Annotated in this window: 39 protein-coding genes (2 of these 39 cut by a window edge); all 39 read right to left on the reverse strand. The window is 65.8% G+C overall.

Annotated features, from left to right (window positions below):
- Positions 1 to 9,305: the 5' portion of an SdrD B-like domain-containing protein gene (locus ACW4LP_RS02190; protein WP_455803424.1), read on the reverse strand. Its footprint begins 2,758 nt before the window's first position; the window shows 9,305 of its 12,063 coding nt (coding positions 1-9,305); the start codon lies at positions 9,303 to 9,305; its stop codon lies beyond the left edge, outside the window.
- Between the two features lie 222 nt (positions 9,306 to 9,527).
- Complete coding sequence (locus ACW4LP_RS02195; protein WP_114540034.1) at positions 9,528 to 10,310, reverse strand: hypothetical protein; 783 nt, start codon at positions 10,308 to 10,310, stop codon at positions 9,528 to 9,530.
- Positions 10,303 to 11,064, reverse strand: coding sequence for a ParA family protein (locus tag ACW4LP_RS02200; protein ID WP_114540033.1), 762 nt, complete (start codon positions 11,062 to 11,064; stop codon positions 10,303 to 10,305). The genes ACW4LP_RS02195 and ACW4LP_RS02200 overlap by 8 nt, the downstream gene beginning before the upstream one ends.
- A gap of 94 nt (positions 11,065 to 11,158) precedes the next feature.
- On the reverse strand, positions 11,159 to 12,352 hold the full coding sequence (gene mtnA, locus ACW4LP_RS02205; protein ID WP_455803425.1) for an S-methyl-5-thioribose-1-phosphate isomerase: 1,194 nt from the start codon (positions 12,350 to 12,352) through the stop codon (positions 11,159 to 11,161).
- Between the two features lie 381 nt (positions 12,353 to 12,733).
- The gene (ppdK, locus tag ACW4LP_RS02210) at positions 12,734 to 15,451 is read right to left on the reverse strand and encodes a pyruvate, phosphate dikinase (RefSeq protein ID WP_161128072.1); all 2,718 of its coding nucleotides are present in this window, start codon (positions 15,449 to 15,451) and stop codon (positions 12,734 to 12,736) included.
- An 881-nt stretch (positions 15,452 to 16,332) separates the two neighbouring features.
- Positions 16,333 to 17,352, reverse strand: a complete 1,020-nt coding sequence (locus ACW4LP_RS02215; RefSeq protein WP_114548405.1) for a hypothetical protein — start codon at positions 17,350 to 17,352, stop codon at positions 16,333 to 16,335.
- A gap of 820 nt (positions 17,353 to 18,172) precedes the next feature.
- Positions 18,173 to 19,084: a pyruvate, water dikinase regulatory protein gene (locus ACW4LP_RS02220; RefSeq protein WP_161128073.1), complete on the reverse strand. Its 912-nt coding sequence runs from the start codon at positions 19,082 to 19,084 to the stop codon at positions 18,173 to 18,175.
- Positions 19,084 to 21,171 carry a glycine--tRNA ligase subunit beta gene (gene glyS / locus ACW4LP_RS02225; RefSeq protein ID WP_161128074.1) on the reverse strand — a complete coding sequence of 696 codons (2,088 nt, stop codon included), beginning with the start codon at positions 21,169 to 21,171 and terminating at the stop codon, positions 19,084 to 19,086. The genes ACW4LP_RS02220 and glyS overlap by 1 nt, the downstream gene beginning before the upstream one ends.
- Positions 21,172 to 21,174: 3 nt before the next feature.
- Positions 21,175 to 22,323 (reverse strand): glycine--tRNA ligase subunit alpha, encoded by a 1,149-nt coding sequence (locus ACW4LP_RS02230; protein WP_232325685.1) that lies wholly within the window; start codon positions 22,321 to 22,323, stop codon positions 21,175 to 21,177.
- An 18-nt stretch (positions 22,324 to 22,341) separates the two neighbouring features.
- Positions 22,342 to 22,956, reverse strand: coding sequence for a signal peptidase I (gene lepB / locus ACW4LP_RS02235; protein ID WP_117283974.1), 615 nt, complete (start codon positions 22,954 to 22,956; stop codon positions 22,342 to 22,344).
- Between the two features lie 46 nt (positions 22,957 to 23,002).
- Entirely contained in the window at positions 23,003 to 23,827 is an 825-nt protein-coding gene (trmD, locus tag ACW4LP_RS02240) for a tRNA (guanosine(37)-N1)-methyltransferase TrmD (RefSeq protein WP_161128075.1), read from the reverse strand.
- 59 nt (positions 23,828 to 23,886) lie between these two features.
- Positions 23,887 to 24,411, reverse strand: a complete 525-nt coding sequence (locus tag ACW4LP_RS02245) for a ribosome maturation factor RimM (RefSeq protein ID WP_161128076.1) — start codon at positions 24,409 to 24,411, stop codon at positions 23,887 to 23,889.
- On the reverse strand, positions 24,412 to 24,666 hold the full coding sequence (locus ACW4LP_RS02250; protein WP_022740121.1) for a KH domain-containing protein: 255 nt from the start codon (positions 24,664 to 24,666) through the stop codon (positions 24,412 to 24,414).
- 4 nt (positions 24,667 to 24,670) lie between these two features.
- On the reverse strand, positions 24,671 to 24,916 hold the full coding sequence (rpsP, locus tag ACW4LP_RS02255; RefSeq protein WP_022740122.1) for a 30S ribosomal protein S16: 246 nt from the start codon (positions 24,914 to 24,916) through the stop codon (positions 24,671 to 24,673).
- A gap of 123 nt (positions 24,917 to 25,039) precedes the next feature.
- On the reverse strand, positions 25,040 to 25,663 hold the full coding sequence (locus tag ACW4LP_RS02260; RefSeq protein ID WP_114548764.1) for an ABC transporter ATP-binding protein: 624 nt from the start codon (positions 25,661 to 25,663) through the stop codon (positions 25,040 to 25,042).
- Positions 25,657 to 26,649: an ATP-binding cassette domain-containing protein gene (locus ACW4LP_RS02265; RefSeq protein ID WP_114548763.1), complete on the reverse strand. Its 993-nt coding sequence runs from the start codon at positions 26,647 to 26,649 to the stop codon at positions 25,657 to 25,659. Before ACW4LP_RS02265 ends, ACW4LP_RS02260 begins: the two co-directional genes overlap by 7 nt.
- A gap of 9 nt (positions 26,650 to 26,658) precedes the next feature.
- Positions 26,659 to 27,534 carry an ABC transporter permease gene (locus tag ACW4LP_RS02270; RefSeq protein WP_114548762.1) on the reverse strand — a complete coding sequence of 292 codons (876 nt, stop codon included), beginning with the start codon at positions 27,532 to 27,534 and terminating at the stop codon, positions 26,659 to 26,661.
- A complete protein-coding gene (locus ACW4LP_RS02275) occupies positions 27,527 to 28,525 on the reverse strand; it encodes an ABC transporter permease (RefSeq protein ID WP_161128077.1) in 999 nt (332 codons plus the stop codon). The genes ACW4LP_RS02270 and ACW4LP_RS02275 overlap by 8 nt, the downstream gene beginning before the upstream one ends.
- Before the next feature lie 185 nt (positions 28,526 to 28,710).
- Complete coding sequence (locus tag ACW4LP_RS02280) at positions 28,711 to 30,381, reverse strand: ABC transporter substrate-binding protein (RefSeq protein WP_455803426.1); 1,671 nt, start codon at positions 30,379 to 30,381, stop codon at positions 28,711 to 28,713.
- A 294-nt stretch (positions 30,382 to 30,675) separates the two neighbouring features.
- Entirely contained in the window at positions 30,676 to 32,091 is a 1,416-nt protein-coding gene (gene ffh / locus ACW4LP_RS02285) for a signal recognition particle protein (protein WP_022740128.1), read from the reverse strand.
- 13 nt (positions 32,092 to 32,104) lie between these two features.
- Positions 32,105 to 33,595: a signal recognition particle-docking protein FtsY gene (ftsY, locus tag ACW4LP_RS02290; protein WP_231699608.1), complete on the reverse strand. Its 1,491-nt coding sequence runs from the start codon at positions 33,593 to 33,595 to the stop codon at positions 32,105 to 32,107.
- A gap of 87 nt (positions 33,596 to 33,682) precedes the next feature.
- Complete coding sequence (locus ACW4LP_RS02295) at positions 33,683 to 35,062, reverse strand: sodium-dependent transporter (protein ID WP_161128079.1); 1,380 nt, start codon at positions 35,060 to 35,062, stop codon at positions 33,683 to 33,685.
- 168 nt (positions 35,063 to 35,230) lie between these two features.
- On the reverse strand, positions 35,231 to 35,557 hold the full coding sequence (locus ACW4LP_RS02300; RefSeq protein ID WP_022740131.1) for a hypothetical protein: 327 nt from the start codon (positions 35,555 to 35,557) through the stop codon (positions 35,231 to 35,233).
- Between the two features lie 157 nt (positions 35,558 to 35,714).
- Positions 35,715 to 37,715: a ribonuclease R gene (rnr, locus tag ACW4LP_RS02305; protein WP_161128080.1), complete on the reverse strand. Its 2,001-nt coding sequence runs from the start codon at positions 37,713 to 37,715 to the stop codon at positions 35,715 to 35,717.
- A 57-nt stretch (positions 37,716 to 37,772) separates the two neighbouring features.
- A complete protein-coding gene (locus tag ACW4LP_RS02310; protein ID WP_161128081.1) occupies positions 37,773 to 39,086 on the reverse strand; it encodes a S41 family peptidase in 1,314 nt (437 codons plus the stop codon).
- 104 nt (positions 39,087 to 39,190) lie between these two features.
- Positions 39,191 to 40,105 carry a permease-like cell division protein FtsX gene (gene ftsX / locus ACW4LP_RS02315; protein WP_022740139.1) on the reverse strand — a complete coding sequence of 305 codons (915 nt, stop codon included), beginning with the start codon at positions 40,103 to 40,105 and terminating at the stop codon, positions 39,191 to 39,193.
- Positions 40,098 to 40,862: a cell division ATP-binding protein FtsE gene (gene ftsE, locus ACW4LP_RS02320; RefSeq protein WP_231699616.1), complete on the reverse strand. Its 765-nt coding sequence runs from the start codon at positions 40,860 to 40,862 to the stop codon at positions 40,098 to 40,100. Before ftsE ends, ftsX begins: the two co-directional genes overlap by 8 nt.
- A 169-nt stretch (positions 40,863 to 41,031) precedes the next feature.
- Positions 41,032 to 42,009, reverse strand: a complete 978-nt coding sequence (locus ACW4LP_RS02325; RefSeq protein ID WP_161128082.1) for a transketolase family protein — start codon at positions 42,007 to 42,009, stop codon at positions 41,032 to 41,034.
- A gap of 10 nt (positions 42,010 to 42,019) precedes the next feature.
- Entirely contained in the window at positions 42,020 to 42,853 is an 834-nt protein-coding gene (locus ACW4LP_RS02330; RefSeq protein ID WP_114548754.1) for a transketolase, read from the reverse strand.
- Positions 42,854 to 42,876: 23 nt separating this feature from the next.
- Positions 42,877 to 43,977 carry a peptide chain release factor 2 gene (gene prfB, locus ACW4LP_RS02335; RefSeq protein ID WP_161128083.1) on the reverse strand — a complete coding sequence of 367 codons (1,101 nt, stop codon included), beginning with the start codon at positions 43,975 to 43,977 and terminating at the stop codon, positions 42,877 to 42,879.
- Positions 43,978 to 44,174: 197 nt separating this feature from the next.
- A complete protein-coding gene (gene secA, locus ACW4LP_RS02340) occupies positions 44,175 to 47,006 on the reverse strand; it encodes a preprotein translocase subunit SecA (RefSeq protein WP_161128084.1) in 2,832 nt (943 codons plus the stop codon).
- A gap of 718 nt (positions 47,007 to 47,724) precedes the next feature.
- Complete coding sequence (locus tag ACW4LP_RS02345) at positions 47,725 to 48,801, reverse strand: hypothetical protein (protein WP_455803427.1); 1,077 nt, start codon at positions 48,799 to 48,801, stop codon at positions 47,725 to 47,727.
- A gap of 736 nt (positions 48,802 to 49,537) precedes the next feature.
- Positions 49,538 to 50,569: a cytochrome d ubiquinol oxidase subunit II gene (cydB, locus tag ACW4LP_RS02350; RefSeq protein ID WP_455803456.1), complete on the reverse strand. Its 1,032-nt coding sequence runs from the start codon at positions 50,567 to 50,569 to the stop codon at positions 49,538 to 49,540.
- Between the two features lie 5 nt (positions 50,570 to 50,574).
- Positions 50,575 to 52,065 carry a cytochrome ubiquinol oxidase subunit I gene (locus ACW4LP_RS02355; RefSeq protein ID WP_270357771.1) on the reverse strand — a complete coding sequence of 497 codons (1,491 nt, stop codon included), beginning with the start codon at positions 52,063 to 52,065 and terminating at the stop codon, positions 50,575 to 50,577.
- Between the two features lie 178 nt (positions 52,066 to 52,243).
- Entirely contained in the window at positions 52,244 to 54,853 is a 2,610-nt protein-coding gene (locus ACW4LP_RS02360; protein ID WP_022740153.1) for a BTAD domain-containing putative transcriptional regulator, read from the reverse strand.
- Between the two features lie 604 nt (positions 54,854 to 55,457).
- Positions 55,458 to 55,913: a ribosome silencing factor gene (gene rsfS, locus ACW4LP_RS02365; protein WP_455803428.1), complete on the reverse strand. Its 456-nt coding sequence runs from the start codon at positions 55,911 to 55,913 to the stop codon at positions 55,458 to 55,460.
- A 139-nt stretch (positions 55,914 to 56,052) separates the two neighbouring features.
- Positions 56,053 to 56,694 carry a bis(5'-nucleosyl)-tetraphosphatase (symmetrical) YqeK gene (yqeK, locus tag ACW4LP_RS02370; RefSeq protein WP_418686573.1) on the reverse strand — a complete coding sequence of 214 codons (642 nt, stop codon included), beginning with the start codon at positions 56,692 to 56,694 and terminating at the stop codon, positions 56,053 to 56,055.
- On the reverse strand, positions 56,675 to 57,343 hold the full coding sequence (gene nadD, locus ACW4LP_RS02375; RefSeq protein ID WP_455803429.1) for a nicotinate-nucleotide adenylyltransferase: 669 nt from the start codon (positions 57,341 to 57,343) through the stop codon (positions 56,675 to 56,677). Before nadD ends, yqeK begins: the two co-directional genes overlap by 20 nt.
- Before the next feature lie 5 nt (positions 57,344 to 57,348).
- Positions 57,349 to 57,671 carry the final stretch of a glutamate-5-semialdehyde dehydrogenase gene (locus tag ACW4LP_RS02380; RefSeq protein WP_161128446.1) on the reverse strand. 967 nt of this gene lie beyond the right edge of the window, so the window shows 323 of its 1,290 coding nt (coding positions 968-1,290); the start codon falls outside the window, past its right edge; the stop codon is at positions 57,349 to 57,351.

Below are 57,671 nucleotides of genomic sequence, written 5' to 3' on the forward strand. Positions count from 1 at the left end.
TCGGCCTGAGTCGTCGGCTCGCCGCCATTGCCGGTGTTGTCGGTATTGCCGGTATTGTCGGTGTTATCGGTATCGTCGGTATCCTCGCCGGGCACGACCTCCATGTAGCTGGTGAGGAACTCGGTGTGGTTGTGGTACAGCACGTTCAGCTTCATGAGGTTCTTCGTGGCCGCCTCGGCGCGCTCGGCGCCCTCGGGCATGGCCGCCACGGACGCGTACAGCTCGCTGATGTAGGCCACCATGGCGTCGGCCGCGGCCTTCTGCTCCTCGGAGGTCATGGTCTGGCCCTCGTCCAGCTTGAACGGGTCGGCCATGGCCACGATCTCGTCGTACTCCTCGCGGGTGAGCCCGGAGTTCTCGAAGCTGCCGTCGCCGCCGGGGGTCTGGCCGGGCACCTTCTCCCAGTAGCCGATGCCGGTCTCGTCGTACCAATAGCGCACGAGTCGCACGACGGCGCCCTCGATGCGATCCTCTTCCTCGTCCATGAGGCCGTCGGAGTTCACATCGTTCCAGACGTTGCCGTCGATGAGCACCGGCAGCTGCTTGGTGAGGCCGGCGTCGAAGGCGCGCTTGTAGTACATGCGGTTGGCCAGGTCGTAGTTGGTCTTCAGGTAGCGGACCGCGTAGGCGCTCGACAGGATGCCGCCGTTCAGATCGGCGTCGTCGGCGATCTTCTCGGCCACAACGGCGTAGACCTCGTTGATCTTCTCGTTCTCGGCGTTGACGTTGTCGGTCAGCGAGGACTCGAAGGAGGTGAGGTCGGAGTTGTCGCCGGTACCGGCGCCTTCCACGTGGAAGCGGCTGGCCACGTACTCGCCGGAGTCGTCCACCACCTTGATGGCGTAGCCGGTCAGGTACGGAGTGGCCGACGTGAAGGCCGGGTCGGCGACCTCAAGCTCGGTCTGGCGCGCCTCGAAGGCGGCCATCATGTCGGCATCGGCCTTGATGGCCTCCACCTGGCTGGCGGACAGCGAGACGATCTCGGAGGCCGTGAGCTGGCGAATCATACCGACCGACACGGGGCGCTTCTGCAGGGCCACCAGATCGGAGGTGGAAAGCGCCGTTCCGTTGGCGTTGGCCACACCGTAGGGCTGGTACACCTTGCTGATGTCCTCGCCCGGAGCGGCCGGATGATCGACCTCGCTGCTCACGAGCACGTAGCCCGGCAGGTTGTCGAAGTCGTAGATGCCCTCGGCGTCGGTGTAGGTCCATAGCTGGTGATCCTCGATGACCAGCCCGCCGCAGATGTCGCAGCGCCCGTCCGGGCCCTCCGGCGTCGTGGCGCCGGGAGCCGCGGCCTCGTTGTGCTTGACGTCCACATGGGCCGCCGTGCTCGTCTTCTTGCCGCAGATCTTGCAGGTAGAGGTATGGGTGTTGTCGAAGTTGTCCTTCCATTCAAGCTCGGCGTGCTGGCAGATGTCGGCGTTGCAGCCGTCGCACAGGCCGTTGCCGTTGGCATCGGCGTGGGGCTCCTCGCCCAGCACCGCGTTGCAGTCGGCGCAGGTGACGGTGTGGGCGTCGGCATCCTTGTAGGTGCAGGTGCGGTCGTGCAGGTGCAGGCAGTCGCCGCAGCCATCGCACTTGCCGTCGCCATCGCCATCGGAGCAGGGCTCGTTGGTGGCAGAGCCGGTGCAGTCCTCGCCGTCGCAGGTCCAGTTGTGGGTACCGTCGCCGTTGCCGGTGTAGGTCTTGTTCTCGTGGGTGCACTCGGCATCGCCCGGATCGGTCACCTCGGTGCTCTCGCCGTCGGCGAAGCCCTCGGCGCCCTCGGCAGCGGCGCGTACCGCGAAGCGGGCCAGGGCGAATCCGCTCATAGCCGGCTCGGAAACGGCACGAGTGCCGGCATCCTCGCCGGTGTCGCCACCGGTGTCGCCGCCCTCGCCGGTGCCCGGGTTCTCAGGATCGGTCGTCTCGCCCGGGTTCTCGGGGTTCGGGTTCTCCGGATCAGTCGTCTCGCCCGGGTTCTCCGGATCGGTCGGCGTCGTCGGCACCTCGGGGGCCTCGACATCCTCGCCATCCTTGTACTGGCGGCCGCCGTTGAAATTGGTGTTCTCAACCCAGTAGCCGGAGTCCTTCAGCTCGCGCACGCCGGCCTTGTACAAGGCGTCGTAATCGTAGGTGCGGCCGGAGCGGACCAGGTACACCTTGCCGCCGTCGCCCTCGACGACGTTCTTGCCGCGGTTCTCCACCAAGCGCAGCACGCCGTTGGGATAGTCGTCGGTGGCATGCTCGGTATCCAGGTAGAAGACGTTGTTGTCCTCGTCTTCCAGCAGCTGGTTGCCGTGGTTGTCGTAGGTGGGCACGAAGTAGTACTGGGTCAGAATGACGCGCAGGCCCTCGACGCCCTGCTCGGTCTTGTCGCGGTCGTCGGTGTCGATACGGTCGTCGGAGGTGTCGGAATCGTTCTTGCCGTCGTAGTCCTCGTCGTACCAGGCCTGGCCCACCAGACTCGAGCGGTCGGGCGGCACGAAGCCGGCATTCATGGCGTTCTGGTTCTGGCCGATGGCGAAGTCGTAATCGAAGGTGCCGGTCACCGTCTCCGTCGTCGGACGGCCGTTGGCGTCGACAGCCTCGTGCTTCTCGGACCAGCCGTAGGCGGTGCGCTGGTTCGCCCAGCTGGCGCCATCGGCCAAGCCGGCCAGCACGATGCGCCAGGCAGCGTTGTTCTTCGAGATCTCGCCCTCGACGGTCTCGCATTCCTTGATCGTGCACGAACCGTCGGAGTGTACCTCGTCGGCAGTCTGGATGTTCTGCTCGTCGAGGAACACCGGGTAGTTGTTGGTCTCGTAGCGGCTCCACACATCGACCATGCCGTCGCTGTTGGTGCCGGGATCCTGCTCCTCGGCCGTCACCATGGGCTGGACGCGGGAGTTCACCACGTCATGGGCGGTGGTCTCGGCCTCGAAGGTGGTCACGAGCAGCGAGCTCATGCCGTCGTCGCCCTTCTCGCCGTTCACCTCCACGGTGTAGGAGGCCAGCGCGTACTCGTATTTGCCCGTCGTCGGGTTCCACGTGCGCACGGCCGTGGGCAGCTCGTCGAACAGGTAGTAGCCGGACACGTCGTGCAGCTCGGTTGTGCCGTCCTTGGCGAGCGCCTTCAGGTTCTCGTTGTCGCCGGTCAGCACGGCCACCTTGCCGCCGCCCAGGTAGGTGGAGTTCGGCACGGTGAAGGTGAGGCGGTCGGCCGGGGAGGCGTCCACCATCTGGCCCGCCTCGTTGCGCACCTTGTAGGTGCCGGAAGTCGGGTTCAGCGTGTCGGTCTTCGCCTCGGTCACGCCGCCGGCCATCTTCTCGGCCATGACGTTGCCGTCGTTGCCGAAGTGCGGGTTGGGCTTCCAGGTGCCATCGGCGCCGAGCACGTACTGCTTCAGGATGACCTGCTTGCCGTTGTAACCGTACTCCAGGTAGTCGGCCTCGGTCTTGGTGCCGTCCTTCTCGGTGGTCACGCGCGTCTCGGTGTTGTAGTTGTACAGGCCGTCGTAGTCGGCGTCCTCCCAGACGTAGCCGTCGATGGCGTAGGCGGGAGGCTTAATGAGGCCGCCGTCGTTATGATCGCGGCTCGCGCCCATCATGAGGTCGTAGGCCACGAGCGTCTTGCCGCCGACGGTGGCGGTCATCGGATCCTTCACCTGCACCTTGCCGTCAGCGTCAAGCTCCGGGTTGCCGTTCTCGTCCAGCACCAAATTCGGCGTCTGGTCGTCGTTGTTCGATGCCGGCGCGTAAACGATGTTGGACTCGTGGGACGCCAGGCCGTTGGGCGTGGTGCCGTCGTCGGCCACCGTCTCCAGAAGGATGATGAACTCGTCGGGCTCCACCAGCTTGTTGTCGCCGGTGAGGTCGGAGTTCTCGCGATAGCCGGCACCGGTCAGGTGGTACTTCGCGCGGAACAGCTCGTTTTCCGCGACGCGCGGATCGCTCACGCGCACCTTGTAGCCGTAGACGACCCACGTGTCGGCGCCGTTCACGTTGCGCAGCCCAGCCGTCTCGAGGTTGTCGAAGCGGTAGGTGCCGGAACGGTACAGATCGGGCGTGCCGGTCAGCGCGCCGTCGATGTCCTCGCCGAGCTCGGTGGGCTTCGCCTTGTCGGTATCGCGCTCGATGAGCACGCGATCGGTCGTGGTCACGGCCGCGGACGCCGTGTTGCCGGCGGCCCACTTCGTGGTGTCGGGCACCCAGTTCGCGCCATCGAAGTAGTAGCGCTCGAGCGTGACCTCGTAGCCGTCGAGAGCCTCTTCCTCCTCGACGACGTTGCCGTTCTCGTCGAAGGTCACGTCCTGGATGCCGTTGTTGTTCTCATCGTTCCACAGCACGCCGGAGATGGACTGCAGGGTGGGGTGCACCATGCCCATGTCGCCGCCCTGGACAACCTTGGGCAGCGGCACCTTATGCTCCCACGCGCCGCCGTTGCCGTCGGGAATGGAATCCACCACGACCGTTTCCATGTCCACCGTGAGCCAGTCGTAGGCCGCCACGCCGTACAGCGGCGCGTCCGGACGAACCAGCTGCTCGGTGCTCACGCGGGCAAAGTCGCTCGCGTGAGCAAGCTTTGTCTTATTCTCTCCCTCGGTCACGCCCTCGCTGGCCACCACGATGCGTCCGCCGTGCTCCTCTCCGTCCACATCGCCCACCGAGGTGCGCGTGCCAGCGATCTCAAGGCCGCCCTCGGCCGCAATGACGGTGCGGTCGGTAACGGTGCGGCCCAGGCGCACGGTCTTGCCGTCGCCCTCGTATTTTGCGAAGTTCACCACGCCGAAGCGGTCGGTAGAGGCCACGTCGGACTCCACCTCATCGGCCTTGCCGGCGTGGTAGCGGGTGAGCATCCAGCTGGTGCCGTTGGCCTCGACGTCGGAGCCGTCGTGGGCCAGGCCGTCCACTTCCACCTCGTAGCTGGCCAGCGAATAGGTATCGCCGTACATCGGGGCCGAGCCGGCCGGGTAGTCGGTGGCCTTATCGGCGTTCACCAGCGTGGTGCCGGCATCCGCGGCGTCCGCCTTGCCGACGTAGCGCGGCGCGAGCTCGATCTCCTTGTGAACCTCGTCGCCGCAGCCCACCCAGCTGGTGGGCAGGTTGTAGAAGGCGTAGGTGCCCGGATCCAGGTCGTCTACCACATTGCCCAGGTAGTCGAGGCCCAGAGGACCGGTAGTCACCGTGCGGTCGCCGTCGCCGTTGATGACATACTGGACTTTCCCGTCGCGTACTGTTTCGGTCTTAGTCGGATTGTAGGTGACCACGCGCTCCCAATCGGGATTCTCGGCGGTGCCGTTGTTCTTCCAGGTGACATCGCCGCCAAAGGCGCGGGTGCGCACCCAGAAGCCCAGGGAACCCTCGTCGCCGCGAGCCGCGCGCACATCGCCCGCCGCGCCCTGCTCGGCGCGGTCGTACAGCAGCTGCCACGCGAGCTCGAGCGTCGCGTCGGTGGACTTGTCGATGGTCTTCATGGCCTCGATGGGATCCATCTTGTCGATGCCCAGCTTCTCAAGATCCTCCTTGGTCAGCAGGTTGTAGACCAGATGGGCATGGCGCAACGCGAAGCTCTTCCACAGGTCGTGGGTCACGTAGTGCCACTGGGTCAGCGCCACGGTGCGACCGGGCAGGCCGTTCTCGAAGGCAGGCTGGTAGATGCCGTCGTAGGAGCGCTCGCGCTCGGCGCGGTCGAGCGCCGGGTTGCTGGCGGCCCACTGGTCGCTGTAGGAGTCGTCCCACACCACATCGGTGACGGAGGTCTCGGGAATCTTTATGAAGCCGCCGTCGCCGCCCTGCTGCACCTGAACGTTCTCGTCGGTGTCGTAGGTGACGCCCTTGTACTTCTTCCGGGTCCTACTGTTGGTGGAGCTTTCCACCGCCTCGTGGGCTACGATGACCATGCCGTCGGCGCGGCCGGCCGGCACGCGGTTCTTGAAGGCCGCGTTCGTGTCGGTATCGCCCATCGCCGGCACGGAGTCCTGCATATCGATGAAGCGGTTCACCAGGCCGAAGGCCTTGGTGGTGCTGTCGAGGGCGTCCAGGCCCTCGGAGGTGTAGTAGCGGAAGGCATCGGACTCGGTGCGCATGCCCTCGGCGTCACCCGCCGCCACCACGTCGTCCAGGTCGCCCGCGACGTGCGGACGGGTCAGGGTGTAGCCGGCGATGGCCTCGTTAGGCACCTGCTGGTAGAGGTCGGCCGGGTTGGTGTCGGCCACGGCTACGGTGTAGCCGCACAGATACTCGCGGTCGCTCGCCTCGCCCAGCTTCTGGGCATCGGGCTTCTTGAAGCTCGTGGGCACAAGGTCGGTGCGGTACTGGCCCAGCTCCAGATCCTCCTCAGGGTCGGTGCCGTAGGAGGTGGTGAAGGGATAGTACGGGTCGAGCACACGGTTGCCGTCCTCGTCGAGGCTGTAGGTGCGCTTCCACGTGCCGTCCGGGCCGCCGGTCTTGTCCGTGTCGTCCAGGTAGTACTTGGTCAGGCGGATGCGCACGCCGCCGATGCCGCGCTCGCCCTCGGAGACGAGGTTGCCGTCCTTATCGTAGACATCCTCCTGGCGGATGCCGTCGTAGTTGGCATCCTCCCAGATGTAGCCCTCAATGGGAGCGGAGGGCGGCACGATGTAGCCGCCGTTCATGCGGGTCTCGTTCTTGCCGAAGGCCAGATCGAACGAGGCCAGCGGCGCGTCGCCGTTCTTTTCGGCGGAGTTCACCACATACGGCGTGCTGCCCGTGCGGGCGCCCTTGGCATCGGCGGTGGTGGAGCCGGCCAGCACGATGACGGAGTCCATGGTATGGATGTCGCCGTTGGAGCTGAACTTCTGGCTGCGGACGAGCGGGAAGGTCTCGGGGCCGTAGCGGTAGGCAAACGACGAGGTGCCGCGCACGTTGGCCTTGCCCTTGGAGCTCCACTGATCAACCAGGTAGTTCGGGGCAGCAAGTTTGTTCTTCACCGGGTAGTCGGAGGTCTGCACCTCGTAGTTGCCCGGCTTGAAGTCGGCGTTGCCGCGGATGGCCACGGTGTAGCCGGCCAGGTACTCCTTGCCGTTGGTGAACACGCGCACGGGCAGGTCGTCGAACTGGTAGTAGCTGTCCGCTTCCTTGCCGGTAACGCTCTTGTTGCGGGTGGTCACCGTCTTGTAGTAGAAGGGCGCCTTGGTCGTCTCGGTCGGGCTCCAGTCGCGATCGTTGCCGTACTCCGTGAACGCGCCCTGGGGCACCGGGAACCAGTGGTCGGCCGGGGCGTCCGCCTCGGGGTTCGCGTTGCCGCCGTTGGTGCGGTCGGGATCGTAGTACCACTGGCGCAGGTACAGCCTCGTCGGGCGATCGGGCACCGGCTGCTTCTCGGGGTTCTTCAGCTCGATGGTCATGCCAGTGTTGACCATATCCTCGTAAGTGCCGGGAATAAGGTTGTAGATGCCGTCCTTGTAGTCGTTGTCCTTCCACACGTAGCCGCCGATGGCGCGGTAGGCCGGAGCGATCTCGCCCACGTCGCCGGCCACCTCGGTCACTACCGGATGCGTCCACTGGTAGGTGGCCGCATCGGCGGTGTCCATGGCGTTGGATACCGGGATGTCGGCGAAGCTGGCCTGGATGCCATCAGTCTTGCCGTTGTTCACCTCGGCCAGGATGACCTGGCCGTCGTTGGCGCGCACCGAGCCGTCTGCCGCGTAGCGGTGCTGGATGGGCCAGCTCTGGTACAGGGCCTTGATGGCGCCATCGGTGATGTCGAGCTCATCGGCGTTGCCGGCCACGCCCGCCTTGGTGCCGGGCACGTCGGAGTCGACGGCGAGCCCTTTGGCGGTCGCGTCAGCGTCGGCGAAGCTTACGGGTTGATGCGGCGTGGTGATGTGCCAGGGGTCCCGCTCGCCCTTCACGTAGCCGCTCTTCAGGTAGTTCTTGGGGGCCGCCAGCTCCACGCGGTAGGCGGCAAGGAAGTACTCGTCGATGCCGCTGTTGGCGTCGAGCACCACCACGGCCGTGGGCAGGTTGTCGAAGACGTACTCGCCGTCGACCACGTCCACCAGCTTGTAGCCGGCGGCCTCCTTCGCGTCGGCCACGACCTTCTGGTCACCTCCGGCCGCATAGGTCTTCACGGCCACCACGCCCATCTTGTTGCGGGCATCGGCACGGTTCTCGCCGTTGCTCACAACCGGGATGCAGACGACCTTGCCCTGGTCGGTGATGTCGGTCGGATCCTTGACGATGGTGGCCTTGGTGGTCACCCAGTCGGAACCGAAGCCGATGTTCTGCACCCAGGCACCCACGGCAGACGCCTTGGCCGTATCGTCGGTGGACTTGGTGCCGTCAGCGGCGACCCATTCCACGAGACCAGCGTCATCGCCGGTCTTGATCTGGGCGAAGGCCGCGGCGCCCTTGGGCACGTAGTGCCACTGGGTGGCAAGCACCGTTTCGCCGACAAGCCCTTGCTCGTCATCGGCGCGGACGCCATCGGGAGCCGTGTTGTCGTCGGATTCGGTGTCGTCCCACACGATGCCGGTGATCTGGGAGGTAGGCGCCTTGAAGAGACCCGTGTTCACGTGCTCGCGCTTGAACACCTGGTTGGCCACGTCGTAGGCCACGCCTTCCATAGAGAAGGTGTAGGGGGTGTTGGCGGCCGGCGTGGAGGAGTTGGCGGTCACGATGAAGCCAGTCTTCTCGGCCAGGCCCTTGTCGTCCTGCTCCACAGGCTTGCCATCGGCGCCGGTGATGGCGCCGTTCTTGTCGGTAGCGGCGAACTGCGGGTAGCTCGTCACGATGGCCGTGTCGTAGCCGTCCACCATGGCCGAGCGGTGGATGTCGCGCTTGGCATCCGAGTCGGCGTTGGTGGCCCACACCGGCGAGGAGCTCTTGTCGCCGTTGTGGAACACCGTGAGCACGTGGCCCTCGGGCAGGTTCGGCTCGGGCAGGCGGTAGGACGCCATGGCCAGGGTGTCGTCGGTAGCCGCGGCATCGCCGGCCGCCACCGGGTTGTCGTTGGTGTCGAACTGCACGTAGGGCAGAAGCCCGGCGGTGTTGTCGTCGTTGAAGGCGAAGGCGCCATCGGCGTCGGTCTTCATGGTGTAGAAGCCGGTATGCCCGGTGACCACGGTGGCCGTGGTGCCGGAGGCCTCGTCGGTCACAGTCTCGGTGACCTTGTCGCCGAAGGCCGGGTTCTTGATCCAGGCGCCCACGACCGCGTTCGCGTCGTCGCGCACCAGCTCGATCTCGTAGTACTCCTCGCCGGTGAACGTCTTGGCGGGACGCAGCTCGGTGCCCTTGTTGTTCACAACGTTGGCAGCGGTGAAAGTCACCTTGCTGTAGGTGCGCTTCGCCTCGCCTTCGCCCTCGGTCACCTCGGCCACGGTACCCGTGCCCTCAAGGTAGAACCACTGGGCGAGCTCAACGTCCTGGCCCTTGCTAGGTAACAGAGGAGAAACTTCGGAAAAATTTTTTCGTCGAGGAGATTTCCGTGCAAAAAACCCGACCAACGGACTCAGCATTCGAATCCGTTGGTCGGGTGCTTCAACCTTGGCGCAAACGAAGCGATCCGCCCCTCTTTTCAATCGAGGGCGAGCGGTTTTACTTCATGAGCTTTTGGTGAGCGCCTCGCAGGCCGCGACTGCCGCCTGAAGGTCGGACTTGTGGCTCTCCCAGTACTCGTCAAGGGCCTGGCGCATAACCTCGGCTCGCGTGATCTTCATGACCGACGCCAAAAGGTCGGCGTGTTCTCTCTGCTCGGCCGTCATGGGCACCCGCACCTGAGCGGTCATACGTCCGCTCGTCCCCTCTCCGGCTTGGACCGGCGGCTCGGCCTCAACGCTTTTCTTGCGCGGCTTGCGCGTACGGGCAGCGGCCCTAGACGCGCCGGCGGCCCGGGAAGGCGCGTCCGCATCCTCCACCGCAGCAGCCGCCGCATCGGCGGTCTCAGTTGTCCCCGCCGCACCGGCGATTTCGGCCGTCCCCGCCGCACCGGCGACCTCGACCATCCCCGCCGTATCGGCGGCCTCGACCATCCCCGCCGCATCGGCGGCCTCGGCCGTCCCCGCCGCGTCAGATGCCGCTAGCACCGAGGCGATGCCGTAGGAGACCGATGGGATTGCCTCGCACCGAGGCTCTTCCGTATAGTCCTCGGCGAAAAAATCGGGCATCGCGGCGGCCTGGGTCACATCAAGGGAGGCGCTTCTCACCTCATGGGTTCGCGACCGTCTCGGCGCCGCCTTCGCGCCGTCCTTCTCGGACGATCTCGCCGAGCTGCCCGAAGGGGAGATCCCCCTCTCGGGCGCCGCCAGATCCTCCTGGGCGGCGCCGATGTAGGCGGCTGCCGCGCGCGCCGCATCCATCTGGGCGCGCAGATCCTTCTTAGCCATTGATGTCCTCCAGCAGCTCCTCGATGAAGAACCGGTAGTCGTAGGCCACCTTCGCCGAGGGGGCGTACGCGAAAAGTGACTGTTTCACCGCTTGGGACTCCTTGATGACGGTGGCCTCGCGAATCCAGGCGCGGAACACCTTGGTATCGAGTTCGGCCGCCATCGCCTCGGCGTCCTCACGGATGATCTTCGATATGGGCGTGCGCGGGTTGTAGCGCATCAGCAGGATGCCGGCTATCTTGAGATCGGGATTGGTGTACTCGCGGATGGCCTGGATGGTGGCCGCCAAATCGGTGACGCCGTCCAGGGAATAGGCATCGGCCTGAGCGGGTATGACTACCCAGGAGGCCGCCGTGAGCGCGTTCACCGTGAGCGTGTCGAGCGCCGGCGGCGTGTCGAGGATCGCGAAGTCATAGCGATCGGAGACGGCCTCCAGCGCCTTGCGCAAGCGGTAGTCCTTCCCCACCGAGGGCATGAGGTCGTCGGCCTTCCCGTTCAGGCGGCTGGCCGGCACGGCATCGTAGCCATCGATGGTCTGCGCCGCAGCGGCCACGCCCGCCTCGCCCGTGAGCACGTCAAGCGACGACAGAACGCCGCCTGTCTGAGCCTTCAGCGTGGTGGAGAGGTTCATCTGGGGGTCGAGGTCGATATAGAGCACCCGCGCCCCGTCTTCGACCAGCTTCGCCCCGATGGCCAAGTTGGTCGTCGCCTTCGCAACGCCGCCCTTTTGAGAGGCGGCCGCCAGTGTGATCATAGCCTTCCCTTACTGCCGCGACGAGGCCTCGCCCCACTGCGCCGTTCTCTATGGGACGTACTATTACATATAATGTTATGTTGTCTATAGGGTTCTAGAGTTCAAGGGGCTTCCAAATCCCATCTTCGGTAATGATGGCCGTGACGAGGGCGTAGGGCGTCACATCGAAAGCCGGGTTGCGCACCGTAACGCCGAAGAGGGGTTCGGCGAGCACCTCGGACGAATCGCGCTCCTCAATGGAGATGTCGTCGCCTGTCTTCGTTATGCAATCGATGGTGCTTCTTGGGGCAGCCACATAAATCGGAATTTGGAAATGACGAGCCATGATCGCCAGCCCCAAGGTGCCCACCTTGTTGGCCGTATCCCCGTTGGCGGCGATGCGGTCGGCCCCGACGATCACGGCATCCACCTTCCCCTCGGCCATAAGCGACGCCGCCATATCGTCGCACTGCAGCGTCACCGGCACCCCAGCGCGCGCCAACTCCCACGCCGTCAGGCGCGCCCCCTGGTTCACCGGGCGCGTCTCGTCGGCATAGACGCGGTTGATAAGCCCTTCTTGCGCAGCCGCATAAACAACGCCGAGCGCCGTGCCGTAGAAAGCCGTCGCCAAGCTGCCCGCGTTGCAGTGCGTGAGGATGTTGAGACCCTGCCGCCGAACAGGTGCGGCCACGCGCGAAGAGCCGTCGATGCCATGGGAGGCCTCCGGGGCGTCTCCCCTCCCGTCCCGTTTATCCGCAATCTCGCGCAGCAGCATGGCCCCATGGGCGCCGATACGGCGGTTCACCGCCTCGTCCTCGGCAATGAGGGCCCCTGCGAGCCCGTAGAGCGCCTCGGCCGCCTCTGCGGCCGTCTTGCCGGCGCTGCGGGCCTCCTGGGCCGCCTCCACGGCCCTGCGCACGCCCCAGGACAAGTTGACCGCCGTCGGCCGCGCCCCGGTGATCACGCGGGCAGCCTCTTCCAAGCGACGGTCGAAATCGGCACGAGCGCCCTCCCTCCCGAAACCGCCACCTGCCTCCGGATCGCCTTGCCTCACGAGGTTGGCGGCGCTCTCGTCCGCCGCGCACTCGAAGGCGGCCAGCATCACCGCCGCCGCCCCCGCCACGCCGATAGCCGGCGCGCCGCGAACGGCCAGCGTCTTCACGGCATCCACGACCTCGCGCCAGTCCGCGGTGCGCACAAGAGCCAGATCATCTGGCAGAAGCCGCTGGTCCACGAACCCCACCACGGGCCCTCCCTCGCTCTTCTCAACCCAGATCGTCCGCGGCAGGTTCCCCAAATCAAGATTCATGTCATATCTTTCATATTAGCACTTTCGTGCATGATACTATTGTGCTATATTAATCGTGGCAGGTGGTGTGGTCGCCTCTTCTTCGGAAGGAGCTACCATGGTTTCTTTGCAAGAGCTATTCGCGTTCTGCTTAATAGTAATTGAGCTCATACGCTTGACGGTAGACCTTTTGAGTCGAAGAAAAGAGTAGAAGAGCCGTCCCACCAGCAGCGGAACGGCCCCTCTTCACGTAATGTGACAATGAGAGGCGGCCGTCCTACCCAAGGTGTCCACCTGCCATTTCAGTTGCGATTATAGCGCCCTCGTTCGCGCTGTCAAGCAAAAGAGGACCGCCCCGTCGTGCGGAGCGGCCCTCGGGACTCAAGCTTGTTCAGCAGACGCCTAGCGCTGCTTGATGGCTGCCTGGGCGGCGGCCAGACGGGCCACCGGCACGCGATAGGGCGAGCAGCTCACGTAGTCCAGACCGATGCGGTTGAACGTGTGGATGCTCTCCGGGTCGCCGCCGTGCTCGCCGCAGACGCCGCAGACGAGATCGGGGTTGCCCTCATGCCCCAGCGCCACACCCATTTCCACGAGCTTCGCCACACCGGCGTCAATCGTGGCGAAGGGGTTGTACGGCAGCAGGTGCTCGTTGAGGTACTGCGGGACGAACTCGCCCTCCACGTCGTCGCGGCTGAAGCCGAAGGTGGTCTGGGTGAGGTCGTTGGTGCCGAAGGAGAAGAAGTCGGCCTCGGTGGCGATCTCGTTGGCGGTGACGGCCGCGCGCGGCAGCTCGATCATCGTGCCAACGGGGATATCCAGCTCGACGCCCTCCGCAGCGGACACGTCAGCGATGACGGCCTCGGCCACGCCGCGCAGCTTCGCGAGCTCGGGCAGCACGGACACGAGCGGGATCATGATCTCGGGCTTCGGCGAGAAGCCTTCCTTCTGTAGACGAGCGCAGGCCGTGGCGATGGCGCGCACCTGCATCTCGGGGAGGATGGGGTACACGATGCCCAGACGGCAGCCGCGCATGCCGAGCATCGGGTTCTGCTCCGCGAAGCCGTCGATCTTCTCGAGCAGGTCGCGCTTCTCGGCGATGGCGTCGGGGGCGGCGCCGGTCGCCTCCATCTTGGCGATCTCAACAGCCAGCTCGCGCGGGCTCTCCAAAAACTCGTGCAGCGGCGGGTCGAGCAGGCGCACGATCACCGGCAGGCCGTCCATGGCCTTGAACATGCCGTAGAAGTCGCCCACCTGAGCCTCGAACAGATCGGCGACGGCCTTCTCGCGGATGAGCTCGTCGTCGTTCAGAATGAAGGTCTGGATGATCTGCTTGCGATCGCCCAGGAACATGTGCTCGGTGCGGCAAAGGCCGATGCCCTCGGCGCCGAAGTCGCGGGAGAGCTGGGCGTCCTCGGGGTTGTCGGCGTTGGCGCGCACGCCCAGGGTGCGAACCTCGTCGGCCCACTCCAGGATGGTGTCCAAGTCGCCGGTGAGCTCGGGCATGACCAGATCCACCGCGCCCAAGACCACGATGCCCGTGGTGCCGTCAATGGAGATCATGTCGCCCTCGCGGATGACCAGATCAGTGCCGGCGATGGCGGCCTCCTTCTTGGCCGCGTCGATCTTCAGCGCTTCCACGCCGCACACGCACGGCGCACCCATGCCGCGGGCGATGACGGCTGCATGGCTGGTCTTGCCGCCATGGGAGGTGAGGATGCCCTCGGCGGCGATCATGCCGGCGAGGTCGTCGGGGTTGGTCTCCCAGCGCACGAGCACGCACTTACGGCCGGCCTCGGCGGCGGCCACGGCGTCGGCGGCGGAGAAGACGGCCTCGCCCACCGCGGCGCCCGGGGAGGCGTTCAGGCCGCGGGCCACCACGTCGTAGGTGGCGTTCTTGTCGAACTGCGGGTGCAGCAGCTGGTCGAGCTGGTCGGGGGCCACGCGCATGATGGCCTCTTCCTTGGTGATGAGGCCTTCCTTCTCCATCTCGATGGCGATGCGCAGGGCGGCCGCTGCGGTGCGCTTGCCGGCGCGCGTCTGCAGCATCCACAGCTTGCCCTGCTCGATGGTGAACTCGATGTCGCACATATCGCGGAAGTGGTTCTCCAGCACGTCGAAGATCTCCTCGAGCTGGGCGCCGGCCTCTTCCAAGCCCTCGACGGTCTTCAGATCGGCGATGGGGCTCGTGTTGCGGATGCCGGCCACGACGTCCTCGCCCTGGGCGTTCACCAGGTAGTCGCCGTAGAACTCGCGCTCGCCGTTGGCGGGGTTGCGGGTGAAGGCCACGCCCGTGGCGGATGTGTCGCCCTTGTTGCCGAACACCATGGACTGCACGTTGACGGCGGTGCCCAGATCGTCGGCGATCTTCTCCTTCTGGCGGTAGAGGACCGCGCGCGGGTTGTTCCAAGAACCGAAGACGGCCTCGATGGCCAGCTGCAGCTGCACCATGGGATCCTGCGGGAAGGCAACGGCGCCATCGACGACGAGCGACGGGTAGGCCTCGCCGTCGACGTTCTCGGCGAAGATGGCCTTGAACTCGTCGACGAGCTCCTGCAGATCCTCGGCGGTCAGATCGGTGTCGGAGGCGACGCCGCGGTCGTTCTTCATGGCGACGATGGCGTTCTCGAACAGATCGCCGTCGAGGCCCATCACGACGTTGGAGAACATCTGGATGAAGCGGCGATAGGAGTCCCAAGCGAAGCGCGGGTTGTCGGTCTGCTTGATGAGGCCGTTGATGGACTCGTCGTTAAGGCCGAGGTTCAGCACGGTGTCCATCATGCCGGGCATGGAGAAGGGGGCGCCGGAGCGAACGGACACGAGCAGCGGATCCTCGGCGTCACCGAGGCGCTTGCCCATGCGCTCCTCCAGGTCGGCGCGGTACTCGGCGATGGTGTCGAGCGCGCCTTCCGGCCAAACGTTGCCGGCGTTGGCGTACTCCATGCAGGTTTGGCACGTGATGGTGAATCCGGGAGGCACCGGCAGCCCGATGTTGGCCATCTCGGCGAGGTTCGCGCCCTTGCCGCCGAGCACCCATTTCATCTCGGTGTTGCCCTCGGTCACATTGTTCCCGTTGGCGTCCTTGCCGAAGGCGTAGACGCGCTTCACTGCTTCTGTCACCTTACTTCTCCTTAAAGCTTAAGCGACGCCCCTTATGCGCGCCGCGATTGCCTTTCCCGCGCTTTTGCGCGCGCCCCGCCGGCCCCCTCGCCGCCGCCCCTTTCGGGTGCGATGAGCGCGAGGAGCGACGTGCGCGCGAATGGACGCGGTTGCCTTTCCCGCCATGCCAGCCGAGCCGGACAAGGCGCCCCGCTCCGTTTCGAGCTTAGCCGCAGGCACATCGCGGGCATCCCGAACATCGCGGGCATCCCCGAACGTCGCGGGCATCCCCGAATCGCGGGCATCCCTGTTGCCTGAGCACCGAAACGAAACAAGTTGGCTTCAATTATAAGGGATAATCTCGCCTATTTCGCGATTCCCCTCCCCCATCAGGCCGCAGTACCCCAAAATCTCACAAGCGGTCGTTTGCAACCCCAACTCTCCCCGCTCATCTGCCGATGGTGCATCATTCGCCCGAGACGATAGCGCTCAAGAAACGCAGCAGGAAAAACACTCTGGAGAACGAGCACAGCGGCACACGACAGTCTGGACAGTCTAGGAAATAGACACAGTGGCATACAGCCGCATTTCGATGCAAGCCCTCCACGGCCAGAAAATCGGCGTTAACTGCATCACGGGCCAAAAAAGTGGCACTGACTGCATTTTGGCAAGCCATCTTCGTGGGTTTTGGCCAAAAAGCATTCCTCAGCTGCAAAAGCGACGCGCAAATCGCATCTCCGTCCTCTACCACAAGCCCGTGACCTGGCCTTTTGATAACCCTTCTTTTCCCAGCTGAAGACAGTGGTCAATTTTCCCGTCTTAACTGCCAGTTCGCAATGCTTTTTTGTCCAGAAAGTGCCCGAGCAACGCTAGCGATCAGAACCCGTGGCTGGGCACCCCCGCTAAAACACCTCTGCGTTCAGCGCGCTTGACCGACAGCAAGACCGCTGCGCCGCAACCCACCCCTCGTCGAGATAATCGTCCATGGACCATCTCAGCTGATAGAGTCGTTTTTGCCTTAATGCAAAGTTCTTGCAGCGCAAGCGTAATCGCGTGCCTCGTCTTGCGTGCGCCTCCTGGGCGACGTGGCGCATAGCCGAAGCGCTGGCCAACTGCGAAGTTGTAACGGTGATTACCTTCAGGCCGTCACTTTCCAGCGCCATGCGCTTTGTCGCGTCAAGCGTCGCCTGGCGCGCCGTAAGATGCTCGGCATTCGAATCGAATTCAATGTCGAGCTTGCAGTCCGGCAAATACAGGTCTGGAACCAAGCTCTCCCGTCCAGCAAGCGCTTTTGCCCGCTTTGAAGGCTTAATGCGCTTGTTCATCACCGACCCGCTCAATCCGAAACCGCCCAACCGCGCTGGGAGTCCGAGCACAAGCCGCATGAACACTTCAGGCGGCGATGCTGCCTCAGCGCAGACAAACCGCAGAGCCTCCCGCACGCGTGTAAGGCCATCGTGACCTGGGCAACGCTCGAGATAGGCGCCGATGCGTCGAGGGCTCGTCAACGGGGTCCGCCCCATAAGCCCCGACGGCACCGAGGGATCGAGGCCGAAAGTCGCGCACAGAAAGCATCCCGCTTGAATCAACGGGAGAAGATCGAGGCTCTGGGCCAGCTGAAGAAAGCATAATTCGGGACACGGAACAATAACGCCATGATCGATGCGCAAAAAGGATCCCGATCGATAGGGATACGACGAACCATGCAGATGCACATCATCGAGGGAGCAGCGCTCCCACTTAGGAACCAAGCAATGCACGGGGCGCGTAAGGTAAGGCATTCGCTCACGCACATAGTCCAGGGTAGCCTGCGTAGGGTAGCAGGATTTATCAAGGACGCTGGGGGGCGCCACCGCAGAAGGCGCATCGCCCGCAACGAGATAGTAGGCGAATGCCGACTCGCCGTAGAGAGCAACGCGCATGAACCTCCCCTTCCCATCGTTTGAACAACCGCCTCTCGCTTCGTTTCGCCTCCGCAGCGCGCAGCTTGAGCGATCCGACGCAACGGGCGAGAGGAAAGTGTTCCGCGTACTCTATGCCAGAAGCAGGCAATTGACTAGGGGTGCATTTTGCCGTCATCCCCGGCGCCAGTCGGGACTCCATCGGGAATGAAACGAGACATTGCGTTGAAGTTTTCAAAGCACGAGGTCACATGAGGGGAGTTATCAACAACCACGCAAGCCGATCGTCGTGCCGTTCCCAAAACGCAAAATACTTCAGGAACAAATTTCTCGTTGCTCTTCTTCGGCGAGCACTCACTGCACAAGATCCGCACATTCACGGCATTCCACGCAATTGCTCTGAAAGATATCTGGATCCGCAGCGGGGTGCGCTCGACGAAGCTTGCGGCGCGGCGCGAGCAGCAAGGCGCGCAGGGCTCGACGAGACACAAGAGGAGCGCGCCCGGCAATATATGCAGCAGAGCGCGACCGACAAATCAGGATCCTCTGGTGCGCCTCATGAATTCTTTTGGCCAAAAATGCCACGCTAGCTGGCAGCTATCGCCCTTATTTTGCCCACTACCTTGTTTTTTCGAAAAGAGCTCTATAGCAGATTGGAGTTTTCCCTGTTCAGGAGCGCGCAATTAGTACTCCGATTGAGCCCAGCGTGAAGCTGATGCAGCCAGCGGCTCCTTTTTGGCCAGAACCTGCCCCCAAGCCTCCGCAAAAGCAGTTTCCGCCACTTTTTTGACCAGCATTGGGAACAAAGTCGAGCAGCCGGCCGGGGGCGGAACCGCTGCAGCTAGTCGATGATGTCGGTGTTGGAGGGGTGGCTGCGCTCGTAGTAGCGCAGGATCTCCTGGGCCGTCTCCTCCACGGCGCGGCCCTCAGTGTGCACGACGATGCAGCCCAAACGGCGCATGAGGGCGCGGCTGGCCTCCAAGTCGCGGTAGATGTACTCCGGATCGGCGTAGTTTTTCGCGAGCATGGCGAACTGGCCGCCGCCGGCCTTGCCCGCCGCCTTCTTGATGCGCTTGCGCCGAATATCGAGCAGCACCTCCGGCGTGATCATGAGACCGAAGAGGCGCGTGCGGTCCACATCGAAGATCTGCGACGGCGGCTCGGTGGTAGGATCCAGGGGCACGTTGGCGACGCGCAGCCCCTGCTGAGCCAGGTAGATGGAAAGCGGCGTCTTCGAGGAGCGGGACACACCCAAAAGCACGATGTCGGCCTTCGTGAGATCCTCGGGGTTCTGCCCGTCGTCATGAGCGATAGTGAACTCCAAGGCGCCAATGCGCTTGAAGTAGTTGTGGTCGACCACGCGCAGCATGCCGGGCTTGCCCACTGGCTCCATGCCGCTCATCTCCGAGACGGCGGCAACGGCGGAGGTGAGCACGTCGACGGCCACGATGTTGGGATGCTCGGCCAGAAAGACCTGCAAGGGCTCGCGGATCTCGGCGTTCACGAGGGTGTACATGACGAGCATGCGATCGTCGCCGAGCACCTCGGCGTGGTGACGCGCGTGGCCGAGGAGGTAGCCGCGCACCTCCTCGAAGCTTCTCACTTTCGAGAATATCTCCAGGTGGGGATTGGTGACGCCGAACTGGGCGGCGGCGGCCCGCGCCACCACCTGGGCCGTCTCGCCGATGGAATCGGAGATGATGTGGATGGTGGGCACGCGAGCCGCGCGCTCAGCCGGCGTCTTGTTGTGCATTACTTTTTCGCCATCTGGGAGAAGTCGGCGACATGGGCGAACACGTTGGCGAAGCGGTTCAGAAGCTTCAGGCGGTTCGCGCGCACGTCCAGATCCTCGTCCATGACCATCGTGGTGTCGAAGAACTCGTCCACCGGCGCGCGCAGGGCCGCCAGGGCAACGAGGGCGTCGGCGTAACGGTCGTCGGCGAGAGCGGCGGCCACATTGCCCTCGGCAGTGGCCACGGCCTCGGCGAGCGCCGTTTCCACCGCGGTGAGCTCGGCCTTCTTGTAGCCGGTGCCCAGACCGATCTCGCGCAGGTTGTTCGCGCGGGCAAAGGCGGTGGCCAAGTCGTCGAAGACCTGCGGATTCTCGGTGCGGGCGGCCTCCAGAGCCCGAGCGCGGCGGGCAAGCACGATCGGCTCCTCGATGCCGCAGGCGAGCACGGCGTCGATGGTGTCGGCCTTCACGCCGGCATCGCGCAGGGCCACCTTCTCGCGGGTGATGAAGAAGTCGATGATCTCGCGGCGCACCTCGGCGTTGTCGAACTGAAGCCCGGCCTCGCGGTAGATGATGAGCGAGCCGTCGATGGTCTCCACCAGGCTGATCGGCAGGCCCGTCTCCTCCAGGATGGCCAGCACGCCCAGGGCGGCGCGGCGCAGGGCGAAGGGATCGGAGGAGCCGGTGGGCGCCTGGCCCACGGCGAACAGGCCGCAGATGGTGTCGATCTTGTCGGAGAGCGCCACCACTTGTCCGACGATGTCGGCGGGGATGGCGTCGCCGGAAAAGCGCGGGCGGTAGTGCTCGGCGATGGCGCGGGCCACGCGAGGCGCCTCGCCGGCGGCGGTGGCGTAGTAGCTGCCCATGATGCCCTGGACGCTCGTGAACTCGATGACGGCGCTCGTCACCAGGTCGGCCTTGGCCAGGTAGGCCGATCGCGCGATGTCGCGCATCTCGGCGGCCTCGATGCCGGCGGCCGACGTGATGCGGGCCGACAGCTTCACCACGCGGGCGGTCTTGTCGCGCATGGTGCCCAGCGCCTCCTGGAAGACCACTTCATCGAGGCGATCGACGTAGGCATCCAGCGGCAGCTTCAAGTCCTCGTCGTAGAAGAACTTCGCGTCGTAGAGGCGGGCGGCCACCACGCGCTCGTTGCCGTCGACGATGGTGTCCTCGTGGGCCGGGTCGCCGTTGGAGACGATGATGAACTTGTTGGTGAGCTTGCCATCGGCGTCGTACAGCGGGAAGTAGCGCTGGTGCATGAGCATGGCGTCGACGATGATCTCCTCGGGAACCTTCAGGAACTCCTCGTCGAAGGTGCCCACCATGGGGGTGGGATACTCGGAGAGGTTGATGACCTCGGTGAGCGTCTTGGCCGGCAAATCGGCGGTGAAGCCGGTGGCCGCCTCGATGGCCGCCACGCCCTTGCGGATGACCGCCTCGCGGGCCTCTTGGGTGGGCACGACGAAGGCGCCCTCCACCACGGACACGAGGTCGTCGGCCGAGGCCACGGTGTGCGGGCCGGGGGCCAGGAAGCGATGGCCGCGCGTCTCGCGATCGGCAACGAGCCCCGCGTACTCCACGGGAATCACCGTGTTACCCAGAAGCGCCACCAGCCAGCGCACCGGGCGCGAGAACATCTCGGTCGTGGTGCCCCAGCGGCAGGACTTCGGCCAGGAGATGCCGTCGATGACGCCGCGCAGCACCTCGGGCAGCAGGGCCGCCACATCCTGGGAGGGAACCTGGCGCACGGCGTAGACGTACTCGGTGCCGTTCTCGTCGCGGCGCTCGAGCGCGTCCACGTCGAGCCCCTTGCCGCGGGCGAAGCCGATGGCGGCCTTGGTGGGGTTGCCCGCCTCGTCGAAGGCGATCTTGGCGGCGGGCCCGCGGAAGACCTCTTCCAAAGCCTCGGTTCGGGCGGCCACGTCGGTCACGATGGCGATGAGGCGGCGCGGGCTCGTGTAGATGGCCACCTCTCCATGGGGGATGCGCACGGCATCCAGAGCCGCGGGCACGAGCTCGGCCAGCTGCTCGGTGGCGCGCTTCAAATCGAAGGCGGGGATCTCCTCGGTGCCGATCTCGAAGGCGAGGGTTGCGGTATCGGACATCTTCTAGGCCTCCTTCTCGGACGGATCGGACGACTCGGACGGGGCGGAGACGGCGTCCTCGGCGATGGTCACGAACTCGAAGGCGCGCTCGGAGCGATCGCCCGCAGCGGCCGCGGCGCCGGGGCACCCGCCGCCAGAGGCGGGCTCGGGGCACGCCGGCACGACGTCGGCGGCTTCCTCGACAGCCGGCTTCGCCAGCGGGTCGGGCACGTCGGCGAGCAGGGCGTCCAAATCGGAGGTGTCCACGTCCATTCCCACGACGTTCTTCATGTAGGACGCGCAGCAAGCTTTGGCGAGCGTGCGCACGCGCAGGATGTAGGCCATGCGCTCGGTGGCGGAGATGACGCCGCGGGCATCGAGCAGGTTGAAGGCGTGGCAGCACTTCAGCACCGAGTCGTAGGCCGGCAGCGGGAGCGACGCCTTCAGGGTGCGCAGGCACTCCACCTCGCGATCGGCGAACTCCTGGAAGAGGAACTCGGTGTCGGCCACCTCGAAGTTGAACGCGGAGTACTCGCGCTCGTTCTCCAGGTACACGTCGCCGTAGGTGAACACCACGCCGTCGTCGCCGCGGGCCCACACGATGTCGTACATGTTGTCGACGCCCTGGACGAACATGGTGAGGCGCTCCAGGCCGTAGGCGATCTCCACGGGCACCGGGTCGCACTCGAAGCCGCCCACCTGCTGGAAGTAGGTGAACTGGGTCACTTCCATGCCGTCGATCCAGATCTCCCAGCCCAGGCCCCAGGCGCCCAGCGTCGGGCTCTCCCAGTCGTCTTCCACGAAGCGCACGTCGTGGGCCGAGATATCGATGCCGATGGCCTCAAGAGAGCCCAGATACAGATCCTGGATGTTGTCCGGCGAGGGCTTGATGAGCACCTGGAACTGGTAGTAGAACTGCCCGCGGTTGGGGTTCTCGCCGTAGCGGCCGTCGGTGGGACGGCGGCAGCCCTGCACGTAGCAGGTGCGCCAGGTGTCGGGCCCCAGCGAGCGCAGCGTGGTGGCCGGGGCGTTCGTGCCGGCGCCCACCTCGTTGTCGTAGGGCTGCAGCACCACGCAACCGGTGCTCGCCCAGTAGCGCTGCAGGTTCATGATGACGTCTTGGAAGGTGGGGGGCGTCGCCTTCCCGACCTTCTCGGCAGTGTCTGGTGCCATGGGTCTCCTTTGCTCGAATTACAGCGGGCCGACGTCGGTCAGCGGCCAGTAGATGAATATCGCCTTTCCCGTGACGCTCGACTCCTTGATGGCGCCGAAGTAACGGGAATCCTGGGAATTGGTGCGGTTGTCCCCCATGACCCACAGGCCGCCTTCGGGCACCGTGTAGGGGTAGTCGATGGTAAGCCCGTAGTAGGGCGTCAGCGGGTAGGACGGCTCGCCGCGGGTGTAGGGCTCGTCCTGCAGCACGCCATCTACATAGACGCGGCCGTCGCGCAGATCGACGGTCTGGCCGCCCACAGCGATGACGCGCTTGATGAGGATGCGGCCGCCCTGCTCCGGATCGGGGTCTTGGAAGGTGACGATGTCGCCGGGCGCCGGGTCGCTGCCGTAGTAGGTGATCTTCTCGGAGAAGACCATGTCGCCGGGCATGATGGTCTCCTCCATGGAGCCGGAGGGGATTTCGTAGGCTTGGAAGACGAAGGTGCGCAGCCCCCAGGAGAGCAGCACCACGAGAACCACGAGCACGAGCACGGAGAGCACCGTGCGCAGAAAGCTCGAGGCGCGCGAGGGACGGGGCTGGGGCTGCGGCTGGTAGCCGTAAGGGTCGGTCCCATAGCCGTTGTCGTACATCTTCGCGATGCCCCTTCCACGTTTGCTCTCACAATTGTCGGAAACGCTATGATACCCCTTCGGCCGCGCCCGTCGGCGCTGGTTCCAACAACTTCAAAAATTTCTGGTCAGCGGGGGTAAGGCGGCCCGCGGCCTCGGCGGCGGCGATGAGGTCGGGGCGGGCGGCGGCCGTGCGGGCGAGGGACTGCTCGCGGCGCCAACGCGCGATGGCGGCGTGGTTGCCGCTCGTGAGCACCTCGGGGACCCTCATGCCGCGAAAGTCGGCGGGGCGTGTGTACTGGGGATATTCCAGAAGGCCGCTGGTGAAGGACTCGTCCACGGGGCCTTCGGCCGCCCCTAGCACGCCGGGCAGCTTGCGCACCGCGGCATCGATGACCACCATGGAGGCCAGCTCGCCGGAGGTGAGCACGTAGTCCCCCAGCGAGATAACGTGGTCGGCCAGGGTGTAGACGCGCTCGTCGATGCCCTCGTAGTGGCCGCAGATGAACAGCAGGTGGTCGGCGGCGGCGAGCTTATCGGCGTAGGCGTCGTCGAAGGGGCGGCCCTGGGGGGCTAGGAAGACGATTTGAGGGGCTGCGGAAGAACGTTGTTGCGACTCCCCCTGGGGCGGAGCTGCAGCAAGTTTCGCTTCCACGAACTCTTTTCCCAGAATGGCTTCTACCGCCTCGAAGATGGGGTCGCACTTCATGACGAGGCCGGCGCCGCCGCCGTAGGGGTCGTCGTCGGTGGTGCGGTGGCGGTCGTGAGTCCAGTCGCGCAGGTCGTGGGCGCGAAATTCCAAGATGCCCTTCTCCTGGGCGCGCTTCATCATGGACTCGCCCATGACCGAGTCGTACATATGCGGGAACGTGGAGAGGGTTTCGATGAGCATAGGATCCCCTGTCGATGGGTGGCGCGGACGGGCGGAAAGAAGACGACGCGCGGGGCGTCCTACAGATCGAGCAGGCCGGCGGGCAGGGACACATCGATGCGGCGGTCGTCCTCGTCCACATCGACGATGAACTCGTCCACCAGCGGGATGAGCGCCTCTCCCCCCTCGGCGCGGCGCACCGTGAGCAAAGGCTGGGTCGCGCGCTCGGCGACTTCCACGACCTCGCCCACGTATCCCGCGCGCTCGTCGTGCACCGACCAGCCCTCCCAGGCGGGCAGCGCCTCGGCCTCTTCCAACACCGAGGCGTCGATGTCCTCCTCGCGAGCCAGAAGCTCGCAGCCGGCAAGAAGCTCCGCACTGCTCAGATCGGACACCTCGTCGAAGAAAACGAGCGCCTCGTTCTCGGCCCGTTCCGTCACCTCACTCACGGTGAGCGTGCGGGGCGCGTCCAGCTGAGGCGGCACGACGGCCAGCGTGAGACCGGGGTGCAGCACAAAGGGAAGGCCCGACGCACCTCGTGCGACGAGCCCTCCGTTCAAATTCTTCGGTTTCGCCAGATAGGCGATGGACATCCAGCCGCGCATTTAGTCGATGAGCTCCACATCGACCAGCTTGCCCGACTTCGACGCGGCGGCGCGGGCCAGGGTGCGGATGGACTTGATGACCCGGCCCTGACGGCCGATGACCTTGCCGGCATCGTCGGCGGCCACGCGGATCTCCACCATGATGTTGCCGTCCTCGGTCTCGGCGGCCGTGATGTCCAGGGCATCGGGCTCGTCGATGAGCGGACGGACGATGGCGTCGGTAAGGCCGGCGAGGTCTTCCGTGAGATCGGCCATGGTGCTAGGCGTTCTCGCGGGCGATCGTCAGCAGCTTCGCGACGCGATCGGTGGGCTGGGCGCCGTCGGCGATCCAGCGGTCGACCTTCTCCATGTCGAACTGGATCAGGTGCGGATGGGTGCAGGGGTTGTAGCGGCCCACTTCCTCGATGAAGCGGCCGTCGCGCGGAGAGCGGGAATCGGCGACGACGATGCGGTAGTACGGGCGCTTCTTGGCGCCGTGGCGAGCGAGGCGAATCTTGACTGCCATGAAATGGAACTCCTTCTTGTACTTTCATTCTCTATACGCAAGCACTGCTCGCACAGTGCGGCGAAAACAGCAATTGCTTATATTACGGCTTGAGCGCAGGAAAGGCAAGCGCCCATCCACGAACTATCCACGGACGGCACCCGGAACGGCTGGCAACTCCACCACGCGGGTGGCGAGGCGGAAGGCCAGGGCCGGGGAATGGGAGACGAAGATGAGGCCCATGGCGCGCGCCTCGGCCTCGGCGACGAGCGCCCGCCAGATCTGCGCCTGGGTCACGGCGTCCAGCATGGTGGAGACCTCGTCGGCGATGAGATAGCTCGGGTGCGCGCCGAGGGCCCGGGCGATGCAGAAGCGCTGCATCTCGCCGCCGGACAGCTCATGGGGATAGCGCGAAAGCCATGCGTCGCGGATACCCAAAAGCTCCCGCAGACGGCCCAGCTCCTCCTCACTTGCGCCGCATTCGGCGAGACTCGCCGCCATGCGCATGCGCGGATCCAACGTCAGCTCCGGATGCTGCCCGATGAGCTGCACCGGGCACGGGCCACGCCTCGGCAGCGGGGAGCCATCGACGAGCACCTCGCCCGTCCGGGGCGCCAGATAGCCCGCCAGCACGCGGCAGAGCGTCGTCTTACCGGTGCCGGAAGGCGCGGCCAGCTGCACGCGCTCGCCGGAGGCAACGGCGAGGGAGACGTCATCGAGAACGGGACGACCGTCGAAGGCGACGGAGAGGTGCCGGCCTTCTAACATAGCGGACCTCCTTCGGTGGGCACGACAAATCCGTGCTCGGGCAGGGCGTGCCAGAGCTGACGGGTGAAGGGGTGGCCCAGGGTATCGGGCGAGGCGAAGGCGGCGACCGAGGTCTCCTCCACCACCGTGCCGTCGCGGAAGACGGCGACGCGATCGGCCACGGTGAGCGCCAGCTCGATGTCGTGGGTGATGAGCATGACGCCGCCGCCGGCGTCGGCAAAGGCGCGGAAATCCGCAAGCGCCGCCTGGGCCAGCGACAGATCGAGGCCGGGCGTGGGCTCGTCGGCGATGATGAGCTTTGGCGCGTCCATGAGCGCGCAACACAGAAGCACGCGTCGGGCCATGCCGCCGGAGAGCTCGTGGGGGTACAGGCGCGCGACCTCCTCGGCAAGGCCGTAGCGGGCGAACAACTCGGCGCGCCGGGCGCGGCGGCGGGCGGCATCGGCGCGCCGGGCCGCACCGCGTCCCCGCGGCATGCCTTCCACTTGGCGCCCCACCCGCATGAGCGGATCGAGGCTTGCCACCGATTGGGGCACAAGGGCAATGCCGCGCCCGCGCTCGGCGGCCAGGGCCGCCGCGTCCATGGGACGGCCGTCGAACCAGATGCGCCCGCGCACGAGCGCGTTGGACTCGAACAGGCCCAGCACCGCGTCGGCCAGAAGCGTCTTGCCCGAGCCCGAGGCGCCCACCACGGCGACGATCTCCCCCTCGTGCACGGAAAGGCTCAGGGAGCGGATGACCTCCACCTCCCGCTGGGGCGCGTCCAAATAGCGCCCCAGCCGTCCCCGATCTGCGCGCGAATCCCCTTGCGCCCTCGTCGCCGCCGCTTCTTCATCGTACATGAGAAACGACACGGAGAGATCCTCCACCGTCAGCAGGTGATGGCCGTGTCCGTGGCGCGACGTGGCCGCGTGGGAGTGGTGATGATGCACCGGCTGAGCACCGTGATCGACGGCCTCGTGGGCGACGGCAGGCTTCTCTTCCATACTCCCCTCCTATTCCTGGGCGTAGGCCGGATCGACGAGCTTGCGCAGGCTCGTTCCCACCACATCGAACAGCATGACGCAGACGACAAGCGCCAGCCCCGGGAACACCGCGAGCCACCACAGCCCCGCCGACAGGTAGCCCATGGCCTCGGAGAGGATGATGCCGATGGCCGGCATCTCCGGCGGCAGCCCGAAGCCGAGGAAGGTGATGGCCGCCTCGTGAAGGATGGCGTGGGGAAACAGCAGCACGAGCCCCACGACGAACTGCGGCAGGACATAGGGCACCATGTGCCGTGCGGCGATGGCGAGCCGGCCCGCACCGAGACGGGCGGCGGCCGCGACGAAATCGGAGGATGCGCACTGGAGTATTTCCGCGCGCAGGATGCGGGCGAGGCTCGGCCAGTGCGTGAGGGCCACGCCGATGGTGACGCCCCAGAACCCCTTGCCCAAAGCGTAGGAGATGAGGATGAGCAGCACGATGTGGGGAATGCCCATCATGAGGTCGATGAGCCAGCTGACCGCATGGTCGGCCCAGCGGGGGCCCAGCGCCGCCGCGGCCGCCAGCGCGAGCGCGATGAGCGAGGAGGCCACAGCCGCCATGAGGCCCACGAGCACGCTGGTGGAAAGGCCGGCCAACGTGCGCAGGAGCATGTCGCGGCCCATCCAGTCGGTGCCGAACGGGTGCGAAAGCGAAGGGGGCAGGCTCTTGGCGGCGAAATCGGTCGCCTGGGCGGCCGGCCCCGCCATGAGACCGGCCACCACAACGGCAGCCAGCAGCAGCGCCCCGCCCAGGGCGAGCGCGAAGGCACGGCGGCGATTGGGCAACCGAAGGCGCCGCGGCGCCGAGAGCACGGGGGGTTGGTTGGCAAAAACCGCATCAGTCATCAGCGACCTCCTTCTGCCGACGCACCGGGCGCATACGAGGATCCACCAGGCCGTAGATGAGGTTCGCGGCCAAGTTCCCTGTGAACACGAGCGCCGCCGACACAAGGGCGATGCCGGCGAGCAGGGCCACGTCTCCCCCGAGGCCGGCCGTGACGGCGGCCTGGCCGAGACCGGGATAGCTGAACACCTCTTCCACAAGCACCGAGCCGCCGAAGATCTCGGCGATCTGGGAGAACTGGAGCGTGATGGCCGGGAGCGCCAGATTGCGCAAGCCGTGGCGGATGAGCGCCTCGCGCCGCGTGAGGCCGCGGGCCCGGGCGAAGCGGACGTAGTCGCTGTTCAGCACATCGATGGCCTTGGCCCGGGTGTGCAGCGCCACGTTGGCCACCCCCACCACCGATAGCGTGATGGCCGGCAGCGCCATGTGATGCAGCGCATCGGCGAAGGTGACATCGACGGCCGCCACTCCCACGGGCACCGAGAAGCCGAGGGGGAACCACCCGAGCCACACGGAGAACACCATGAGCAAAAGCAGCCCCACCCAAAACGTCGGCGAGGCGGCCAGAACGAAGCAGTAGCCGCGCACGAAGCGATCGAGCAGCCGCCCCTCGCGCGGGGCCGCCGCCACGCCCAGGACGAAACCGAGCACGCCGGAGGCGACCCACGCCACCCCCATGAGGGCGAGCGAGTTGGCCGCCCGCGAGGCGATGACCTCGGCCACGGGCGCGTTGTAGCGCAGGGACATTCCCAAATCGCCATGCAGAAGGTCGCCGGCCCAAGCGAGGAAGCGCTCGAACATGGGCGTGTCGGCTCCCCAGTAGGCCGCCAGCGCCGCCCGCTTCTCCTCGCTCATGGACATGAGCGCCGCCTGCCCCACGTTGGCCTGCAGAGGATCCACCGGCGAGAGACTGACCAGCGCGAACGTCACCACCGCCACCGCCACCATCAACAGCAGGAACCGCCCAAGCTGCGACACAACGTACCTAGCCATGGCACAACCCCATTACTCTCGCAGCAGCGAGCTTTGGGCGGTGCTCACAAAGCGAGTTCCGCAGATGGTATCGAAGGCGCAGCGAGTACGGGAAAAGGCAATCATGTCGCCTTCGATACCAGCGAGGACTGTCTGAGCGACTGAGCACTGCCCAAAGCTCGCGTCCGACGATGTTCAACATAGTTTTAGCTCCAAGACCACTGGTCGATATTGTTCACCAAAGACCACCCGTGCCCGTGGGGGTGCGGCTTCTGCTCGGCCACAATAAGCCCCTCGCGCTCGAAGTACAAGTGATCCACGTTGGCGAGCCACACCCAGGTGGCCGCTCCCTCCGGCGCCACGCCAGTCTCAGTGGCCGCATCCCACTGGGCGGCCCGGTAGAAGGGATAGGACTCCTCCACCGTGCGGGCCGCCTGGGCCGCTTCCAAGTTCGCGTCCACCGTGTCGCTCATGTACTGGGCGTAGTTGCCCCAACCGGTGGAGTAGGTGAGCTCGAACAGCTCCACCGGCGAGTTGGAACCCCAGCCCCACAGCACCGGATCGGCGTACTGCCGCAGGTAGATGTCGTCCCAGCTGGCCCCCTTCGGCTCGACAGCGATGCCGAGGGCCGTCGCCTGATCGGCGAAGTCGTAGGCCAAAGCCTGGCGCGTAGAATCGCCGGCGGCGTAGTACAGGTCGAAAGCGCAGGGCAGCCCGTCCCGGGCGCGCATCCCGTCGTCGCCTCGGGCCCAGCCGGCCGCATCCAGCAGGCGCTCGGCCGCCGCGACGTCGGTTTCCACGCGCATGGCATCGCTCGACCAGGGCATGCCGTCGCCCACCGAGTAGGCCGCCCGGCCGAAGCCGGCCAGCACGTGCTCAATCATGCGCACGCGATCGATGCCGTAATTGAGCGCACGCCGCACGGCGATATCGCTCGTGACGTCGTTGCCGCCGGCGTAGACCATGTCGCCTTCCACGGTCACATCGGTGCCAGCGGGGTTGCAGGGCAGCGAGATGCCGCGGGAGTCCACCGAAGCGCAGTTGAGCAGCGTGTAACCCGCGGGAACCGCCCCGGCCAGCGCCGCCGAGGTGTAGGCCACGTCCGCCGTGCCCGACTGGGCGGCGGCCAACGACGCGTCCTCTTCCATAAACAGCACTACAACGCGGTCCATGAGCGGTTTCTCGCCGTAATAGTCGGGGTTGGCGCGCAGGATCACCTGCTGGCCGCGATCCCACTGCTCCAGCATATAGCGGCCGCTGCCGATGGGGTGCTCACCGTAATCGGGCCCGTAGGCGTGGGCCGGCACGATGCCCACCACGGCGAGCGTGTACAGCAGCGCATTGTTCGGGCGCTTCATGGCGATCTCGCAGGTTATGGCGTCAACGGCCCGCGCCTCGTCCACCATGGACAGATCCGCTTCGGCCGCTTCGCCGTTCACGATTCCGTTGATGGTGAAGGCCACGTCCTCGGCCGTGAGCGGCACGCCGTCGGTGAACATCACGCCCTCGCGGATATGGAACGTCCAGGTGAGGCCGTCCTCGGAGCAGCCGTAATCGGTGGTGAGATCGTTCACGAAGGCGAGGTTGTTGTCCGTGGCGATGAGCGTCGATTGGATGAGCGGCTCGTGCACGTGCTCGCCGGCCCCCCACCCCACGAGCGGATCGAAGCCGGCGGCCGGTTCCGAGGAGGGCGTCATGGTGATTACCACCTGGCTTACGCCGTCGGGACCGACGCCGGCACCCGCCGCGCCGGCAGCCACAGGTTCGTTCGCGCCCGAGTCTGCCGCTCCCCGTGCGCACCCCGCCAAAAGCGCGACGCTCCCCGCCGCTCCGGCAAGTCCCGCTGCACGCACGAAGTTCCTTCTCGTCAGGGCCATGGCTTCTCCTCCTGTTGGTGTTACGTCTCTTCAATGCGTAACAATACCATAGGCGAGCCACCAGTGTTACGGAATTTCGATTCGTAAGACGAACGGCCGATGCGAAAGGTAAATAGCCGGCACCCCGCCAATGCGGGACGCTGTCGCGGGGCGGGGTTCCGCGCGCAGTTCAATGGAGTGCGCGCATCACCTTCCAAACCGCGGCGATACGGTGCACTCCATTGCTGTTTGAGCACGGAGCCCCACCCCGCGACAGCGTCCAGAGGGGCGTCTCGGCCGTCAACAGCGGAGAAACTACTGTCCCATCATATCTTGGATCTTCTTGAGGTCGCTCATGGACATGCCGCCCATGCCCGGAATACCCAGGCCGCGGCGGCGCTTGCCCTTCTTCCCCTTCTTGCCCTTGCGCGAGGCCTGCTGCTCCATGCCGGCGGTGGCCTGCTTCACCATTTTCTTCGTCTCGTTGAACTTCTTCATCATCTGGTTCACGTCGGTGACGGTGACGCCGGCGCCCTTGGCGATACGGGCGCGGCGGCTGCCGTTCAGAAGCTCCGGTTTGGCGCGCTCGGCCTTGGTCATGGAGTTGATGATGACCTCCATGGCGTCGAGTGCCCCTTCATCAACCTGACCCGAGCCGAGCGCTTTGTCGCCGCCGGGCAGCGCGCTGATGAGCTTGGAAACGCCGCCCATCTTGCGCACCTGCTTGTTCATCATGAGGAAGTCGTCCAAGGTGAGCTGGCCGCGCATCATGCGCTCGGCCTCCAGCTCCTCCTCTTCGGCCTGCTGCACGCGCACGGCGTTCTCGATGAGCGAGACGACGTCGCCCATGCCGAGGATGCGCTTGGCCATGCGGTCGGGGTGGAAGACCTCCAGGGAATCGGGCTTCTCGCCCGAGGAGATGAACTTGATGGGTTTGCCGGTAACCTCGCGGATGGAAAGGGCGCCGCCGCCGCGGGCGTCGCCGTCCATCTTCGACATGATGACGCCGTCGAAGTCGACCGACTCGGCGAAGGCCTCCACGACGTTCACGACGTCCTGGCCGGTCATGGCATCCACCACCATGAGGATCTGATCGGGGTGCGTGGCGTCCTTGATGGCCTGGGCCTCCTCCATCATGTCGGCGTCCACGTGCAGACGGCCCGCCGTGTCGATGATGACCACGTCGCGCAGGTTGTCGATGGCGTCCTGGATGCCCTCGCGCGCGATGGCCACCGGATCGCGCCCGTCGCCGCGGTAGACCCGCACGCCGATCTCGTCGCCGAGCGTCTGTAGCTGGTCGGCCGCCGCGGGACGGTACACGTCGCCGGCGATGAGCAGCGGCGAGTGATTCTCCTGCTTCAGCCGGTAGGCGAGCTTGGCCGCCGCCGTGGTCTTGCCGGAGCCCTGCAGGCCCACGAGCATGATGACATTGGGGATGCGGCTTGAGAGCACGAGCCGGGAATCGGTGCGGCCGAGCAGCTCGGTCAGCTCGTCGAGCACGATCTTCACGACGTTCTGGGCCGGGGTGAGCGAGTCCAGCACGTCGGCGGAAAGGCAGCGCTCCTTGGTGCGGGCGACGAAGTTCTTCACTACCTTGAAGTTGACATCGGCCTCCAAGAGTGCCAGGCGGATCTCGCGCATGGCAGCGTTGATGTCGTCCTCGGTCAGGCGGCCCTTGCTGCGCAGGCCGGAGAAGATGCCCTGAAGGCGTTCGGAGAGGTTCTCGAGCATGGGGGTTCCTTATCTATTCAAACAGGCGCTTCCAGAAGCTTTTCTTTTCAGGTTCGGGGGCCGGCTCGGGCTCGGGCTCAGGCTCGCCCTCGGCGTTTTCATCAGCGGCAGCCATGGCGAGCTCGGCCAGCTCGTCGTCGGTGAAGGGGACATCATCGAAGACGCCTTCCTCGGCCGCCTCCGCAACGGCCTCGGCGTTGCGGTCGAGCTCCGTCAGCTCGGCGGCCTCAAGACCGGCGGAGGTATCCTCCTCGGTTTCCAGGACGAGGGTGTCGTGGGTGCGCCGGCCCAAAGCGGCTTCCAGCAGATCGGCATTGTCGGGCTCGGCTGCCGCCTCCTCCGCGGCATCGGCGAAGGCCTCTTCCGCATCGCCCTGCGCGTCCACCACGGGCGCTTCGCCATCCTCAATCTCCGCGAGGGCCTCCACGGTCGCGTCCTCGACCGTCTCCCCGGCAGACCCCTCGACCGCCTTCTCGGCCTCGGCCGCGCACGCCGGCGCGCCCTCCAGCACGTCCCGACGGCGCTCGCCGGCCGTGACGGCCGCCTCCTTGGCGTTCTCGCCGCGCAGGCCGTCCTCGTCCGCATCGAAGCGCTCGTCGAAAGTGCCGACGAGCGCCGAGGCGAACTCGCGGGCGTCGAAGTCGCGCAAGTCGTCGATGCCCTCGCCCACGCCGATCTTCACGATGGGCAGCCCCAGCTCGTGGCTCACGGCCAGCGCGATGCCGCCTTTGGCCGTGCCATCGAGCTTCGTGACGATAAGGGCGTCCAAATCCAGCGCGCGGTTGAACTCGCGGGCCTGCTGCAGGCCGTTCTGGCCCGTGGTGGCGTCGATGACGAGCACCGTGTACACCGGTAGCTTCGAGCGCTTGCGCACCACGTTCACTACTTTCTCCAGCTCGCGCATCAGATCGGCGGAGGTGTGCAGGCGCCCGGCCGTGTCGATGAGCACGAGCTCGGCACCGGTCGCTTCGGCGCGCTCCAGCGTGTCGTAGCACACGCTCGCCGGATCGGCTCCGCGCTCGCGGGTGACCATCTCCACTCCGGCGCGGCGCGCCCACACCTCAAGCTGCTCGATGGCGGCGGCGCGGAAGGTGTCGGCCGAGCCCAGGATGACCGCGCGACCCGCATCGGTTTCCGCCTTGGCGAGCTTGCCCACGGTGGTGGTCTTGCCCGTGCCGTTGATGCCCACGAATAGCACGACCGCCTCATCGCCGCCGAAGATGTCGGCCCCGGGCTCCGTGAAGGCACCGGCGATCTCGTCGTTCAAGAGGTCGAGCACCGCATAGGCGTCGGGCAGCGCCTTGCGGGTGGCTTGGTCGCGCAGGTTCTCCACGATGTCGCTGGCCGCCGCCCCGCCCACATCCGACAGGATGAGCGTCTCTTCCAAGCCCTCCCAGAACTCCTCGTCCAAATCGGGTCCACGGTCCAAAAGGACGTTCATCGACTCCTTGAACTTGTCGCGCGAGCGGGAAAGCCCCTCGCTGATGCGATCGAAAAAGCCCATCGGGCACTCCTTCAAAAATCAAAATGACGTTTTCCCCAGTTTACCCCATCGAGGGCCGGGCGAGACGCACGGCGGCCAGGCGACAAATCACAACCACGAGCTGACGATGGGAACCCAGCCCATGATGAGGATGATGACCACAAGCACCGGCACACCGAAGCGCATCCAGGGGAGCAGCCACGCAGGGAACTTGAGCCCCTCCCCCTCGTTGGCCTCGGCAAGGAACCTCTTCCAGCCCCAGCCGCGCCGCGAGACGCAGAACATCACGAAGACGAGCGAGCCCAAGGGCATGATGTTGCTGGACACAAGGAAGTCCTCCACGGTCTGGATGTCGCCCACCCCGGGCATGACCACATCCGAAAGCACATTGAACCCGAGCGCGCAGGGCAGCGACAAAAGCGGGATGGCGATGAGGTTCACCGTAACGGCCCGCCGGCGCGACCAACCCCACTGGTCCATGGAGAATCGCAGGATGCCCTCGAACACGGCGATGACCGTGGAGAGCGCCGCGAAGGACATGAACACGAAGAACAGCGTGCCCCACACCTGTCCGCCCCACATCTGCTCGAACACGCTCGGCAGCGTGATGAACACAAGGCCGGGGCCCGAGTCCGGCGCCACGCCGAAGGCGAAGCAGGCTGGGAAGATGATGAGCCCCGTGGCCAGGGCAACGCCAGTGTCGAGCACGCCGATCGTGGCCGCCTCGCCCATGAGCGAGCGGTGCTTGTCGATGTAGCTGCCGAAAATGGTCATGGAGCCCATGCCGATGGACAGGGTGAAGAAGGCCTGGCCCATGGCCGCGTAGGCCGCCTCGAAGAACATATCCGGGCTACCGAAGATCTTCGAGAAGTCCGGCAGCAGGTAGAAGGCCACGCCGTCGGCCGCCCCCGGAAGGGTGAGCGCGCGCACCACGAGCACCCCCAAGATGGCGAGCAGGGCGAGCATCATGGCCTTGGTGATGCGTTCCACGCCCTTTTGCACCCCCAGCGAGCAGATGAGGATGGAGACGACGCACACCACTACCATCCAGAAGACGCATTCCACCGGCGAGGCCAGCATCGCGTCGAAGACGGCCGAGGTGGCCTGCGAGTCGGCCCCCACGAACTGCCCGGAGGCGAACTTCGGCACGTAGGCAAGCATCCACCCGGCCACCGTGGTGTAGAACATCATGAGCAGATAGCACCCGGCGATGCCCACCCACTTGTACTTGTGCCAGTGAGTGCCCGCCGGCTCCAGCACGTTGAAGGCGCGGGCGATGGAGCGCTGGGAACCGCGGCCCACAGCGAACTCCATGACCATGATGGGCAGGCCCAAGACCACCAGAAAGACCAGGTACATGACGAGGAAGGCCGCGCCTCCGTACTCGCCGGTGATGTAGGGGAAGCGCCAGACGTTGCCGAGGCCTATGGCGCAGCCAGCGGAGATGAGGATGAACCCCAGACGGCTGCCGAATCGCTCACGTTCCAATAACGTCTCCTTTAAACGAGCCGCGCCCCGACGAGCACGACCGCTGATTTTTCACGAGAGATCATGCTAACAGAACAGAGAAGCCCGCTGCTCGGGGATTTCCAAGCAGCGGGCTTTCCCTTTTCCATCCAAGCGCCCCGAACACTGTGGCCCGGAGCGTCCGGCGCGTTACTTGTCCTCGGCGGCCTTCTTGGCGTCGTCAGCCTTGTCCTTGGCGGCATCGGCGGCATCGGCAGCCTTCTCCTTGGCGGTATCAGCCGCATCCTTGGCCTTTTCGGCGGCGTCGGCGGCGGCGTCCTTGGCCTTGGCGGCGGCGTCGGCGGCGGCGTCCTTCAGATCGCCGGCCTTCTCGGCGGCAGCATCCTTCAAGTCGGCGGCCTTCTCGGCAGCGGCGTCCTTCAGGTCGCCCGCCTTATCGGCCAAATCGTGGGCGCCGTCCTGGAACGCCTCCTTGATGTCCTCGCCGGCTTCCTTCATCTTATCGATGAAACTCATGGTGAATCTCCCTTCATCGGGTCTTGCGCGTGCATCCACCATACCGTGCCGCAGCCGTCGCCGCCTCGCGATGAGCCCATCCGACGATGACCCCTTGACGACCTGTTAAGCTGCGGTCATCTGCGGCAGGCGCCCTGCGAGGCCGGCTCCTCGGCCCTTAACGGCTACCGGCCAGCACGAACTCCAGGGAGGCGGTGGTCGCGTCGGCGCTCTTCAGCGTGACGGCGACGCGCTGGCCCAGCCGGTAGACCTTTCCCGACTCGTCGCCCACAAGCGTGTAGCGCACCGGGTCGAAGACGAAGTACTCGTCGCCCAAGGCCCGCACGGGAAGGATGCCCTCGGCCGTGCAATCGAGGCGCACGTAGAGTCCCCAGGCCGCCACGCCGGAGATCACGGCCGAGAAGGACTGTCCCACGAATGCGGCCAGGTACTCGACCATCTTCAGCTCCTGGGACTCGCGGGCCGCCGCCTCGGCCACCCGTTCCATGGCCGAGGAGTGCTCGGCGATCCAGGGAAGCGCCGCCACCTCCTGGTCGAATTTCTCCGGACGGCGCGTGAGCGCGGCGCGCAGCATACGGTGCACCACCAAATCGGGGTAGCGGCGGATGGGACTCGTGAAATGGCAGTACACCTCGCTGGCAAGCCCGTAATGGCCCTGGTTCTCGGGCCGGTAGTCGGCCCTTTTCATGGCCCGCAGCAGAAGCGAGCTGACAAGCTCCCCCTCGCTGCGGGGCGCGCTTGCCGCCAAAATCTCCTGGATGACCTTCGGATCCCCCGCCACCAGCCGCGCCTCCATGGGCCTTTCGAACCAATCGAACTCCTGGAACACGGGAATGAGCGAGCCCAAGGCATCGGAGGCCGGAGGTTCGTGGACGCGGTACAGGCAGGGAAAGCCGCGCCGCTCCAGGTAGCCGGCCACGGTCTCGTTGGCCAGGATCATGGCCTCCTCCACCAGGCGCGTGGCGTCGGTCTTGCGGCGCAGCGCGATGTCGGTCGGCCGTCCCTCCGCATCGAGGATCACCTTGGCCTCGGTCGTGGCGAAGTCGATGCCGCCGGCCCGGGCGCGGGCCGCCTCCCGGGCGCGGGCGAGCCGCGAGCATTCCACGAGCCGCCAGGCAATATCGCCCCCGGCGGCGATGGCGGCCTTGTAGTCGACGAGGATGTCGTCGGCCTCGCCGTAGGAAAGGCGCGCGTCCGAGCGGATGAGGGCCGGGTACAGCGAGAAGCGCACGAGCTCTCCCTCATCGTTCAGGAACAGGTCGGCCGTCATGGAACGCCGCTCGGCGCCGGGCGCGAGCGAGCACAGCTCGTCGGAAAGAGCCGGGGGCAGCATGGGGATGACGCGGTCGGCCAGATACACGCTCGTGGCGCGCCGACGCGCGTCCAAATCGACCGAGGAGCCCCAGGGCACGTAGTGGCTCACGTCGGCGATGTGCACGCCGAGCCGCCACAGCCCCTCCCCTTCCAGATAATCCAAGGACAGCGCATCGTCGAAATCTTTGGCGTCGGCCGGATCGATGGTGAAGGTGAAGCGGTCGCGCAAATCGCGGTAGCCGGCGGCCAGGGCCCCCTCCGCATCCAAGGTCGCCGCGGCCGCGTCAGCCAGAGCCCCCTCCGAGAACACCGTCTCCAGCTTGTGGCGGCCGACGATGAGGTCGATGCCGGCCCCCGGCGCGTCGGAGGTATCGGCGAGCACCTCTTCCACAAAGCCCGTGGCGGCGCTGCGGCGCGTCGGGAACTGGGCGATGCGCACGCGCACGAGCGCCCCGTCGGGCACCTCGGGCGACTCGGCGCGCATGGTGAACACGTCGTAGGGAATGCGCGGATCTGCGGGGACCACCACCCCGAAGGGCTCGGCCACCTCGTAGCGCCCCACCAGCGTGTCGTGGGCTCGGTCGACGACCGAGAGCACCCGGGCGGCGGGACGACCCGTCATATCCCCGTCGTCATCCGTGACTCGCCGCCCCTTCGATGCCCCGGCCCGCAGAGGCGCGATTTCCACCAGATCGCCGTCGAAGGCGCCGACGAGGCCCGAGGCGGGGATGAAGTACTCCCCCTCGGCCGTCTGCACGAAACCGAAGCCGCCGGCGCTCACGGTGAGAACGCCCCGGGGATTCGCCTTGGGGCGGCGGCGCGTGTGCTTCCTGTTGCGGCTCACCCTATCTCCCTTCCCTTACGAGACGCGAAGGCGCCCGTGCACGTTGCGCGGCCGATCCTAGGCCGCCGGAATGAGCGAGCGGGCGATGTCGATGCCGGTGGCCAGCTGGGAGTCCGCTCCATCCTCCCCCTCGCCGTTTACCACCCCCACCTGGGGCACGATACCCACGTTGTCGATAGGCTCGCCCTGGGGCGTGAGGTAGTAGGCGGCGGTGTAGCGCACAGCCCCGCCGAAGTCCAGCTCGCGCACCACCTGCACCGAGCCCTTGCCCATGCTCGTCTCCCCCACCACGTCGGCCCGCTCGTTGTCCTGCAGCGACGCGGCGAGCACCTCGGCGGCGGCGGCCGTGTAGCGGTTCACCACCACGACAAGCGGCACGTCCTTGTACGGCGCGTCGCCCGCGGCCGATTTGGTGGTGGCCGGCCCATCGTTGCCCTGAATCTGCACGAGGACGCCGGAGTTCACGAACAGACTCGCGATATCGACGGCCTGGGTGAGGTATCCGCCGGCGTTGTCCCGCAGATCGAGCACGATGGCCCCGGCCCCCTGCTCGATGAGCGATTTCGTCGCCTGGTCCACCAGCTCCGCGGCGTTGCTCGAGATCTGGCGCACCTTCACGACGCCCACGCCGTCGGAAAGCGCGGTTGAGAGGTTCGCCTCCTCGTAGACCTTGCAAGTGAGCGTCGTGGTGAACTGCTCGCCGGTCTGGGCGTCCAGGCTCACCGGGCGCATCCAGGTCACCGACACCGTCGCGCCCTCGTCTTTGGCCAGCGCGTTCACCACCTCGGTCATCGACCAGGCCGATACGTCCTCGCTGTCGATGGAGGTGAGGAAGTCGCCCTGCTGCACGCCTTTGGCCTCGGCCTCGGAGCCCTCGAAGACATCCGACACGTAGGCGCGCCCGTTGTAGTCGGCGAACACCACGCCGATGCCGGCGTAGCTGCGCTCGGTGGTCTCCTTGATGTAGGTGTTGTACAGATCGGGGTTGTAGTAGGTGGCGTAGGGGTCGCCCGTGGACTTCATCAAGTCGTCGAGCATGGAATAGGTGGCCGCCGTAAGGTCGATCTCGTCCATGGAGTACGTGGAGAGGATGTCCTCCACATCGCCCACCCGGGCCGAGACGGACTCGAAGGTGTTGTTGGCCGCCGCAGCCGCAAGCGCCTCCCGCTCGCCATCGGAAACCGGGATGCCCCAACTCGCCACCAGCTCGGTCTGGCTGCGCAGGGCGAAGCCCCCGACGAAGGAGACGGCGACGAGGATGACCGCGAGGAACACGCGGAGCAGACCGTGGCTCGTCGCCTGATCGACCCGCCGCTCGCTGCGGGCCCGGGGGTTGGGGGTGAGATGCCGCCCGTTGCGTTCTTTGGCCATGGCCGCTCCTTGCACGTGACTCCGTCAATCTGAAAAGCGCGACCCCCTCGGCTCATCAGTGCCGCGGGGGTCGCGCCGACGTTCCAAACCTTTAAGACAAGATTCTACACCTTCAGGTACCGCCTCATGGCGAAAGCGGAGCCGAGAAGGCCGATTACGAGACCGGCTACCACCAGCACGATGTAGATCATGATGTAGGTGTTGCCCGAGACGTCCAGCGAGAGGAAGGACAGGGCGCTTTGCAGCTTCGGGATGCCGTACATGCGCAGCACCTGCAGGACGCCCACGGCCAGAAGCGAGCCGATAAGGGCGTGCAGGGCGCCCTCCATGAGGAAGGGCCCGCGGATGAACCCGTTGGACGCGCCCACCAGACGCATGATGGCGATCTCCTTGCGCCGGGCCATGATGGCCAGACGAATGGTGTTGTTGATGAACACGAGCGCGATGAACACGAGCAGCAGCACCAGGGCCACGCCCAAATAGCGCACGTACTTGGTCACCGAGAACAGGCGGTCCACCGTCTTCTGGCCGTACTTCAGCGAATCGGCCGGGTTGTCGGGCTCGTCGCAGATGGAGCGGAACGTCTCGTCGGCCTCGATGGCGGCGGCGATCTCGTCGACCTTCTGCGGGTCGGCGAGGCTCACGTCGATGGAGGCGGGCAGCGGGTTCGTTCCGTCCAGCTGCTCGATGATCTCGGGGTTGGTGGTCATGGAGTTGCTGAAGTTCTCCAGCGCCTGCTCCTTGGTGGTGAAGCCGACGCTTTCCACGCCGTCCATGCCCTGGATCATCGCGGTGACGGCGTCGATGGACTCCTGTGGCGCATCGTCGGCCACGTAGGCGGTGATGGAGACCTCGTCCTCGATGGAGGACACGAGGCGCTCCACAATGGTGCCGCCCACGAGGAACACGCCGATGATGAGCAGCGACAGGAAGATGGTGATGATGGAGCCGAGCGTCGTGGAGAGGTTGCGCGCGAAGCCCTGGAGCGACTCCTTGAAGAAGTAGAAGAGACTAGACATCGAAGCCGTACACCCCCCGGTCCTGGTCGCGGGTGAGATGCCCGCGGTCGAGCGCGATGACGCGACGGCGCATGTTGTCGACCATCTCGCGATCGTGAGTGGCCACGAGCACCGTGGTGCCCGTGCGGTTGATGCGCTCGAGCAGATCCATAATGCCGCGGGAGGTCTGCGGATCCAGATTTCCCGTGGGCTCGTCGCAGATGAGCAGAGGCGGCCGGTTCACGATGGCGCGCGCAATGGAGACGCGCTGCTGCTGGCCGCCGGAAAGCTGATCGGGATAGCTGTTCAGCTTGTCGGAGAGGCCCACGAGGCGCAGCACCTCGGGCACTTGCGTCTTGATGACGTGCCGGCTCTTGCCGATAACCTCCAGGGCGAAGGCGACGTTCTCGAAGACCGTCTTGTTCGGCAGGAGCTTGAAGTCCTGGAACACGCAGCCGATGTTGCGCCGCAGGTAGGGCACGCGCCAGTTGCGCATGGTGGTCAGATCCTCGTCAGCCACGTAGATCTTGCCCGAGGTGGGCTTGATCTCGCGGGTGAGCAGGCGGATGAAGGTGGATTTGCCAGATCCGGAGTGGCCCACGAGGAAGATGAACTCGCCGGCGAAGATCTGCAGGGTCACATCGCTTAAGGCGGGCTTCTTCGGCTGGGCCGGGTAGGTCTTGGTCACATGATCGAAGGTGATGACCGGCGCGCCCATGGGGGCGGCCATCTCGTCCACTTCGAGCATGGGCAAAGCCTGGGACAGCTGGGAGGTCATCGACGCCTTCTGGGCGTGGCCGGGCTGGGGCGCCGCCGCGCGGGCGCGCGGGTTGTTGCCCTGGGCCGGCGCGCCGGCGTGACGGCCGGCATGACCAGGAATTCCCTGGTTCCGTTCGTTCGTCACAGCTTGCTCCGTTCAGGTTGTTCGTTACTGAGACTGAAGTATTTTAGCAAAGGCCCGCGCGCTCACGAACCTTTTTCACAGCTTCAACAATGGCCGTAGCGTCAATGTTGAAATAGCCGAGCAGTTCCTCGAACTCGCCGGACTTGCCGAAACGGTCGCGCACGGCCACGCATTCCACGCACACGGGGTCGGCGCCGGCCAGAAGCTCGCAGACCGCCGAGCCCAAGCCTCCGATGACGGAATGCTCCTCGGCCGTCACGACGCAACGGGTCTTCGCCACCGATTCGAGAATGGTCGCCCCATCGAGCGGCTTCACCGAGAACGCATCGATGACCTCGGCGGAGATGCCGTCGGCGGCCAGCGCGTCGGCGGCGGCGAGCGCCTCGCGGATCTCCACGCCGTTGGCCACGATGGTGACATCGCTCCCCTCGCGCAGCACGTAGGCGCGCCCGATTTCCAGCTCCACCTCGTCGTCGTAGACGCAGGGCACGGCGGCGCGGCCCATGCGCACGTAGACGGGGCCCGGCGTGGCGGCAGCGAGGCGCAGGGCGGCGCGGGCGGCGGCGTAGTCGGCGGGCACGAGCACCCGCATGCCGGGAAGGCCGCGCATGAGGGAGACGTCCTCGAGCATCTGGTGCGAGCCGCCGTCGGGGCCCACGGAGATGCCCGCATGGGTGGGGGCGATCTTCACGTTCAGGTTCGAGTAGCACACGGTGTTGCGAATCTGGTCGTAGGCGCGCCCGGTGCCGAACACGGCGAAGGAGCCCGTGAACGCGATGTTGCCGGCCAGCGAGAGGCCCGCGGCCACGTCGATCATGTTCTGCTCGGCGATGCCGCAGTTGAACAGGCGCCCGGCGTATCCCGCGTCGGCGAGCTTCTTGGTGGTGGTCGAGCCGGTCAGGTCGGCGTCCACGGCCACGACGGGCACGCCCTCGGTGGCGAGCTCCGCGAGCGTGGCGCCGTACGCGGCGCGCGTGGCCTTCTTCTGGGCAGCGGTCTCGGTGTTTGCGAGTTTCACCATGACGGGCCTCCTATTCCGCGTCGGCGGACAGCTCCGCCAGAGCCTTCTCAAGTTCCTCGGACTTCGGCGCCTTGCCGTGCCAGCCGGCCTGGTTCTCCATGAAGGAGACGCCCTTGCCCTTCACCGTGCGCGCGATCACGCACACCGGACGGGCCGTATCGGCCGCCTCGGCCTTGATGCGGCCGAAAAGCTCGACGAGCGCGGGGATGTCGTGCCCGCAGACGCGCTGCACGTCCCAGCCGAAGGCGGCGAACTTCTCGCCCAAATCCCCCGGATCGCACACGTCGTGGATGCAGCCGTCGATCTGCAGCTCGTTGTTGTCGATGATGGCCACGAGGCGCCCGAGCTTCTGATGGGCGGCGAACATGGCCGCCTCCCACACCTGGCCCTCCTCGCACTCGCCGTCACCGAGCACCGTGAAGACGAGGCCGTCCTCGCCGGTCAGGCGCAGGCCGGCCGCAAGGCCCGCGGCCACGGAAAGCCCCTGGCCGAGCGAGCCGGTGGACACCTCCACGCCGGGCAGCAGGTTGGAATCGGGATGCCCCTGCAGGCGCGTGCCGAGCTTGCGCAGGGTGTGCAGCTCGTCGGTCGGGAAGAAGCCGGCGTGGGCCAGCGTCGCGTAGAGCGCCGGGGCCGCGTGCCCCTTGGCCAGGATGAACCGGTCGCGGCCGGGCTTGTGCGGGTCGGCCGGGTTGTAGTCCATGACGCCGCCGAAGTACAGCGCCGTGAGGATATCGGTGCAGGAGAGCGACCCGCCCGGGTGCCCGCTGCCCGCTTCCGTGATCATGGTCAGAATATCCTTGCGAATGTCGGTGGCCTTCGCCTGCAAGGCGGCAGTATCCATAAGCTTCCCTTTCCCGTTCGCTGCTAGGAGTTGGCTACTCTCCACGTATGATACCCGATGACGAAAGGTTCCAGGGCGCCGGAAAGGACGGCGTCCACATTTCCCGTCTCAACGCCGCTTCGGAGATCCTTCACGAGCTGGTACGGGAAGAGCACGTAGTTGCGAATCTGGCTGCCGAAGGAGTTATCCATGCGCTCGCCGCGCAGCTCGTCCAGCTCCTCGGCCCGCTTGCGCTCCTCCAGCTCGTAGAGCTTGGCGCGCAGCACGCGGAAGGCGGCCTCCTTGTTCTGCAGCTGGCTCTTCTCGTTCTGGCAGGTCACCACGATGCCCGTGGGCTCGTGGGTAAGGCGCACGGCCGAGTCGGTGGTATTCACGCACTGGCCACCCGGACCGCTGGAGCGGTACACGTCCACCCGCACGTCGGCGGGGTTCAAGTCGACCTCGATGTCGTCGGCGATGACCGGCAGCACCTCCACCGAGGCGAAGGTGGTCTGGCGGCGCTTCTTGGCGTCGGTGGGGCTGATGCGCACGAGACGGTGGATGCCGATCTCGCTGCGCAGCATGCCGTAGGCGTAGCGGCCCTCGATCTGGATGGTGGCCCGATCGAGCCCTATGCCCTCGCCGGGCACCAGATCGAGCACCGTCACCTTCCAACCCTTGTCCTCGGCGTAGTGGACGTACATCTGGTAGAGCATGCGGGTCCAGTCTTGGGCCTCGAGGCCGCCCTGCCCGGGGTTCACCGTGAGGATGGCGTCGCCCTCGTCGAACTCGCCGGAGAACCAGGACTCGATCTCCAGCTGGTCGAGAAGCGCCGTCAGCTCGGCGACCGTGTGCTCGGCCTCCTCGGCGAAGGCCGCATCGTCGCCGGCCAGCTCGCACGCCGCCGACGCGTCGTCCAGAAGACCGCAGGCCCGCTCGTAGTCCTCGATGGTGGCGCGAAGCCCCGCCGCCTTCTTCGAGACCGCCTGGGCCGTCGCCGCGTCGTTCCAAAAGTCCGGACGGGCCGTCTCCTCGTCCAGCGCGGCCAGCTCGTCGCGCTTCTCCTCGATACGCAAGAACGAGAAGGCATCGGACAGCCGACCCTGCGCCTTCTCGATCTCCTTCTGAATGTCTCTCAGTTCCATGCCTTGATCTAAATCTCCTTGAAACTCACCGGGGGCGGGCTGCGGGATACCGCTCAGTCGCTCAGACAGTCCTCGCTGGTATCGAAGGCGTCAAGGCTACTGCTCCCCTTCGCTTACCGCCTTCGATACCATCTGCGGAACTCGCTTGGTGAGCGGCACCCCGCATCCCGCTTCGCTCAACCTTAGTTGAGTGTGCGTCAAAGGTTCTGGCCGTGGCACTTCTTGAACTTCTTGCCGGAACCGCAGGGGCAGGGATCGTTGCGCCCCACGTTGGCGTAGGGGTCTTCCTTGTCCTTGACGTAGGTCTGGGGCTTGCCGGCGGCAGGGCGCGGAGGCGCGGCGGGAACACCGGAGGCGGCGCGGGCCGCGGCGGCGTGGCGACCGCGGATGCTCGACTCCTCCAGAGCCTGTTCCGGCGCCGAGTAGCTCATCTTGCGGGCCAGCGGGTCCTCCTGCTCCGCCAGGGCCGCGGGGGCCGGGCGGCCGGCACCGGCGGGGGCGCCCTCCGCCGCGGGCTTCGCGGCGATCTCCAGGCGCAGCAACGTGCGCAGGTAGTCGTCGTACATCGAGCTCGTCAGATTCTGGAAGGCGTTGTAGGCCTCGTTCTTGTATTCCACGAGCGGGTCGCGCTGGCCGAAGGCGCGCAGACCGATACCGGTCTTCAGATAGTCCATCTCCTGCAGATGCGCCATCCAGCGCGTGTCGATGATGCGCAGCATCACCTGGGCGGAGAGGTTCTCCATGAGGTCGTGGCCCAGCTGCTCGCTCTTCTGCTCGTAAATCCAGGTGAGGAAGTCGTTCAAAGCCTCGGCGACGTTTTCCGCCTCGTCCTCGTGATCGACCTTCGCCACGGAGAAATCGTTGCAGCCGGTCATGTTCGCGGCCCACAGGTCGATGGCGCGCACGTCCCAGTCGTCGCTGGCGGAATTCCCGGGGCAGCACTCCCCCACGATGGCGTCCACGGCGTCGCGGATGATGCCGGGAATGCGCTCGGTCATGGACTTGCCGTCCAGGATGGCGTTGCGCTCCTCGTAGATGGCCTTGCGCTGGAGGTTCATGACATCGTCGTATTCCAACACGTTCTTACGGGCGGCGAAGTGCATGGACTCCACCTGGCGCTGGGCGCTCTCGATGGATTTCGACACCATGCCGGCTTGGATGGGCATGTCGTCCTCTTGGTTGGTCTTCTCCATCATGTGCGCGATGGAGTCCATCTTCGAGCCGCCGAACAGACGCATGAGATCGTCTTCCAGCGAGAGGTAGAACTGGGTCACGCCCGGGTCGCCCTGACGGCCGGAACGGCCGCGCAGCTGGTTGTCGATGCGGCGGGACTCGTGGCGCTCGGTGCCGATGACGCAGAGTCCCCCGGCGGCGAGCACCTGCTCCTGCTCCGCGTCGCAGATCTCGCGGGCGCGGGTAAGGGCGTCGGCGCGGTCGGCCGCCGATGGGATGGGGCCGCGCGCCTCCTCGTCGCCCTCTTGGGCGTCCACGTCGAACCCGCGCTCGCGCAGCAGGTCCTCGGCGAGCATGTCCGGCTCGCCGCCCAAGCGGATGTCGGTACCGCGGCCGGCCATGTTGGTGGCGATGGTGACGGCGCCAAGGCGCCCGGCCTGGGCCACGATATGCGCCTCGCGCTCGTGGTGCTTGGCGTTCAGCGTCTCGTGCTTGATGCCTCGCTTGTCCAGAAGCCGCGAGAGCTTCTCGGAGTTCTCGATGGACACGGTGCCGATCAGGCACGGTTGGCCCTTCGCGTGGCGCGCGGCGATGTCGTCGGCCACGGCGTTGAACTTGCCGTCGATGGTGCGGTACACCAGATCGTTCTCGTCGACGCGGATGACCGGCTTATTGGGAGGAATGGCCATGACCGGCAGCTTGTAGATCTGGCGGAACTCCGCGTCCTCGGTCATGGCGGTACCGGTCATGCCGGAGAGCTTGTCGTAGAGGCGGAAGTAGTTCTGCAGCGTGATGGTGGCCAGCGTCTGGTTCTCCTCGCGCACGAGCACGTGCTCTTTGGCCTCGAGCGCCTGGTGCAGGCCCTCGGAGTAGCGGCGCCCCTCCATGATGCGGCCGGTGAACTCGTCGACGATCTTCACCTCGCCGTCCATGACGACGTAGTCGACATCGCGATGGAAGAGGAACTGGGCCTTCAGCGCCTGCTGCAGGTGGTTCGCCAGCTGGCCGGACGGGTCGGCGTAGATGTTCTCGATGCCGAGCATAACCTCGATCTTCTCAAGGCCGCTCTCCGTAGCGTTGATGGTGCGCTTGGCCTCGTCCATGTCGAAGTCGACGCCCTCTTTGAGGCCGGGCATGACCCGGGCGAACTTCTTGTAGGTGTCGGCGGCCTGGGTGCCGGCGCCGGAGATGATGAGCGGGGTGCGGGCCTCATCGATCAGGATGGAGTCCACCTCGTCGACGATGGCGAAGTGGTGCCCGCGCTGCACCCGCGAGCTGCCGCGCGTGACCATGTTGTCGCGCAGGTAGTCGAAGCCGAACTCGGAGTTGGTACCGTAGGTGACGTCGGCCTCGTAGGCGGGCTTCTTCGCCGCCGGCGGCATGCCGTTCTGGATAAGGCCGGTCTTCATGCCGAGGAAGCGGTAGATCTGGCCCATCCACTCGCAGTCGCGCCGGGCCAGATAATCGTTGACGGTCACGATGTGCACGTTGTGCCCGGGAATGGCGTTCAAATAGCCGGCCAGGGTGGACACGAGCGTCTTGCCCTCGCCAGTCTTCATCTCGGCGATCTGTCCCTCGTTCAGGGCCATGCCGCCGATGAGCTGCACGTCGAAGTGGCGAAGCCCGATGGTGCGCACGGAAGCCTCGCGTACGGCGGCGAAGGCCTCGGGGAGCAAATCGTCCAGGCTCTCGCCGGCGGCGTAGCGCTCGCGGAACTCCTGCGTCTTAGCGGCCAGCTCCTCATCGGAAAGCGCCTGGAACTCCGGTTCCAGCGCGTTGATCTTATCGACTTTGGCCTGGTAGCGCTTCAGCTGCTTGCCCTCGCCCATCGTGAGCAGTTTGGAGAGAAATCCCATAGGTTGCGTCTTCTTTCTGTGGTCGGCGAGCGGTCATGGGGTCGGCGATCGCCTCCCCTTCAACAACTCCCGTCGCCTTCGTTGGGCGGCCGCGCGGGCCGCCTCGGTGCAAATCTGCTCCACTCTACCACAGAGCGCAGGTGGCGCGCCCAATTTCACAGGGTTTGCAAGGCGGCGAGACCCCCTTCTGCGCCCGGTTGTGCCCGGTTGCGCCCCCCCTGCGCCCGGTTGCGCCCGGTTGCGCCCGGTTGCGCCTGGTTGTGCCGTCCAGTGCCGTCCCGCACCATCCTGCACCGTCCCGCACCGTCGCACCCGGCCCCTTTCGCGGCGCAGCCCCGTCGCACCCCAGTCCCTTCGCACCCCAGCGCCATCGCACCCCGGCCCCTTCGCACTCCTGCACCGTCACACCCCGGCCCTTCGCGTCATCGCTGAGTTCATCATTACCATTCGTCATTACCACCCCCTGCAGCCCTACTCATCCGCATCCCGACCCCGATGAACCTGAAACCAGTCACCAGAACAAGAACTTCGCTTTTTTTCGCTCGATTTTTCGATTGTTAGCATTCTCTGACTCCGGTTCTTTACCGGAGCGGCACCAGCGCGATCAATGCGGCCCCGAAGAAGAGGTTTGGACGCTATTTGCGAGACTTCACGCAATTGCTCGGCTCCTCAAGTGCCGTCTTTTGCTAACAATCGCAACTTTCGAGGAAAAATAGACCTACTTTTTGAACAACTCGCTCCTCAACTGCATATGCCGTTCGAGCTGTTTTCCCTTCAATCGACCAAGGTAGCGCCCCTTTTCGCGGAAAGCGTGGACGACAGTTTCCTGAAACTCGAAGACATTTGAAAGCTGGGAGCCCGTGATGGAGCGAACGGTGAATCCGTCGGCGGCCAGAGCGCTCCTGCGCCGCGAATCCTTCGACAACTGCGCGCGGTTCAGATGACTGGCAACACTGTCGTATTCCAAAACCACCTTGTCCCGAGGCCATACCGCATCGCAAACCAGAACGGTGGCATGGGCGATCCTCTCAGCCTCGTCGCTCAACCCGATTGGCTCGTTCAGCTTCACATCGCTCAGCCCCAAGCCGCCGTAAACTCGTGGAGTTGCCAAAACCGCTGCCATGATCGTCTCCGCCGGTGAGGCGGATTTTCCATGTACGCAGCGGGCAACCGACCTCGCCAGCTTAACGCCGTGGGCACCTTGGATTTGCCCCGCGTAGGCCCCAAGCCGATTCGGGGTCGAGAGAGCATGCCTCACCTGGAACTGGTTTTGTCCGACCGGATAGTTGCCGCAAAACTCATAACCCAAAGCAAGAAGCTCTCCGCGCGATAACGACCCCGCCATCTGGACGAAAACAAGCTCAGGGGCGCAAACGTAGACATGCTCGGCCACCTTCAAAAAAGATCGCTTAGGGAATGCAGCCGTGCTATGGTGGTAGACGACACCTTCTTGCAAGCGAATCCCAGGCTTGCGCGGGCCGAGCATATGCAGTTCCCTTATGGCCCGATGGCCCTCCCCATCGCCCTTGGACGCGTCGGGGCATTCAGCGACCGCAAGGGCATGGCGCAAAACATCGGAGCCCTCGCTGAGCGCTTCTTCCAAAATGGCAAGCAATCCCTCCCGCGTCTCTACCAACGAGGCAAGCACCGAGCTGGATGGGAACACGCGGAAAGGAAGGCCCTCCGTCGAGTGAGCCTTCCGGCAGTGGAAAACCCCAAGAGAAAGCGCATTCCGAATCGACCAATAGCGCCAGAACGCGAGAGCCGTCTCATGGCTCAAGTAAAGATTCGACACAGCATCCCTCCTCAAACATCCAGAAGGCTCCTATAGTAACCAGTAGAAAGTGAATTTCGCTGCAATTCTCGTATAGCGCAAATATTCCATCACATATGAGTACATATTTCGCAAGAATTGCCGAGACCTGAGGAAGGAAGGGCGGGAAAAGTCACATTGCTAGAACATTTGCCTCCTTGTTATTTCGAAGAAATTGCGATTGTTAGCAATCGCGCATCTCCAAAGTGGAAGCAGTAGGAAGCACATCGCTCGCGAAAAGGCGTCCCATTCAATGCATGGCGATAATTTGTTAGGGAGCAGTACGCATCGGAGATCGCCTTCCTCCCCTTGTTCGGTTTGCGAAGGCCCTCGAAGGATGAAGCAATGCTAACAATCGCAATATTTCGAAAATAATCGTCCGCCAAATCGCACAGCAGCTTTTCATCGAGTCAATGGCGATATCGTCGGGTCGATGGCGATATCGTCGAACCGGCGGCAGCAATGCAGGTCGATGACGATATCGCCAAGATAGCTACGACACTGTCGAACCGGCGGCGGTTCCATAAGGAGCGGCGGCGATGTCGCGTGAATCGACTTTGGCCGAAGCGGCATCGATTCCAGGCTAGCCTTCTCCCATGTCGCATCCCCTGAGCGGCAACAGAGATCTAAAAAGCGGGGAGACCCGCACGAAACGGGCCTTCCCAGCAAAGTACCTGGAAGCATCGATGTCTGCACTCGATTCGCGCTGCCCTGGACTCTAGTACTCCTCCAGATCGGCGGGGTTCACGCGGCCGCGGAAGGTGCGGTAGATGACCACGTGGTACACGAGAACGAGCGGAAGTCCGACGCACAGGATGATGGTCATCCAGGTGAGCGACAGCTCCGACGATGCGGCGTTGGCCAAGGTGATGGCCGGCCCCACGGAATCGGCCGTGGCGTTCACGAGCACGGGGAACATGGAACAGGCCAGAAGCGCCACGAGCGCGATCATGGACGCGGACTGAGCCAGAAACGCCTTCAGGTCGTCCCCGGACGTCTTGCCCACGACGAGCGAGGCCAGCAGCCCCACCACCACCAGCGCCGCGAACAGCCACCGCAGGATGCCCAAGTTCGGATCCATCTCGGGCCCGACAAGAACGAGGGCGTACACGGACACCACGGCGAACAGAACAAGCGCGATCACTTGCAGAGGCAGGCGCAGCCGTGCGGCGCGGGCCTGAAGGCAAGAGGGCAGCGGCGCCTTCAGCGCGGCCCAGCAGGCGCCGGCGGCCAAAAACATCGCCAGGCCCAAAAGCCCCGTCAGCAGCGTGAAAGGCGTGATGAGGCCGATCAGAGGCACGCCGGCGTAATCGCCCGCGGCGTCCATGGGGATGCCGGCGAAGATGTTGCCCACCGCCACGCCGAGCAGCAGCGCCGGAAGCAGCGAGCCCACAAAGAAGCACGCATCCCAGAGCTTTCCCCAGGACGGATCGCCAGCACGGAACTCGAAGGACACGGCGCGCACGATAAGGCCGAACAGCACCAGCATGACGGCCAGGTAGAACCCGGAGAACGTCGTGGCATAGGCGTCCGGGAAGGCGGCGAACAGCGCACCTCCCGCCGTGAGCAGCCACACCTCGTTGCCGTCCCACACAGGACCGATGGCCCGGCGCAGCACCGCGCGCTCCTCGTCGTTTTTCGCGATGAAGGGCGACAGCACGCCGATGCCCAGATCGAACCCGTCAAGCACGAAATAGCCCGCGATGAGCACGAAGATGAGGAAGAACCACAGCACGCTTAAGAACTCCATCATGGCTACTCACCTTCCTTCCCGCTATCGCCCGCGGCGGCGACGGCCTCCGCAACGACGACATCGCCCTCGGCGTCGGCGGCGACCACGGCGACTGCGGCCGCATCGGCGGCAGCAGCGCCCTCGGCAACCGGCCCTTCCTTGATGAAGCGGCCGATGACCCGCGCCCACCCGATGAGCAGCACCAGATACACAAGCACGAACAGGCCCAGCGTCAGCCACAGCTCCGGCGCCGACACCGACATGGAGATGCCGTCGGCCGTCAGCAGCGACACGCCGTCGGGGCCGGTGACCGACGGGTACACCACCCAGGGCTGGCGCCCCACCTCGGCGGTGATCCAACCTGTCTGAATGGCGATGAACGGCCAGATGGGCGAAAGCACCGCCGCCCACTGCAACCAGCGCATCTTCGCGATGCGGCCGCCCTTGAAGGTGAACACGAGCACGAGAATGCTCGTCAGCATGATGAGCCCGTACATGGCCACCATGAGGTGGTAGCTCTGGAACACGAGCCCCACGGGCATGTCCTCCACCACCATGTCGCCGTACTCCTCGGTTTGGGCGAGCTCGTTTAAGCCCGGATACTCCGTCTCGAAGTTGCCCGTGGCCAGAAAGCTCGTGCCGCCGGGAATGGCGAAGGGAGCGATGACCTCCTGGTTGTCCTCATCCACAATGCCCACGGCGTACAGCGGGGGCACCTCGGAATCGTACATGCCCTCCATCATGGCGAGCTTGGTGGGCTGCTCGTTCCACACCACCACGGCCGAAGAGTGGGCAAACACGATCATGGCGCAGGAGGTCACGATGCCCACCACGGCGGCGATGCGCATGGTCTTCATGGCGAACTCGGCGTTGCGGCCCTTAAGCATATACCAGCCGGCCACGGCCATGGCCACGAACGCGCCCATGATGAGCAGCGCGTCCACGGTGTGGGTATAGCGGGCGAAGATGGACGGGTTGAAGGCCGCCGAGAAGAAGTCGGTGATGACGGCCTCGGTGCCGTCGGCGTTAAGCTCCGCGCCGGCCGGCGTCTGCATCCAGGAGTTCGCGATGAGGATCCACAGCGCCGACAGGCACGACCCGGCCCACACGAGCCACGAGGACACCATGTAAAACTTCGGGCTCACCCTCTCGCGCCCGAACAGGAGCACGCCCAGAAAGACCGACTCCAGGAAAAAGGCGAACAGCGCCTCGGCGGCCAAAGGAGCTCCGAAGATATCGCCCACGAACCGCGAGTAGTTCGCCCAATTGGTGCCGAAGGAGAACTCCATGGTGATGCCCGTGGCCACTCCGATGGCGAAAGTCGCGGTGAACACCTTCACCCAGAATTTCGTCGCCGCAGCGTCCTCGGGTTTGCGCGAGCGGTAATAGCGGGTCTCGTTGATGGCCAGAATGAGCCCGAGTCCGATGGACAGCGGCACGAACAGGAAGTGGTACGCCACCGTCAGCGCGAATTGAATGCGCGAGAGCACCGCCACATCAGCGAAAGCCTCCATTGCACACCCCCTTTCTCTGCGCGCCCGCGGCCGAGATGCGGCCGCCCCTGGGCGCAATCGAATACGTTCCCATTCCTAAGCGGAACGGTCAGGTTCCATAGTACTCCTTCTGTACGGAAGGCAGCGTGTCAACATGGTGTCACTTCCTGCTCGTTTCGCCGCCTCGCCCGCCTCACCCCTAGGCGAAAGACAACTCGCCTTCCAACAGCTGCCGGTAGAGGGCGGCCAGCGCCGGCGAGGGATCGAGTCCCAGCGTTCGCGACAAGCGGTCGCGGCAGGCGAAGAACGTCTGTACGGCGGCCGAGCGCTGATCGGTGGCCATCTGCGCGCGCATGAGAGCCGCTGCCGCGTCCTCGCGCCCCGCATCGCGCTGAAAGGCCTCCCGAGCGAGCCACAGCGCCCCCTGGAGCTCCCCCCGGACAAGAAGACGCCGCGAAGCCGCCACCAGGCCGTCCACGAACTCCGCGTCGAGGCGATCGCGGAAGACGACGATGGCCTCGCACTTGCGCTCGGTGGGCAGAAGCACGCTGCCGAAGGAGCCCTGGATCGTGGCTATGGCCCTCTCCCAGGCCATATCGTCGGCAGGGCCGAACAGAAGGCAGCGAATCAGCTCCTCGAACTCGTCTAGGTCGCTCTCGAACAAATCGGGATCGAGCCGGCAGCCATAGCGGCTGCGGATGAGGTAGGGGCACGACCCCTGCTGGGAAAGGAGGGATCGCAGATCTCCCCACACGCGGTAGAAGCTCTTCGCCCCCGTGCGCTTGTCGGCGGCGGGCCACAACATGGAGACGATCTGGTCGCGTCCCAGCTCGCGCCCGCGGTGCAGGGCGAGCAGCGCCAGCAGAAGACGGGTCTTCGGGCGGCCCTCGAACTGATAGGTGATGTCGCGACGCCCCAAAGCGACTTCCATGGTGCCGAACAACTTCAGGCGCAGCGGCTCCACGGACACCTCGGGCGCGACGGCCATCGCCGTCCGGGGCGCGCTGGGCACCGGCAAACTGCGCCCGCGCTCGGGGTCCTCGACGACAGGGGCTCCGGAAGACTTCTCGCGGCGCGAGCGGGCCGCCCCCTTCTCGACATGGGCCGCAAATAATGCGGCGGCCACAGGAGCGGAAAGCCGCGGCAGGCCGAGGCCTTCGAGCACCTCCCCCGCCCGCTCCAGTGCGGCGGCCGCCCGGTAGGCTCCGAAGCCGAGGCTCCAGCCGCGCTCCACCAGCGCGTCCAGGGCGCGATGGCTGCAAGCGACGAGCCGCACCAGCTCGGGTCGGCCGGCAATGGCCGTATCGGCGCCGGCGCCCAGCGCCCCGGTCGCCTCCAGGCCCTCCAGCGCCGCCGCAGCGCCGAGCAGCCGGCGCTCCACGTCGATGCGCGAGCCGCTTCCCCAGTCCAGCGCTTCGCCGACCCGGGACGCCCAGACCGCCAGGACGTCGTCGCCGCGGCCCAGCGCCAGTACTCCATGCGCCACCACGACCAGCTCGGCCAGACCGTCCTCGCGCTCGACTCCCCCGGCGCCATCCAGTTCAGCCAGACAGGAGGCGACCGTCTCCTCCATGGCCCGGCGCGTAGCCGCGTTGCCCACCTCCCAGGCCGCCAATGCCGCGGAGAGGACCGTTCGCGGCGTGCTCCTCTCCGAGACAAGGCTGCGCTGGGCGAACTGAACGGCCCGCGCGCGATCGCCCCGCTGCGCCCAGGCCCAGGCGATCATGGCGTTGATGTCCGCCCGGGCTGCCATTTGGGTGCGGGTCGCCGAGTCGTAGAGCTCGCACACCTCGACGGCCGCGCCGCCCCACAGGGCCGCCCAGCCGTTCGCCGCCAGCCACCGGCCGTGGGCCCGCCGGCGCGCCAGCAGCGTCATCGCGCTCACGGCGCGCCCGCATTCCCCACGCTCCATCAAGCGCTCCGCCAAAACCTCCATCGCCTCCTCCCTACCGGCGAACCCGCAGGTCTCGGCGAGCGCCTGAAGACGCGCCCGCCCGTGATCCCTCACCTCCCCAAGGGACACGGAAAGCGCGGCGAAGCTCTCTTCGCCGGCGGAAATGCCCACAAGAGGGCAACGCGCGGCGAGAGCATCCCAGGCCTTCTCGGCCCGGCGCGCCCCGAGCAGCGCGCGCACGTCGTCTATCGTGCCCCTTCCGAGCACCGTCATGGCCCACAGGGCAAGCTCTTCTTCCGGAGTGCATCCCGCCCGGCTCGCGCCGAGCACCAGCTGGATCGGCGTCGCAGACCCCCATCGCAGGGCGGCAATGCGCTCGGCCAACCCTAAGGGGCGCCGATCCGTCACCCCTTCGGGCTCCTCCTCCAAATCCTCCCGCGCTACCAGCATCTCCGCGGCCCCGATGACGACGCGCCTGCCGAACAGCTCCATCGGCGCATCGGCCCGCGTTGTCGTGGCGATCACCTCGCAGTTCGCATCCGCCAAGCGCTCCACGACCTCCGCAAAGGCCTCGGCGCGATCATCGGTAAGGAGCGGAAGATCGGTCACCACCATCAGCGCGGCGTGCTCGTCGGCTTCAAGCACCGCCTCGGCCAGCACCCCCGCATCCAAATCCCGCAAGAAGCAGGGCGACGAGCCGCGCAGCCAGAATACGTGCTCGAACTGGAACATCACGGACGCGTACTCAAATGCGAGCGTCGCCTTCCCGAACCCCGGCGGCGCAACGATTAGACGCAGGGCGCCGCGATCCTCGAGGAGCCGCGACAGGAGGCGCGGTCGGCTCCTCAGACGGTCGGGAACCACTCCGTGGGGGCGCCTTCCCTCGCAAGCGCTCTGTTGGATGAAACGGGTCATGGACATCTCCTTCTTCTGTCGGCCCTCGCTAACAACAGATCGCACCTTACGAAGCCCCAACCGTCCGGGCAACCAGCAAGGAGCATAAGGCCGCCGATCCCCTTCCATTGCCGCCCGGACAAACCGCCCGCAACATACAGGCAGCCTCGCAAAAGGCACCCGCAAGCACAAGGAACGCGCGAGGAAGGCCCGCGGCAGGCGTCTCCAGTCATCTGCGAAAAAGCTCCAGCGCCATTCGCGCTCCATGCAAGCGACAAGCAGTCGAACGGCACCCGCGCGACGGGCTCTCGCCGTCCTCTCGCGCCGCCGGCAGAAAGCCGCCAGCGCCCGTTGCCGCCCCAGGAGGGACGGCGCCGACAAGAAACAGGGACGCCGCCACGGTTTCTCCACGGTTCGCGCGAGAACATTTCCGCGAAACCGTGGGGGTCGGCGCGGGCGTCAGGCGAGAGCACTTCCGCGAAACCGCGGCGGTCGGCGCGGGCACAAGAAAAGACCCCTCCGCCGTTGCGGAGGGGTCTCTCTTCTCGGAATGCGCGCCTCGCGCCCCTTGCCTTCCTGCGCGCTGCCGCGCCGGCCCAATCGCCCGTCGGACGCCCTCGGAGCTTTAAGCCTCGTCGCCCTGGGCCGCCTCGCGGCCGAGCAGCTTGGCGATGCGATCGGAGTACTGCAGGTTCTCAAGCCCCGCCTCAGCGGCCAGGTCGATCACCGGCGCGTCGTTCCACAACGCCTCCAGGCGGTAGTACTCGCGGGTCTCGGGCATGAACACGTGCACGACGATGTTGCCGTAATCCAGAAGCGACCAGCTTCCGTCGGCGGACATCTCGCGGTGGATGGGCTTGATGGACGCCTCCTCGCGCAGCTTGTCTTCGATCTCGTCGATGATGGCGTCCACCTGGCGGGAATTGGCGGCGGTGGCGATAACGAAGTAGTCGGTCACGCCGATGAGATCGCGCACTTCCTGCACCATGATGTCGGTGGCCTTCTTCTCGTCGGCGGCCTTGGCGGCGATGAGCGCGCACTCGCGCGAGAAGGCGGCCTGCCGCTCTACAGCATCGGTCATAGCTATCCTCACTTTCGGGAACATCAGATTTTGCTTGCATACCTTAGCACAAGTCCCCCGGGAAGAGGCCCGGGAGGGGGCGCGCGGAGACCTCTGAGCGCCCCCTTCCGGAGCTCTTCCCTCCATTGCCTTTGTCGTGTCAAGGTCTTCCGTAGGGAATGGGGTCGGGGTTGGCCTCGGCGCGGTAGACTTCCTGCTCGGGCATATAGGAGTTCCAAATTTCCGTGGTCTTGGAATAGATGGGGTGGCGGCGCTCCATGATGAGCTGGACCCAATAGGCGTACACCTCTAAGAACAGCTCGCGCAGCTCGATCTCGCCTATCTTCTCGCGCAGCTTTTCCACGACCTTGCCCTTGCGCCCCGGCTCCAGCGCATCGGCGATATAGACGATCATGTCCAAGTCGCTCATGCCCGCATCGCCCAGCGTATGGCGCTCGACGGCGGTGAGCACCTCGGGCGGCAGCTCCGGGAAGGCGCGCCCCAAGGCGACGGCGGCGGTGAGGCCATGCAGGACGCGGGGCATGGCGACAAGCTCGGCGTCCAGTTCCATCCCCAGCTCGTCGGCCCGCGCGAGAATGCCCGGGTCGTCATAGCCCTTGTCCCAGTCATGCAGAAGGCCGGCCACCCGGGCCGCCGTCTCGTCGGCGCCGTAGACGCGAGCCAGCTTTTCGGCCGTCTCGGACACGCCGAGGCTGTGCTTGAAACGACGCGGGCCCACCCGCTTCTCCAGCTCGTCACGGCGCGCCTCGTAGAATGCATCGCTACGCCACCCGTCCACCATCGGTCTCCCTTCGGTACAACGATTCCTCTTCAATGATCTTTCGCACGGCCTCAGGCACCAGATAGCGGATGGTGCGCCCCGAGTACACGCGCCGCCGCAGCGCACTCGAGGAAATGTCGAGGCCCGGCACAGCGAAGGGACGCACATCGAATCCGTGCTCGCGCAGATCGCGCAAGGCCTGCTCCCCCAGCTCGAAACCGGGCCGTGTGGCCGCCGCGAACGCCGCGAGGTGTGCCAGTTCGACGCTCTTTCGCCATCGGGGCAGCGTGAGGGCCGCGTCGGCGCCGACGATGAAGACGAGCTCCACCCCCGGAAGCTCCTCGCGCAGCTCGCGCAACGTGTCCACGGCGTAGGTGACGCCGGGGCGCTCTACCTCCAGGGCGCTCACGGCGAAGGCGGGGTTGCCAGCCACGGCGGCGGCCACCATGGCCAGCCGCACCTCGCCGGCGGTCACAAGACGATCCTGCTTGAAGGCGGGACGGCCCGTGGGCACGAACAGCACCGCATCGAGGTTCGCAGCCTCGAGGGCCTCCTCGGCACAGGCGAGATGCCCCAGGTGAGGGGGGTCGAAGGTGCCCCCCATGATACCCAGCCGCGCGAGCGTGCCCGTCCGTGCCCGCTGCGCCAGCGCGTCCACGGCGCCGTCCATCGCCCTTAGGCCCTCACCTGGCCCGCGCCGCGCAACACGTACTTGTAAGAGGTGAGCGCGTCGGCGGCAAAGGGCCCGCGGGCGTGGATCTTCTGGGTGGAGATGCCGATCTCGGCGCCGAGGCCGAACTGGCCGCCGTCGGTGAAGGCCGTGGAGGCGTTGGCGTACACCGCCGCCGCGTCCACCTGGGCGAGGAAGGCGTCCTGGGCCGCCTCGTCGGAGGCGACGATGGCCTCGGAGTGCTTCGTGCCGTAGCGGTTCACGTGGTCGATGGCCTCTTGCAACCCTTCCACGCACTTCACCGCCAGCTCGGGCCCCAGATACTCGG

The sequence above is a fragment of the Adlercreutzia sp. CNCM I-6215 genome (assembly GCF_977072315.1).

Excerpts from the sequence above, each read along its gene's own strand:
- ACW4LP_RS02195 (WP_114540034.1), bottom strand. The coding sequence starts at position 10,310 with ATGGCTAAGAAGGATCTGCGCGCCCAGATGGATGCGGCGCGCGCGGCA.
- ACW4LP_RS02200 (WP_114540033.1), bottom strand. The coding sequence starts at position 11,064 with ATGATCACACTGGCGGCCGCCTCTCAAAAGGGCGGCGTTGCGAAGGCG.
- mtnA (WP_455803425.1), bottom strand. The coding sequence starts at position 12,352 with ATGAATCTTGATTTGGGGAACCTGCCGCGGACGATCTGGGTTGAGAAG.
- ACW4LP_RS02215 (WP_114548405.1), bottom strand. The coding sequence starts at position 17,352 with ATGCGCGTTGCTCTCTACGGCGAGTCGGCATTCGCCTACTATCTCGTT.
- ACW4LP_RS02220 (WP_161128073.1), bottom strand. The coding sequence starts at position 19,084 with ATGCACAACAAGACGCCGGCTGAGCGCGCGGCTCGCGTGCCCACCATC.
- glyS (WP_161128074.1), bottom strand. The coding sequence starts at position 21,171 with ATGTCCGATACCGCAACCCTCGCCTTCGAGATCGGCACCGAGGAGATC.
- ACW4LP_RS02230 (WP_232325685.1), bottom strand. The coding sequence starts at position 22,323 with ATGGCACCAGACACTGCCGAGAAGGTCGGGAAGGCGACGCCCCCCACC.
- lepB (WP_117283974.1), bottom strand. The coding sequence starts at position 22,956 with ATGTACGACAACGGCTATGGGACCGACCCTTACGGCTACCAGCCGCAG.
- trmD (WP_161128075.1), bottom strand. The coding sequence starts at position 23,827 with ATGCTCATCGAAACCCTCTCCACGTTCCCGCATATGTACGACTCGGTC.
- ACW4LP_RS02245 (WP_161128076.1), bottom strand. The coding sequence starts at position 24,411 with ATGCGCGGCTGGATGTCCATCGCCTATCTGGCGAAACCGAAGAATTTG.
- ACW4LP_RS02250 (WP_022740121.1), bottom strand. The coding sequence starts at position 24,666 with ATGGCCGATCTCACGGAAGACCTCGCCGGCCTTACCGACGCCATCGTC.
- rpsP (WP_022740122.1), bottom strand. The coding sequence starts at position 24,916 with ATGGCAGTCAAGATTCGCCTCGCTCGCCACGGCGCCAAGAAGCGCCCG.
- ACW4LP_RS02260 (WP_114548764.1), bottom strand. The coding sequence starts at position 25,663 with ATGTTAGAAGGCCGGCACCTCTCCGTCGCCTTCGACGGTCGTCCCGTT.
- ACW4LP_RS02265 (WP_114548763.1), bottom strand. The coding sequence starts at position 26,649 with ATGGAAGAGAAGCCTGCCGTCGCCCACGAGGCCGTCGATCACGGTGCT.
- ACW4LP_RS02270 (WP_114548762.1), bottom strand. The coding sequence starts at position 27,534 with ATGACTGATGCGGTTTTTGCCAACCAACCCCCCGTGCTCTCGGCGCCG.
- ACW4LP_RS02275 (WP_161128077.1), bottom strand. The coding sequence starts at position 28,525 with ATGGCTAGGTACGTTGTGTCGCAGCTTGGGCGGTTCCTGCTGTTGATG.
- ACW4LP_RS02280 (WP_455803426.1), bottom strand. The coding sequence starts at position 30,381 with ATGGCCCTGACGAGAAGGAACTTCGTGCGTGCAGCGGGACTTGCCGGA.
- ffh (WP_022740128.1), bottom strand. The coding sequence starts at position 32,091 with ATGCTCGAGAACCTCTCCGAACGCCTTCAGGGCATCTTCTCCGGCCTG.
- ftsY (WP_231699608.1), bottom strand. The coding sequence starts at position 33,595 with ATGGGCTTTTTCGATCGCATCAGCGAGGGGCTTTCCCGCTCGCGCGAC.
- ACW4LP_RS02300 (WP_022740131.1), bottom strand. The coding sequence starts at position 35,557 with ATGAGTTTCATCGATAAGATGAAGGAAGCCGGCGAGGACATCAAGGAG.
- ACW4LP_RS02310 (WP_161128081.1), bottom strand. The coding sequence starts at position 39,086 with ATGGCCAAAGAACGCAACGGGCGGCATCTCACCCCCAACCCCCGGGCC.
- ftsX (WP_022740139.1), bottom strand. The coding sequence starts at position 40,105 with ATGTCTAGTCTCTTCTACTTCTTCAAGGAGTCGCTCCAGGGCTTCGCG.
- ftsE (WP_231699616.1), bottom strand. The coding sequence starts at position 40,862 with ATGACCTCCCAGCTGTCCCAGGCTTTGCCCATGCTCGAAGTGGACGAG.
- ACW4LP_RS02325 (WP_161128082.1), bottom strand. The coding sequence starts at position 42,009 with ATGGTGAAACTCGCAAACACCGAGACCGCTGCCCAGAAGAAGGCCACG.
- ACW4LP_RS02330 (WP_114548754.1), bottom strand. The coding sequence starts at position 42,853 with ATGGATACTGCCGCCTTGCAGGCGAAGGCCACCGACATTCGCAAGGAT.
- prfB (WP_161128083.1), bottom strand. The coding sequence starts at position 43,977 with ATGGAACTGAGAGACATTCAGAAGGAGATCGAGAAGGCGCAGGGTCGG.
- secA (WP_161128084.1), bottom strand. The coding sequence starts at position 47,006 with ATGGGATTTCTCTCCAAACTGCTCACGATGGGCGAGGGCAAGCAGCTG.
- cydB (WP_455803456.1), bottom strand. The coding sequence starts at position 50,569 with ATGGAGTTCTTAAGCGTGCTGTGGTTCTTCCTCATCTTCGTGCTCATC.
- ACW4LP_RS02355 (WP_270357771.1), bottom strand. The coding sequence starts at position 52,065 with ATGGAGGCTTTCGCTGATGTGGCGGTGCTCTCGCGCATTCAATTCGCG.
- ACW4LP_RS02360 (WP_022740153.1), bottom strand. The coding sequence starts at position 54,853 with ATGACCCGTTTCATCCAACAGAGCGCTTGCGAGGGAAGGCGCCCCCAC.
- rsfS (WP_455803428.1), bottom strand. The coding sequence starts at position 55,913 with ATGACCGATGCTGTAGAGCGGCAGGCCGCCTTCTCGCGCGAGTGCGCG.
- yqeK (WP_418686573.1), bottom strand. The coding sequence starts at position 56,694 with ATGGTGGACGGGTGGCGTAGCGATGCATTCTACGAGGCGCGCCGTGAC.
- nadD (WP_455803429.1), bottom strand. The coding sequence starts at position 57,343 with ATGGACGGCGCCGTGGACGCGCTGGCGCAGCGGGCACGGACGGGCACG.